The 57,671-nt window shown below is 56.3% G+C and carries 44 protein-coding genes, 7 pseudogenes and 1 other annotated feature (1 of these 52 only partly in view); of the genes and pseudogenes, 28 read left to right on the top strand and 23 right to left on the bottom strand.

Annotation, left to right across the window (positions count from 1 at the left end):
- Positions 1-170: 170 nt before the first annotated feature.
- On the bottom strand, positions 171-581 hold the full coding sequence (locus RTCIAT899_RS21740) for a helix-turn-helix domain-containing protein (protein ID WP_004118308.1): 411 nt from the start codon (positions 579-581) through the stop codon (positions 171-173).
- A gap of 533 nt (positions 582-1,114) precedes the next feature.
- Here RTCIAT899_RS21740 and RTCIAT899_RS21735 point away from each other — a divergent pair.
- Entirely contained in the window at positions 1,115-1,855 is a 741-nt protein-coding gene (locus RTCIAT899_RS21735) for a hypothetical protein (protein WP_004118310.1), read from the top strand.
- Between the two features lie 244 nt (positions 1,856-2,099).
- Here the strand turns inward: RTCIAT899_RS21735 and RTCIAT899_RS32870 are convergent, their stop codons facing one another.
- Positions 2,100-3,044 carry a GIY-YIG nuclease family protein gene (locus RTCIAT899_RS32870; protein WP_240535430.1) on the bottom strand — a complete coding sequence of 315 codons (945 nt, stop codon included), beginning with the start codon at positions 3,042-3,044 and terminating at the stop codon, positions 2,100-2,102.
- Between RTCIAT899_RS32870 and tnpA the strand changes: the two genes are divergently transcribed.
- The 3 genes and pseudogenes from tnpA to RTCIAT899_RS21715 form a co-directional block, all read left to right on the top strand.
- Positions 2,931-3,353, top strand: a complete 423-nt coding sequence (gene tnpA / locus RTCIAT899_RS32865; protein ID WP_240535431.1) for an IS66-like element accessory protein TnpA — start codon at positions 2,931-2,933, stop codon at positions 3,351-3,353. The two genes, RTCIAT899_RS32870 and tnpA, sit on opposite strands and share 114 nt — an antisense overlap.
- A complete protein-coding gene (gene tnpB / locus RTCIAT899_RS21720; protein WP_004118312.1) occupies positions 3,334-3,687 on the top strand; it encodes an IS66 family insertion sequence element accessory protein TnpB in 354 nt (117 codons plus the stop codon). Before tnpA ends, tnpB begins: the two co-directional genes overlap by 20 nt.
- Before the next feature lie 54 nt (positions 3,688-3,741).
- Positions 3,742-4,188 (top strand): annotated as a pseudogene (locus RTCIAT899_RS21715) (IS66 family transposase); the annotation flags it as partial.
- A 337-nt stretch (positions 4,189-4,525) separates the two neighbouring features.
- Here RTCIAT899_RS21715 and RTCIAT899_RS21710 read toward each other — a convergent pair.
- Positions 4,526-5,557, bottom strand: a complete 1,032-nt coding sequence (locus tag RTCIAT899_RS21710) for an IS110 family RNA-guided transposase (RefSeq protein ID WP_015342012.1) — start codon at positions 5,555-5,557, stop codon at positions 4,526-4,528.
- Positions 5,558-5,692: 135 nt separating this feature from the next.
- On the opposite strand from RTCIAT899_RS21710, the pseudogene tnpC reads away from it, so the two are divergent.
- A pseudogene (tnpC, locus tag RTCIAT899_RS21705) lies at positions 5,693-6,808 on the top strand (IS66 family transposase); the annotation flags it as partial.
- On the opposite strand, the gene RTCIAT899_RS21700 reads toward tnpC, so the two are convergent.
- Complete coding sequence (locus RTCIAT899_RS21700) at positions 6,809-7,537, bottom strand: SNIPE associated domain-containing protein (RefSeq protein WP_051043305.1); 729 nt, start codon at positions 7,535-7,537, stop codon at positions 6,809-6,811.
- 693 nt (positions 7,538-8,230) lie between these two features.
- Between RTCIAT899_RS21700 and RTCIAT899_RS21695 the strand changes: the two genes are divergently transcribed.
- The 9 genes and pseudogenes from RTCIAT899_RS21695 to RTCIAT899_RS32440 form a co-directional block, all read left to right on the top strand.
- Entirely contained in the window at positions 8,231-9,184 is a 954-nt protein-coding gene (locus RTCIAT899_RS21695; RefSeq protein WP_004118317.1) for a hypothetical protein, read from the top strand.
- Between the two features lie 55 nt (positions 9,185-9,239).
- Positions 9,240-10,760 (top strand): IS21 family transposase, encoded by a 1,521-nt coding sequence (gene istA, locus RTCIAT899_RS21690; RefSeq protein WP_028754964.1) that lies wholly within the window; start codon positions 9,240-9,242, stop codon positions 10,758-10,760.
- A complete protein-coding gene (istB, locus tag RTCIAT899_RS21685) occupies positions 10,750-11,544 on the top strand; it encodes an IS21-like element helper ATPase IstB (RefSeq protein WP_004118321.1) in 795 nt (264 codons plus the stop codon). The genes istA and istB overlap by 11 nt, the downstream gene beginning before the upstream one ends.
- Before the next feature lie 138 nt (positions 11,545-11,682).
- Positions 11,683-13,881 carry an AAA domain-containing protein gene (locus RTCIAT899_RS21680; RefSeq protein ID WP_244441504.1) on the top strand — a complete coding sequence of 733 codons (2,199 nt, stop codon included), beginning with the start codon at positions 11,683-11,685 and terminating at the stop codon, positions 13,879-13,881.
- Positions 13,853-15,247 (top strand): coiled-coil domain-containing protein, encoded by a 1,395-nt coding sequence (locus RTCIAT899_RS21675; RefSeq protein ID WP_004118324.1) that lies wholly within the window; start codon positions 13,853-13,855, stop codon positions 15,245-15,247. Before RTCIAT899_RS21680 ends, RTCIAT899_RS21675 begins: the two co-directional genes overlap by 29 nt.
- Before the next feature lie 33 nt (positions 15,248-15,280).
- The gene (locus tag RTCIAT899_RS21670; protein ID WP_004118326.1) at positions 15,281-17,299 is read left to right on the top strand and encodes an McrB family protein; all 2,019 of its coding nucleotides are present in this window, start codon (positions 15,281-15,283) and stop codon (positions 17,297-17,299) included.
- Between the two features lie 287 nt (positions 17,300-17,586).
- A complete protein-coding gene (locus tag RTCIAT899_RS21665; RefSeq protein WP_240535433.1) occupies positions 17,587-18,801 on the top strand; it encodes a DUF2357 domain-containing protein in 1,215 nt (404 codons plus the stop codon).
- A 62-nt stretch (positions 18,802-18,863) separates the two neighbouring features.
- Positions 18,864-21,155: a hypothetical protein gene (locus RTCIAT899_RS21660; protein ID WP_244441503.1), complete on the top strand. Its 2,292-nt coding sequence runs from the start codon at positions 18,864-18,866 to the stop codon at positions 21,153-21,155.
- A gap of 441 nt (positions 21,156-21,596) precedes the next feature.
- Positions 21,597-21,947 (top strand): annotated as a pseudogene (locus tag RTCIAT899_RS32440) (transposase); the annotation flags it as partial.
- Positions 21,948-21,967: 20 nt separating this feature from the next.
- Here the strand turns inward: RTCIAT899_RS32440 and RTCIAT899_RS21650 are convergent.
- The 4 genes and pseudogenes from RTCIAT899_RS21650 to RTCIAT899_RS21635 form a co-directional block, all read right to left on the bottom strand.
- A pseudogene (locus RTCIAT899_RS21650) lies at positions 21,968-22,480 on the bottom strand (IS5 family transposase); the annotation flags it as partial.
- Positions 22,481-22,501: 21 nt separating this feature from the next.
- A complete protein-coding gene (gene ltrA, locus RTCIAT899_RS21645) occupies positions 22,502-23,824 on the bottom strand; it encodes a group II intron reverse transcriptase/maturase (protein WP_028755411.1) in 1,323 nt (440 codons plus the stop codon).
- 471 nt (positions 23,825-24,295) lie between these two features.
- Positions 24,296-24,517, bottom strand: a pseudogene (locus RTCIAT899_RS21640) (hypothetical protein); the annotation flags it as partial.
- A gap of 154 nt (positions 24,518-24,671) precedes the next feature.
- On the bottom strand, positions 24,672-25,670 hold the full coding sequence (locus tag RTCIAT899_RS21635) for a hypothetical protein (RefSeq protein WP_004118206.1): 999 nt from the start codon (positions 25,668-25,670) through the stop codon (positions 24,672-24,674).
- Positions 25,671-25,951: 281 nt separating this feature from the next.
- On the opposite strand from RTCIAT899_RS21635, the gene RTCIAT899_RS21630 reads away from it, so the two are divergent.
- Both RTCIAT899_RS21630 and RTCIAT899_RS21625 read left to right on the top strand, forming a co-directional pair.
- On the top strand, positions 25,952-30,022 hold the full coding sequence (locus tag RTCIAT899_RS21630) for a helix-turn-helix domain-containing protein (RefSeq protein ID WP_004118204.1): 4,071 nt from the start codon (positions 25,952-25,954) through the stop codon (positions 30,020-30,022).
- 896 nt (positions 30,023-30,918) lie between these two features.
- Positions 30,919-31,656 carry a hypothetical protein gene (locus tag RTCIAT899_RS21625; RefSeq protein WP_004118203.1) on the top strand — a complete coding sequence of 246 codons (738 nt, stop codon included), beginning with the start codon at positions 30,919-30,921 and terminating at the stop codon, positions 31,654-31,656.
- A 6-nt stretch (positions 31,657-31,662) separates the two neighbouring features.
- Here RTCIAT899_RS21625 and RTCIAT899_RS21620 read toward each other — a convergent pair whose 3' ends face one another.
- The 5 genes and pseudogenes from RTCIAT899_RS21620 to RTCIAT899_RS34235 form a co-directional block, all read right to left on the bottom strand.
- Positions 31,663-33,084, bottom strand: coding sequence for an ISNCY family transposase (locus tag RTCIAT899_RS21620; RefSeq protein WP_004118201.1), 1,422 nt, complete (start codon positions 33,082-33,084; stop codon positions 31,663-31,665).
- A gap of 217 nt (positions 33,085-33,301) precedes the next feature.
- Positions 33,302-34,618: a reverse transcriptase domain-containing protein gene (locus RTCIAT899_RS21615; protein ID WP_004122915.1), complete on the bottom strand. Its 1,317-nt coding sequence runs from the start codon at positions 34,616-34,618 to the stop codon at positions 33,302-33,304.
- Positions 34,619-34,623: 5 nt separating this feature from the next.
- Positions 34,624-35,202: an SLATT domain-containing protein gene (locus RTCIAT899_RS21610; RefSeq protein ID WP_004122917.1), complete on the bottom strand. Its 579-nt coding sequence runs from the start codon at positions 35,200-35,202 to the stop codon at positions 34,624-34,626.
- 292 nt (positions 35,203-35,494) lie between these two features.
- Positions 35,495-35,782, bottom strand: a complete 288-nt coding sequence (locus RTCIAT899_RS21605) for a Shedu anti-phage system protein SduA domain-containing protein (RefSeq protein ID WP_004122918.1) — start codon at positions 35,780-35,782, stop codon at positions 35,495-35,497.
- Positions 35,783-35,901: 119 nt separating this feature from the next.
- Positions 35,902-36,024, bottom strand: a pseudogene (locus RTCIAT899_RS34235) (non-homologous end-joining DNA ligase); the annotation flags it as partial.
- A gap of 37 nt (positions 36,025-36,061) precedes the next feature.
- Here RTCIAT899_RS34235 and RTCIAT899_RS21600 point away from each other — a divergent pair.
- Complete coding sequence (locus RTCIAT899_RS21600; RefSeq protein WP_004122919.1) at positions 36,062-36,283, top strand: hypothetical protein; 222 nt, start codon at positions 36,062-36,064, stop codon at positions 36,281-36,283.
- Between the two features lie 236 nt (positions 36,284-36,519).
- Here the strand turns inward: RTCIAT899_RS21600 and RTCIAT899_RS21595 are convergent, their stop codons facing one another.
- Positions 36,520-36,702: a hypothetical protein gene (locus tag RTCIAT899_RS21595; RefSeq protein ID WP_240535486.1), complete on the bottom strand. Its 183-nt coding sequence runs from the start codon at positions 36,700-36,702 to the stop codon at positions 36,520-36,522.
- A gap of 159 nt (positions 36,703-36,861) precedes the next feature.
- On the opposite strand from RTCIAT899_RS21595, the gene RTCIAT899_RS34650 reads away from it, so the two are divergent.
- The 5 genes from RTCIAT899_RS34650 to RTCIAT899_RS33970 all read left to right on the top strand — a co-directional run bounded on the left by RTCIAT899_RS34650 (position 36,862) and on the right by RTCIAT899_RS33970 (position 40,401).
- The gene (locus RTCIAT899_RS34650; protein WP_004122923.1) at positions 36,862-37,221 is read left to right on the top strand and encodes a hypothetical protein; all 360 of its coding nucleotides are present in this window, start codon (positions 36,862-36,864) and stop codon (positions 37,219-37,221) included.
- Positions 37,125-37,415: a DUF7146 domain-containing protein gene (locus RTCIAT899_RS34645; RefSeq protein WP_425281488.1), complete on the top strand. Its 291-nt coding sequence runs from the start codon at positions 37,125-37,127 to the stop codon at positions 37,413-37,415. The genes RTCIAT899_RS34650 and RTCIAT899_RS34645 overlap by 97 nt, the downstream gene beginning before the upstream one ends.
- Positions 37,416-37,497: 82 nt before the next feature.
- Entirely contained in the window at positions 37,498-37,779 is a 282-nt protein-coding gene (locus tag RTCIAT899_RS34640) for a toprim domain-containing protein (RefSeq protein ID WP_376766907.1), read from the top strand.
- Positions 37,780-38,155: 376 nt separating this feature from the next.
- Positions 38,156-38,635, top strand: coding sequence for a coproporphyrinogen III oxidase (locus RTCIAT899_RS21585; protein WP_240535487.1), 480 nt, complete (start codon positions 38,156-38,158; stop codon positions 38,633-38,635).
- Positions 38,632-40,401, top strand: coding sequence for a GNAT family N-acetyltransferase (locus tag RTCIAT899_RS33970; protein WP_004122926.1), 1,770 nt, complete (start codon positions 38,632-38,634; stop codon positions 40,399-40,401). The genes RTCIAT899_RS21585 and RTCIAT899_RS33970 overlap by 4 nt, the downstream gene beginning before the upstream one ends.
- A gap of 172 nt (positions 40,402-40,573) precedes the next feature.
- Here the strand turns inward: RTCIAT899_RS33970 and RTCIAT899_RS21575 are convergent.
- A pseudogene (locus RTCIAT899_RS21575) lies at positions 40,574-41,225 on the bottom strand (ISNCY family transposase); the annotation flags it as partial.
- A 1,088-nt stretch (positions 41,226-42,313) separates the two neighbouring features.
- Here RTCIAT899_RS21575 and RTCIAT899_RS21570 point away from each other — a divergent pair.
- Genes RTCIAT899_RS21570 through RTCIAT899_RS21560 form a run of 3 tightly spaced genes read left to right on the top strand, consistent with a single transcriptional unit; the run spans position 42,314 to position 45,665 of the window.
- Positions 42,314-42,994: a vWA domain-containing protein gene (locus RTCIAT899_RS21570; RefSeq protein WP_004122927.1), complete on the top strand. Its 681-nt coding sequence runs from the start codon at positions 42,314-42,316 to the stop codon at positions 42,992-42,994.
- A complete protein-coding gene (locus RTCIAT899_RS21565) occupies positions 42,991-43,761 on the top strand; it encodes a PP2C family serine/threonine-protein phosphatase (protein ID WP_037136628.1) in 771 nt (256 codons plus the stop codon). Before RTCIAT899_RS21570 ends, RTCIAT899_RS21565 begins: the two co-directional genes overlap by 4 nt.
- Entirely contained in the window at positions 43,758-45,665 is a 1,908-nt protein-coding gene (locus RTCIAT899_RS21560; protein WP_004122931.1) for a protein kinase domain-containing protein, read from the top strand. The genes RTCIAT899_RS21565 and RTCIAT899_RS21560 overlap by 4 nt, the downstream gene beginning before the upstream one ends.
- Before the next feature lie 756 nt (positions 45,666-46,421).
- Here the strand turns inward: RTCIAT899_RS21560 and RTCIAT899_RS21555 are convergent.
- The 7 genes from RTCIAT899_RS21555 to RTCIAT899_RS21530 all read right to left on the bottom strand — a co-directional run bounded on the left by RTCIAT899_RS21555 (position 46,422) and on the right by RTCIAT899_RS21530 (position 54,108).
- Positions 46,422-47,606 (bottom strand): hypothetical protein, encoded by a 1,185-nt coding sequence (locus tag RTCIAT899_RS21555; RefSeq protein ID WP_004122936.1) that lies wholly within the window; start codon positions 47,604-47,606, stop codon positions 46,422-46,424.
- A 6-nt stretch (positions 47,607-47,612) separates the two neighbouring features.
- The gene (gene hxsA, locus RTCIAT899_RS21550; protein WP_004122938.1) at positions 47,613-48,236 is read right to left on the bottom strand and encodes a His-Xaa-Ser repeat protein HxsA; all 624 of its coding nucleotides are present in this window, start codon (positions 48,234-48,236) and stop codon (positions 47,613-47,615) included.
- A complete protein-coding gene (hxsC, locus tag RTCIAT899_RS21545) occupies positions 48,233-49,315 on the bottom strand; it encodes a His-Xaa-Ser system radical SAM maturase HxsC (protein WP_004122943.1) in 1,083 nt (360 codons plus the stop codon). The genes hxsA and hxsC overlap by 4 nt, the downstream gene beginning before the upstream one ends.
- Positions 49,312-50,718 carry a His-Xaa-Ser system radical SAM maturase HxsB gene (hxsB, locus tag RTCIAT899_RS21540; protein WP_004122947.1) on the bottom strand — a complete coding sequence of 469 codons (1,407 nt, stop codon included), beginning with the start codon at positions 50,716-50,718 and terminating at the stop codon, positions 49,312-49,314. The genes hxsC and hxsB overlap by 4 nt, the downstream gene beginning before the upstream one ends.
- Positions 50,715-51,149, bottom strand: coding sequence for a hypothetical protein (locus RTCIAT899_RS32415; protein ID WP_240535489.1), 435 nt, complete (start codon positions 51,147-51,149; stop codon positions 50,715-50,717). The genes hxsB and RTCIAT899_RS32415 overlap by 4 nt, the downstream gene beginning before the upstream one ends.
- 373 nt (positions 51,150-51,522) lie before the next feature.
- A complete protein-coding gene (locus RTCIAT899_RS32410) occupies positions 51,523-52,419 on the bottom strand; it encodes an MFS transporter (protein WP_004122951.1) in 897 nt (298 codons plus the stop codon).
- Positions 52,420-52,710: 291 nt separating this feature from the next.
- Positions 52,711-54,108, bottom strand: coding sequence for a helix-turn-helix domain-containing protein (locus RTCIAT899_RS21530; RefSeq protein ID WP_004122953.1), 1,398 nt, complete (start codon positions 54,106-54,108; stop codon positions 52,711-52,713).
- 124 nt (positions 54,109-54,232) lie between these two features.
- Here RTCIAT899_RS21530 and RTCIAT899_RS21525 point away from each other — a divergent pair, with 124 nt between their 5' ends.
- Positions 54,233-55,825, top strand: a complete 1,593-nt coding sequence (locus RTCIAT899_RS21525) for an isocitrate lyase (RefSeq protein ID WP_004122955.1) — start codon at positions 54,233-54,235, stop codon at positions 55,823-55,825.
- 63 nt (positions 55,826-55,888) lie between these two features.
- A complete protein-coding gene (locus RTCIAT899_RS21520) occupies positions 55,889-56,068 on the top strand; it encodes a hypothetical protein (RefSeq protein ID WP_015342020.1) in 180 nt (59 codons plus the stop codon).
- A gap of 98 nt (positions 56,069-56,166) precedes the next feature.
- On the opposite strand, the gene RTCIAT899_RS21515 is transcribed toward RTCIAT899_RS21520, so the two are convergent.
- A protein-coding gene (locus RTCIAT899_RS21515) for an IS3-like element ISRtr2 family transposase (RefSeq protein ID WP_076611960.1) occupies positions 56,167-57,395 on the bottom strand; the annotation gives its coding sequence in 2 pieces (ribosomal slippage) (positions 56,167-57,107 and positions 57,107-57,395; 1,230 coding nt in all).
- Positions 56,998-57,114 (bottom strand) — a sequence feature (AL1L pseudoknot). Its footprint overlaps the gene before it by 117 nt.
- A gap of 140 nt (positions 57,396-57,535) precedes the next feature.
- On the opposite strand from RTCIAT899_RS21515, the gene gltA reads away from it, so the two are divergent.
- Positions 57,536-57,671, top strand: the start of a protein-coding gene (gene gltA, locus RTCIAT899_RS21505) for a citrate synthase (protein ID WP_004129043.1). The gene runs 1,154 nt beyond the window's last position; only the first 136 of its 1,290 coding nucleotides appear in the window; it begins with the start codon at positions 57,536-57,538; its stop codon lies beyond the right edge, outside the window.

Genomic DNA, 57,671 nt, shown 5'->3' with positions numbered 1-57,671 from the left:
TGGCCATGGGGGCGACCCATGAGACCGTATACGTTGACGCAGACTGATCAGAACACCGTAAAATCTTCTTGCAGACGGGCGGGCCATACGTTTTTTAAAATCCTCCACCGCCAATTCGTTCTGGGCATAGTGGCGAGGACGGGCAGACAGCTTGGCAAAGCCCATGGCCTTCAACTCACGTCCCACGTGCTTTCGTCCAGCGATATCCGATAGTCCTCGAATATCAAGCGTGCCAGGTCCTTCAACCGCCAGCGCACAACGCCGTGAATCGCCGGGATCGGCCCCTTCTCCACAAGACGACGAAGCTCCTGGCGCTGATCGTCGTTGAGTTTCGGACGCTTGCCCGGAGCCTTCACGTTTAAAAGACCCTCAGGGCCTTGCGTGTTAAAGCGCTCGACCCAGTCCCGCACGATCTGCACAGTCACGCCACCAACTCTCGCGGCCTCGCCGCGCGTCGCTCCATCATAAATCTGCGCGAGAGCCAGAAGCCGCCGCGTCTGAGCGGCATCTTTCGACAGCCGCGCCGCCTTGCGCAAGTCATCGCCAACATAATCCGTCCGAAGCCGAAGTGCTGATCCCATGGCAAACCTCCCGTTTGCACCATGGATTCAGATTCATCGCGTTTTGTGAACCCTCAAGAGTCAGCAGCAATGCCGATTGGTATTAGAGCCAGAACGATAGCCGCGCATGGATAAACGTCTCCCAAGATCAAGCACTTAAGGAGATAATATATTACCGATTACCAGATATACCCATTCTGAGACCTACAATGAGCATTGCGCACAGCTTTTTTCAGTGTTGGCTGCTTTATATTGCGTCGGGTTACTGCATTTCGACGCTTGCCGCCCTCGTGGTTTTTTCATCCTGATGGGCGCCCCCGCTCCAGCTCTTTAGATATCGATCCGAATTTCAGAGAGTGACGGTACCCTCAATGCATGTCGTTACTTCGCCGCCAATCCAGATTTCCGCGCCCAACTGGTCCACATGGCCGGGAATTATCGGGGCACCCAAAATCGCAAAAACGCCCGCCAAGCATGTGATGTAGGCTCGCATAGCGCGAATCGATAAATGGCCGTATTGAACTGGGCAATCTATCTCGAATGACAACAGTTAAATGGGAACGCACGATACCATGCCGCATGAAATTCTCGACTTCGTTGCCCGAATAGCATGGCCGTCTGTCGCGTTGACAGCCATCGTCATTCTCGGACCGTTTGGCGTGTTAAAAACTACCTTGGGCGAAGTGGCGGTCAAGCTTTTTGGAATCACGTCAGCCGTGCATGATTTCAAAATAATCGCAACCGATTTTCACAAGACGCAGGAAGCCCTGAGAAATTCCACGGGTTGGGTGGACGAGTTGCAGATACAACTGCACTCAATTGCCGAGCAATTGGAAAGTCTGAGGCGTACGACACAGGACATCAACATCACGACCCAAGACTTGGCTATTACCGAGGGGAGCCGGTCGTTGGCACAGTCGGTCGAATCCGACGGTTCTGTCGAAAATGTCGAAGCAACCCTCCCCACTCTTTCCGTTGATCAGATGTATGATGATATTCGGGATCGCTGGTACACGTTGACGGAGCAGCTGAAGAGCAGGGTAGGTGCCGAAAACTTTGATGCTCGCTCCATCGGTGCTGTTGCTCGACGACACGTTGATGGTCGCCGTGCGCGTCCTCTCACTTTGATGGAGGCGGACAGGTTCGAACGACTTCATTCGCAGATGAAGCGTTTCAACCGCCTGCAGAGCACTCGGCACGAATGGTTGACACACGAAGTTTACAGCGCGTTCATTAAATCCGTCGAGCAGGCGACAGCCTCGCTCTCGGCAGCGAAGTCAGGACGAAGAGCTTGAAGATCGCTGCGCATGCCACGTGACAATTCTAATGGACCCGGCAGGAAACCTGCAAAAAGACATCCAAGTGGCCTTGCTTCGACAAAACATGACAGCTTGGCAGCGAACGTTTCTCGCCGACATCCAAGCTCTCTTTGAGCAGTCTGCCGGGATGCGCTCAAACTGCTCTGGTCGATCGCGCCATCGCAGCGGGTTGGCAGGTGGACGAGGTGCCAGGAGGACACATTCGCGTGGAGTCGGTGTTCTAAATGCTTGCCGGAAATGCAACCAATTCAATTGGCTCTACAGCTGCCAACATGGCGTTTCGACGAGCGAGGGTTTCGCGGTATTCCTGAGCCTCAACGTCTTTAAAGAATGGTGCACCAGGCGCGAGCCTCGCTACCGCCCGCTCGACCTCGTCAATCGACACTCTGAAGAATTCTTTGCGAAAGTTTTGAGCGTTGATGCGGGTCTTCTGGAATTCGTTGTGAAGCGCTCTCTCAAGGGCGGGAGCGTCGTCGCTGTAGATGATTGCATGAGTATCAAAGACAAACGGGACGCCGGCGTCACCAAGTTCGCGGACGCGATCGGCTGGATCCAGGCGCCTGGTCAGACCAATCTTTACGACCTCTTCGCCGAAAGAACCTATATTCGAGATAATGTAGACATATCCCGACCGCGTCTTCTCGGCCATCGCCTGCGCACGCTCAAACTTCGCGTGGGCATCAGCTAGGTCTTTTTCCAGCATCCGGATCTTTTCGTCGTATGCTCCAATTTGGTCGGCGGCGGCCTCATTCGCATCGGATTTGGCTTTGTCGAGAAGGCGCAGATAGCGATTCTCCTCCTCTTCCGCTCTTTCCATGTCCCGAAGCAGCTTCTGTTCCTCTCGCGCAGCGCGGGCCATCTCGGCGCGTTCCTCCCGCTCGGCCTTCAGCTTTTCACGGTATTCGTGGGTGACCTGCAACTCGACGAGTTTCTGTTTTAGAGTAAGCGCGAATTTCGCCGCACCTTTTTGCATTGAGCGTGTTTTGGCATGAAGTGTCCACTTAACGGAGGTGGACACCACGTGATTGAGAGCGATGAACAGAAACTGGCGGTGAGGCGGATTTTGCGCAACGGCCGCCGTCGATACGATCCGGCGTCGAAAGAGCGGCTGGTTGCTGCCTGCCTGGAGCCCGGCGTGTCGGTATCGCGGCTTGCGCTTGAACATGGGATCAATGCCAACCTTCTTCGGAAATGGATAAAGACGGCCAAGGACGCCGTTGCTTTGCCGCCACCTGCGCTGTCGGCGTTCATTCCGGTTCAAGTCAGCGCTGCGCAGCACAGTTTGCCGATGCAGAGCAGTTCGGTGGGCTGGCCTGCTTTGCCTGGTGAGGAGCGGCTGTCGAGGTCGTCGCCACTCCCAGCCAAGGTGAGCGCGGCTTTGCCGAATGGCGTGAAGCTGACGCTGGAATGCGGTGATGTGGATGCATTGACGGCAATCATCGGAGCTCTCGGCCATGTTCAGACTGGGCGCTGATCTCAACGTCTATCTGCATCGCGAACCGATCGACTTTCGCGCCGGCATCAACAGCCTTGCGGTCCTGGTGCAGGAGGTGATGGAGCTTGACCCGTTCGCGCCTGCGATCTTTGCGTTTTGCAATCGCCGCCGCGACCGGATGAAGTTGTTGTTCTTCGATCGGTCCGGTTTTGTGATGGTCCTGAAGCGCTTGACGGAAGACAGGTTCCGATGGCCACGCCGGGAGACTGCGGTGGTGACGCTTTCGACCGAGCAGCTCCACTGGATTCTCGACGGCATCGACATTGACGCGATGGTTCGCCATCCGGTGCGGCAATATCAAGTCGCTGGCTGAAGGATATCGAATTGAGCGGTTGACGCGGCGGCATGCTTTCGATTCAAGAATCTGATGAATCGAACTGGCGAACCGACTGTTGAGGAGCTGATGGCGCGCATTGCCGCGCTGCAGGCGGAAAACCGTCAACTTGCCGAGCGCGTCGTCAAACTCGAGGAAGAGCTGGCGCTTGCTCGCTCACATCGTTTTGCGCCGAAGAGCGAAAAGCACATTGATCGCCTCTTCAATGAAGCCGAACAGGTCGCCGGTGAGGATGACAGCGAAGAAGGCGATGTCGTCGATCTTCCGGACACCGGCTTGCCGCCGGCAGAAAAGCAGGAAGGCAAGAAGCGCGGCCGCCGACCGTTACCGGAAAACCTGCCGCGCGAACGCGTCGAATATGACCTGCCCGACGATCAGAAGGCTTGCCCCTGCTGCCATCACCAAATGCATCGCATGGGTGAGGCCGTTAGCGAGCAGCTTCATATCGAGGTGAAGGCAAAGGTCCTTCAGAATGTGCGGTTGTCTAATCGCAATCCATTAGTCAAGTTGGTTTGGCCATTCAGTATCGCACCGTATTGCAGCACGCAAAACGGCGTATCAATTCGATAGATCGGGCCTCAGCGTCGTTTTTTTCTTTACAGCCATCCGGTGCCAGGGGCAGGGTTGTCTTCGCGGTCGACATAGGATCGCCGCATAATGGGTCTTCGCAGGGTGGACCTTCCTTTGTTCAAAACGCAAGTCTCAACGAGCTGCAGCCGCAACATACGGAATGATCCAACCCACGTCCGTGGCACGGACGCTGAGTACGCCTCAAATCAGATTTGACGCGTTGAGGTTTAAGGCAGGTACTTTCGCTTTATACGGGAGCGCCAGCCAATGCGTTGAACATTTCTCCTGTTTTGAGCATACTATGCATGATGACGGCAAGCTTTCGGGCGACCGCCACCGCAGCGCGCTTGAAGCCAAGCCGGTCACGCAGCTTGAGCCCCCAATTCTTCAGACTGCATTCGGTCCTAGCACTGGTTCTTGTAAGAAGCACCATCGCCGCTTCGTAAAGCAGCCCACGCAGACGGTTGTCGCCTCGTCGCGAGATATGGCCGTCATAATCGACCTCTCCTGATTGATAACGCCGCGTTGTCAATCCAAGCCAGGCGCCAACGGAGCGCGACTTTTTAAAGTTGTCTGGGTCTTCGATTGCGGCGACATACGAGATGGCGGTGACGGCGCCGACCCCTGGGATCGTCATCAAAAGCTTGGTCTCCTGACTTCCCCGTGCTGCCGCGAGCAACTGGTGATCAAGACCGGCAGCGCGTCTTCGTATGTCGCACCAGGCGTCGAGCAGAGGCAATATGATCTTAGCCAAGGCGTCATTCCCATCCAGGAATTGTCTCACGTTCCCGTCAAATATTCGCCCCCTCCCTTTCGGGACAATGAGACCGAAAGTCTTCATCAGACCGCGAATTTGATTGCTGAGCTGGGTCGAGATGCTGAGCAACTGATTGCGAGCGGTCACCAGCGTGCGTGTCAGCATGCTGTCGAATGCCTTTACCCGAACCGTCTTGTAGAATCCGGCTTCGGCCAAATGAGCTAAGCCATCCGCGTCATTGGCATCCGTCTTGTTGAGCGTCTCATCCAAAATCCTTTGGGCGTGCCGCGCTTCGATGCAGATCGCCGGCACTCCTTCGGCCGTGAGCGCATGATAGAACCACGTAGATAACGGACCCGTCTCGAATACAACGCGCTTGGCGTGAGGGGCGTGCCTGCGGATCATCTCCGACAAAAGTTTTGGGTCGGATGGGCACTTTCCCCGCCAGATCCGCTTCCCCTCCTGTCGGATCGAGATTGCAGTTTCTTTCAATGAAACGTCCAGCCCTATATATTGGTCCACGGTTGCCTCCATTTGATGTTTGGGCCCGGTTCCAATCGTGAGCCCGTATTTCCATCTTATCGGGGGCAACCACCCCCGCCAGTAGACATTTCGTGCCTAGCATCGGGTGACGCGCGCCGCGATTACCCCATGTTCAAATATGCCTGCCGGAATTGCGACCGCACCGGCATCAACACGCCGGTCATCATTGCGCCGATGCCCGCGCAACCCTTGCCGGGCAGCATTGCCACGGCCTCGACGCTAGCCTTCGCGTTGGTGCACAAATATGTCGATGGCACGCCACTCTATCGTCTGGCACAGGCCTTCGAGCGCGCCGGCGTTCCTGTCAGCCGCGGTGCTCTGGGGCACTGGGTGATCGGCTCGAGCGAGAAGCATCTCGTCCGCATCTATGACGCGCTGAAGCTGCGGCTTCGATCACAGTCTCTCATCCATGGCGACGAGACGACTGTTCAGGTCCTGAAGGAAAAGGACAGAGCGGCCACCGACACATCCTTCATGTGGGCTTATCGCAGCGGTGAGGACAGTGCCGAGCCGATCGTGCTTCTCGATTATCAGCCGGGCCGCGGACAGATCTATCCGCAGGCCTTTCTCGGCGATTACCGCGGCATATTGATGAGCGATGGTTATTCCGCCTGGCGCACGCTGGAGGGGGCCACCCACATTGGATGTATGGCCCATTCAAGACGGCGGTTTGTCAATGCTCTCAAGACGAGAAACAAACCCGGCGGCCCACCGGAGCAGGCCCTCAAGTTCTTCGAACAACTCTACCGGATTGAAAAGCAAGCGCGCGACGAAATACCGGATGACGGCGAAACGCGAGATCATTGCATTCGCCGCTTTCGCCAGGAACATAGCGTTCCCATCCTGAATGCCCTGAAAAAATGGCTCGATGAAATCGCCCCGAAGGTCTTGCCGGACAGCAAGCTTGGCGATGCCATCTCCTACACGCTGAACCAATGGGAATATCTGACGCGTTACACAAATGATGGCAGGATGCCGATCGACAACAACCTTCTGGAGCGTGACATCAGGATTTTTGCAACTGGCAGAAAAAGCTGGCTGTTCAGCGACACCGTCGATGGAGCAAAGGCCAGCGCCGTGGTCTACAGCCTCATGCTGACATGCCGGGCTTGCGGCGTCGAGCCACTGGCCTACTTGCGCCACGTCCTCACCGAGTTGCCGCAGCGCGCCGACGACGCCGACATCTCTGACCTGCTGCCATTCAACTTTCCAAAGGCCGCAGCGGCCTGATCAACGCAGAAACCGTTCCCAAGTCGAACACCGCGCCGGAATCGCGGGCGTCAACGTGCAGGGAAATGAGCGTTTACGTTTTAGATACTCATCGGTAATATGGACGTCGTTCGTAGCGTTCAGATTGTCTATTTGCTGGCGAGCGTTGACGATCCGCTTTTCCATCGCGTTCGCATTGTTCCAGCGGACATTTGCGACCGCTGCATCGCACTCGTTGTTGAAAGCTCTGAGCGCGAGCTTCACGTTGCGATTGTTCATCGTCTGGCCCTTGGCCTTACTGCCACTAACCGTCCACTCCGTTTTTGCGATTGCAGCGATCTTGTTCGAAACCATCCGTTTCTGGGTCTCGCGGTTCTCAATGATCGTTTGTTTGTACTGCTCACTGTCGGTGTAATCGAAATGAGGCTCATATACGCCCATCTCGGCGAACGCCAATTTCTCATCGAAAATCGCTACCTCCTTTGCGAGGCGGTCGAAGATCGCTTTCTTTTCGTTATAGGAAGACCTCAAATTTGAAATGTCCACTGAGACTGAATTCGCGATATCGCGTAGTCGCTGGACTTCTGCTTCCTCATTTAGGATAGGGCTATATTTTACTTCCAACGCACGCACGCTGCCCTCGGCACGTTTTTTGCGTATGGACTGTTTCCACGCAATGACGCTCGCAACAATCGCCCAAAGCGGAAACCCAATGATAAATACAAGCCCAATGATTTGACCGCTTGTCATTATGAACTCCCCTGCCACCCCTGGATGAGGACGTTAAGCTGCGATCTCGACTTTGCAAGCGGATGTTACGGATAACATTAGTTGTGCAGCGGTTTAATTTCGCCTGCCGACTGAGCAGGTGCCGCGTCCCGAATGATGCGAGCTGTGCAGAGCTGCGCCAGGAACGGAGATCTGCGAAGATGATCATCTTACCCATGTATCTCGGTGTCTTACGCATCCAGGAGCAGAGTTTATGGCTCAAACAACTCGCGGAAGCCTTGCGGCTTGATGACGAGGTATTGGTTGCAGTTCCTGCCAGCTCACCCATACCGCTTTGTTCTGGGAAGCGGCCAGCATATCCAATTTGGCTTCGATAAGGTAATTCTGGGTCTCGATCCTTTAGGTCAATGGAAAGAACGGCAGGCTTTCATCGCATAGACGCAGCATCCGCTTGAGTGAGGCCTTCAAGTTCACCGCGCAAAGCCGGTGGGGCGAAACAGTATGGTCACCTAACCGGCAAAAGGCGTTTGTATTTTCGTGTCTTGAAGAACACTATTCATGCAAATCTTCCATCTTGAACTCCTCGGGTCGAAAATGGGCGTGTATTTCAAGTTGCAAACCGTTGACACGCAAAGCGCCTCAATCGCTTATTGGAGGAGGGCGATTCAATGGATCAGCTGAGAGGGAGCGCTCGGCTGAGGTTATTTGTAAGTCATGTCTATACTACTGCGAACGATATCGGCGTTTCCGACGGGCCGGACAACGAACGAACTATTTGCGTTGCTTGATGTCGATTTTGATCCGCGCAGGCGTACGGAAATTTACGCCGAGTTATCTGCCCTCAGCGAAGCTGGAAAAGTGGCCAAAGGCCGCGATGGTCGGTGGCGCCCAATTGCCACCGCGAACAAGACAGGCACCCAACCCGTTTCTTCAATTGCCACCAATACCATAGTAACTGACAATCTTACCCTCAGGCCCGTCCACGCGACTTTCCGGACCTCAAGGTCTTCCGTCGGCGAAGGTGAAGTCGCAGATACTTTCGCGGCGTTCGATCCCAATGCGTTGCTTCGATACTATCGATCCGCATTACGATCAGACCCGAGAGGTGCGATCACTCAAGTTGAAGATCGCCATTCTGTTCAATGGCAACTGTTCACTGGCCTTGGGCCTCTGACGCCCGAAGAGGGGCAGGTCCTCACCATCTCGATACCTCTCGACGAGTTGCCAGATGACTTTCGGCAGGCTCTCGTCAAGCGGGAAGCGAACGAACAGTCGCTCGCCGTGGGCTGGCCTCTGGGTGTTGGGAAAAAGCAAGGTGTAGCTGTTGTCTGGCCGGTTGGTCTCATCAGCGCTGACTGGAAGCGCAGTCCGACGCACCTAGAAGTATCGATCGATACGGATGACATCGTCGCAAACCCCGACTGGATCAAGGGCGTGGCGAGAAGCGCCAATTGGAAAGAGGCAGGGCTGCGCGACGTGTTCACGCAGGCCGAGGGATTGGGCTTCCGGCGGGATGAATTTCTCTCCCGATTGAAGGAGGCTGTTTCGGGCACCTTTCGGGGACGTATCTCAGGCCAGCAAATGCGAATTGAGCTGGATCCTAACATCGTCTGTTGGTTTCCACGCAGAACTGAGCCGGTTAGGCGCATAATTTCCATTGAGAATTGAGCCATGTGAACCTTCCCCCAGCGCGGAGAGCGACGGGGGCAACGGAGTGATCCACATGGGACTTTTAAACATTATCCGCCGGATGGCGTTGCGCGAGAAGCTATCGATCCGCGAGATCAGTCGGCGCACCGGGCTGTCGCGGAACACAATCGCGAAGTATCTGAGCGCGGGCACGATCGAGCCGACGTTCACGGTACCGGAGCGGCCGAGCAAGCTTGATGCATTCGCAGAGAAACTCTCGGGCTGGCTGAAGACCGAGGCCGGGAGGTCACGCAAGCAGCGCCGAACGCTGAAGCAACTTCATGCCGATCTGGTGGTTCTGGGCTTTACCGGCTCCTACGGTCGCGTCGCTGCCTTTGCCCGTGAGTGGCGGGCTGAGCAGCAGACGGCCGGCCGAGGCATATTCGTTCCTCTGTCTTTCCGCCCAGGCGAAGCATTCCAATTCGATTGGAGTGAAGACTATGCCGTGATCGGCGGCGAGCGCACGAAGCTTCAGGTCGCGCATATCAAGTTGGCGCACAGCCGGGCCTTTCTGGTCAGAGCCTACCTGCTGCAAACCCATGAGATGCTCTTCGACGCCCACTGGCACGGCTTCCGGGTCTTCGGCGGTGTGCCTGCGCGAGGGATCTACGACAATATGCGCACCGCGGTCGATCGCGTCGGCCGCGGCAAGGAGCGGCAGGTCAACATCCGCTTCCTGGCGATGACGAACCACTACGTCTTTGCGCCCGAGTTCTGTAATCCTGCTGCGGGCTGGGAGAAAGGGCAGGTCGAGAAGAATGTTCAGGATGCCCGACCACGTTTGTGGCAACAGATGCCGGACTTTCCCGATCTGCCGGCGTTGAACGCCTGGCTGGAACAGCATTGCCAGGACCTGTGGCGGGAGACACCGCATGGCACCTTGCCCGGCACGATTGCGGATGTATGGGCTGATGAGCGGGCATCATTGATGACACTGCCTGCCGCGTTTGACGGCTTTGTCGAGCAAAGCAAACGGGTCTCACCCACCTGCCTGATCACCTTCGAACGAAACCGCTATAGCGTGCCCGCATCGTTTGCGAACCGGCCCGTCAGCCTGCGAATCTATCCCGAGCGGCTGGTCGTTGCAGCCGAGGGCAACGTTCTTTGCGAACATGTGCGGGTCATTGAGCGCAGTCACGACAAGCCGCCGCGGACGATTTACGACTGGCGACACTACCTTGCCGTCATCCAACGCAAGCCCGGTGCCTTGCGCAATGGCGCACCCTTCCTGGAACTACCACCGGCCTTTCGACAACTGCAGGACCAGATGCTTCGCCGCCCCGGCGGTGATCGCGAGATGGCCGATATCCTTTCTCTCGTTCTTCATCACGACGAACAGGTCGTCCTCCGCGCTGTGGAACTGGCTCTGGATGCCGGCGTGGCAACCAAAACGCATGTGTTGAACCTGCTGCATCGGCTGATCGACGGCAAGACCAGTGATGGTCCCGATATCGACACACCACAGGCGCTGACCTTGCTGCGCGAACCCAAGGCCAATGTCGAACGCTATGACGGGCTGCGTGTCCGGATCGTAGGAGGTCGCCATGCGTCATGATCCAGCCAGCGCCGCCGTCGTCATCATGCTGCGTAGTCTGAAGATGTATGGCATGGCCCAAGCGGTCACGGATCTGATCGAGCAAGGAGCGCCAGCCTTCGATGCGGCCGTGCCGATCCTGTCCCAGTTGCTGAAAGCGGAAATGGCCGAACGCGAGGTCCGCTCCATCGCCTATCACATGAAGGCTGCCCGCTTCCCGGCCTACAAGGACATCTCCGGATACGACTTCGCCGCCAGCGAAATCAACGAAGCGACGGTGCGCCAACTGCACCGATGCGAGTTCATGGACGGAGCGCAGAATGTCGTGCTCGTCGGCGGGCCTGGCACGGGAAAAACACATATCGCGACCGCTCTCGGTGTCCAGGCGATCGAGCATCATCGCCGAAAGGTCCGCTTCTTCTCGACCATCGAATTGGTCAACGCCCTCGAGCAGGAGAAGGCCAAAGGCAAGGCCGGTCAGATCGCTGAGACGTTGGTTCGTCTCGATCTGCTGATCTTGGATGAACTCGGATACCTTCCGTTCAGCGCTTCGGGCGGCGCATTGCTCTTCCACCTGCTGAGCAAGCTTTACGAGCGCACCAGCGTCATCATCACCACCAACCTAAGCTTCAGCGAATGGGCCACAGTCTTCGGCGACGCCAAGATGACGACCGCTTTGCTCGACCGCCTGACCCACCGTTGCCACATCCTGGAAACCGGAAATGACAGCTTTCGATTCAAGGCCAGTTCGGCCGCCGCGGCGCAAAAGAGAGGAGAAAAAGCCAGCCCATTGACCAAACCCTGATCAGAAAACCATACTCAGAGGTGGCTCACTTCTCGGTGGAAAAACCGGCTCAGTTCCGCGTGGAAACCAACAATCGTCGGCATCCATGATATCGCCGCACTCTTTCTACCGACCGATACTACCTTCACTGCCGGAGCTGTGCGTGACCTCGATACAATTGCAGCGTGGCCGAAGGAAAAATTGGCCACGACTGCGCTGGCGCCGATCCTCGGCTTGGATGCACCCGTTGCAACTAGGCTTGCTCCCGTCATCAACACGGGCGACTTGAATAAGGAGCAGATTGATGCGGTGAGGCGGTCTCTCCTCGCACCGCTTACGGTGGTAACCGGTCCGCCGGGGACCGGCAAAAGCCAGGCCATCGTGTCCATCGCTGCTTCCGTGATTGCCGATGGTGGAAGCGTACTTGTTGCATCGAAGAACCACCAAGCCCTCGATGCTGTCGAGACCAGGCTTGGTGGCATCGCTCCGCAGTCTCCGTTCCTAGTGAGGACGCTTGATCCTACACGCGACATCGATCAATCGTTCGATCAGGTGCTTGGCGAACTTGTCAGCGAGCCCACAAGAGGTGCGGCTGAGCCAGACTTGGTTCTACTGTCGAAACTCTCGACGCTCGCGCAAAATCGAAATCGGCTGCTCGACCAGATCGACGAGCTTTCGCGTATCCACGGGTTGATTGCGGAGCTTTTGGAGAGGCTCGAGGCGCAGGAGGCGAGCAGCGCTGAACGCGGAGTCCAGACATTGGTAGAGCCCGAAAAAAACCTCGTCATTCGGTTGATCAACACAATACTGGGAGCTTTCGGTCTTAAATCGAAGTTGTTGGTAGGCAGCCAACGTTCCGGTGGAGAGACAACGCTCGCCACCCTCAGGCAGCGTCTAAAACAGCTCCGCTCTGAATTAGCTACGATCGAAGTAAAGGGTGATCCAGTCGCGATTACGCAGGAGATAGGAGAGGTCGCTCGGGAGCTTCTTCCCAAAGTTCTGGCGTCAAAGGTCAACCTGACTGAGATCGACCGACGGAGGCTAGGCGAGGAGCTTGCCAACCTAGAGCTTGCTCAAAACACCGGGCCGCTGCCATCTGAATTGGCCGGTGAAGTTGTAAGTCACCGGCCCCTGTGGTTGGTTTCAGTCCTTGGCGCGGCACGGCGAGTGCCGCTGTCAGACAGCTTATTCGATCTCGCGATCTTTGATGAAGCAAGCCAGTGCGATATCGCGTCAGCACTGCCGATCTTCGCTAGGGCAAAACGTGCTGTCGTTGTCGGTGACAATCGCCAGCTTTCCTTCATCAGCCAGTTGGGCATTGCGCATGATCGAAACCTGATGCAGGCCCAGAACCTGCCGGTATCAAAGATGGGTCGGTTCGCGCAGAGCCGGAGATCGCTATTCGACTTGGCGGACCTCACGCCCGGGGCGGCGAAGGTTATGCTTCGCGATCAATATCGATCCGCTGCCGATATCGTTGGCTACATCAACGAACACTTTTATGGTGGTCAATTGCGGGTTGCAGGTGACCAGGACAAGCTCAAATCACCAAGGGGCATGAAGCCAGGTATTGCGTGGACCGATGTACCGGCGCCAACATCACCAATGATCGGCAACATCAATAATTCTGAGATCGCCGCGATAGTGCAGCATGTCCGCATGCTCCTCGTGGATCAAGGATATAGCGGGTCGATCGGGGTCATCGCTCCTTTCCGGCCGCAGGTATACGCGTTGGAGCAAGCGATCCACGCAGAAGTCAATGAAAAGCTTCGTGTCAAGGCTGAACTGCGTGTCGGCACGGTTGACCGTTTCCAAGGTCAAGAAAGAGACCTTATCCTTTTCTCACCCACGCTCGGCCATTCGAGTGCGATCAGCGCGGTCACGTTCGTGCAGAAAGACTGGCGCCGCCTGAACGTTGCCATTAGCCGCGCCCGGGCCGTCGCCCATGTCTTTGGCGATTTGTCGTATGCGCGATCTGGCAAGGTGCGGAGTCTTCAACGGCTAGCCGCTACGGCAACCGAACCAAAGGGCCGCATCGGCGAGGGCACGTTTGACAGCAATTGGGAGCGAATTGTGGACGCGGCGCTTAGGAAGCGCGGCTTGAACCCCGTTGCTCAATTCGAAGTCGCCGGTCGTCGCCTGGATTTTGCACTGTTTGGCAGCGGCGATGTCAAGCTCGACCTGGAAGTCGATGGTCGACATTGGCATGCCGACACCGACGGCAAAAGAAAGCTTGGCGACTATTGGAGAGACCATCAGTTGAAATCGCTTGGCTGGAAAATCCAGCGCTTTTGGGTGGACGAACTAGCTCAGGATTTGGAGGGGTGCATTGAACGCGTCGCAAAACAGCTTTCCTAGATCGCGGCGGTTTACCTATATCGCTTTGACGCTTGGCTTGCTCTCAGCGGCCGCGATCTCTGTCGCGTTGATTCAGGTCGACGCTCTTGAGCGCGACTACGGTGCCGTGCGTTCCGACATTCAGCGCTATAACAATGAGCGGACAGAGGCGCTGGGCCGACGCGATAGTGTCCTTTCGGAAATCTCTCAACGAAGTGTAGAAGCCGATGGTATTCGGAAAACCATCGCTGATCTGACCGCACAGCGAGATCGCCTCGACGCAGAGATAAACCAACAGACGGCATCGCTCGCCGAGGGCGTTGAGAAGCTTCAGGCGGGCCAAGAGCAATCGAAAGCGGCCGCCGATACTATTGCGGAAGCAGCTAAGGCCGAGAAGACGCTTGCGACCTTACGCTCTCAGAACGCTGACCTTGAAAAGCGGATTGCTGTCAATCAGGCAAAGATCGATCAGTCAAATGCCGACGTTGCACAAGCAGAAGATCGAAAAAGTGCTGCCGACGACGCGATTGCAGTCAGCGAAAAGGTCCGGCGCGATAAGGAGGCTGAAATCTCCAAATTAAACGCCCAGCTTCAGGACCTTGACGACAAAACACGTCAGGTCGCCGATCTTACCGCCCGTCAGGCCTCGTTGACGGCGCAAATGACGAAAATCACGAAAGATATCGGCGACAAACAACGTGCCTCGCAGGATTTAGACGCAACGATCGCAAAGCTCCAGGATCAGGCGTCCAAGGCGAAGGTCACTGCAGCTAAAACGGATGCCGACTTGGCCCGCCAGGACAGCAACCGTACGGACTTGGCCAACCAAGTCGGCGCTCTCGAAATGCGGAAGGCTGCATTGAACGGCGATCTCACGAGCGTGACCACAGCAGCGGACCGCGCACGATCAGATGCTGCAGCGGCTGAAGGCAGGCTAAAAATTGCCCAGGACGCGCTTGCAGAGGCGGAAAAATCTCTTCCGGTCGCGAAGGCACAATTAAATGATCTCCAGGCAGATGTCGCAGCTGCCACAACGCAACGTAACACGCTCAAAGAAGAGTTAAGCAGTCTTCAGGCACTGAAGTCTCGAACTTCGGCGGACAAAGCCGATGCTGATCGCGCAGCAGCTGAAAAAGCTGCTCTGGAAAAGGCTGTCGCAGACCTATCAAACCGACAAGCAGAACTGGCCAAAGAGCTGAGCTTGCGTCAGAGCGACCTAAATACTGTGAAAGCGGAGCTGGCCGAGCTTAACGGCAGGAAAGGGGTGCTTGTTCAGGAAATTGCATCTCTTTCAGACGCGAAGACGCCAAAGCAGACGGATGTGGCACCCGCGCCGCCAGCTATTGACGCCCCGACGACTACCCAGCCACAGCCTGAGAGGCCATAATTAGAGAGCGTCGACATGCTAACAGGAAACATCTTGATACTGCTTTTCGCAGCAATGGCTGTCGTAGCTCTGATCGTCGTGCAGATAAGCCTCGCGGTGCTCCATGACAGAGCCGTTACCGCCTCCGGGCCGACGCGCTCCCTGGAGTCTCTGGAGACAGCCATTGCCGACAAGCGGATGGCCCTTAGCGATATCGAAAATGAACTAGGAGAGCGCCGCAAGGCCCTAGCCAATATTGCCGACGTCCAGGCTGACTACGATGCGACCAAGAGACAGCTCGATGACTTGAATGCTGAATGGCTTCAGAAGGATGAGCGCCGCGAGGAAATCCGTGCGCTGCGCGAGGTGATCGAAGCGGAGATCATTGAAAAACACGCAGTTGACGCTGAGCTGGCTTCCGCCCGGGCAGATCTCGACGCTGTCCATGACCGCCTCACTGCCGCCGAGCGGCTGTTCGCTCTCAACGATGAGATGAAGCGTGAACAGGCAGCGCTTGAAAAGAAGATTGCAGAAATGCGGTCCCAAGCGATTGAGTTGAGCGAAGCGCAGGAGCGAGTGCAACGCTTAGAAGCGCTGTCGCAGGAACTTGGTAGAGAAAGCGCACGTGTCGAAGGCCTCCTCCAGGCGGCAAACTCCCAACTCTCTCAGGTTCAAGAAGACCTCGCTGTCGAGCGTCAGGCGACCGCCGCCGTTCATGCTGAATTCACGCAGACGTCGGCGAAACTCGCAGCCGCCGAGGAGCGTGCTCGTTCCATCGAAAGCGACATCTCATCGTTGGAAGATCGCCGTTCGTCGCTAATGGCACAGGTCGCTAAGATGGAGGAAGACGTTGCTGAGGCGAGCGGTAGGGATGCGCCGGGCCGCGAGGAGGCAATCGTTGAACGTCTCAAGGAGTTGACCACGCTTCCGCCGGTGCTGGCACAAATGCGGAGCTGGAAAGATCGCGCCGCTGAAAATGAGGCTGAGGCAGTCCAACGGGTGCTTCAGCGCCTTGAACAAAGCGGCCTCCATTACGACCGTCGCATTGTTTATGCCTTCCATACAGCAATGAAAACAAACGACACGACCCAGATGGCCGTGCTTGCCGGTATCTCCGGGACTGGCAAGAGCCAGCTGCCGCGACAGTACGCGGCAGGCATAGGGATCGGGTTCCTGCAGGTGCCGGTTCAACCTCGCTGGGATAGCCCCCAGGATTTGATGGGTTTCTACAACTATATCGAAAAGCGCTACCGTCCGACCGATATGGCGCGGGCGCTCTATCACCTGGACATTCTGAACAACCAGAAGAGCGAGTTTCAGGATCAGATGATAATGATCCTGCTCGACGAAATGAACCTTGCGCGTGTTGAGTATTATTTTTCGGACTTCCTCAGCCGCTTGGAAAGCCGCCCGCCGATGAACCGTGTGTCGGATAAATCCCTGCGCAAAGACGCTGAGATCGAGCTTGAGATACCGATGCCGCGAGGTATGGACGCTCCCCGCATCTTCCCAGGATACAACCTTCTGTTTGCCGGAACGATGAACGAAGACGAGAGCACGCAGTCGCTCTCTGATAAGGTTGTGGACCGGGCGAATGTCCTTCGCTTCTCGGCACCAAGAACCATCAGGACGACTGCGCAGAAAGCAAATATCGCCGAGCCCGAGGCGCTGTCGGCGGCAAGATGGCGGTCATGGGTGAATCCTGTTTCGACTGTGGAGAGTGAGCAGACCGTTATCGACAGCGTGGATAGAATGGTCAGCCTCATGAAGGGCTTCAAGAGACCTTTCGGTCACCGTCTCGGCCGCGCGATCATGGGGTATGTCGCGAACTACACCTCGTTCGACCAGGCGAAGGACTTGCGTGTCCCGCTCGCAGATCAGGTTGAAATGCGCTTGTTACCAAAGCTTCGCGGTATCGAAGTTGAAGACGGTAACGATCATGCTTTCTCCGAACTCATAAGTTTCGTTGGTGATGCCCTGCGGGACGATCACCTTGCGAAGGCGATCGATGAGTCGATCCGTGCTGCGAAAGAGGGCTCCGGTCAGTTCGTATGGAACGGGGTTTCGCGGTAATGCTCCATCTCGGCAGACCTTGGGATCGCAGAGGAGTTGCCAATGCGAAGTTCAGTCCTGGTGATTGTTTGGTCAGCGAGGTCCGTGGCGAGGCACCCAAGAACGGCGGACACTCGCGTCTTATGTCGGCCCGGCTTCAAGATGGACCGGTGGAACTTATTCTCCATCCATACCCGAAAACGGCGAATGCTCAGCGACCGGAGCGAATTGGGTTTCCGGTTCGCCCTCGTGGTGTAAAGGAGCATGAGACCCCGGAAGACGTGCGGGCGAGAGAGCTTCTTCGGCGGATGAACGAGGTTTTGGCGCGGGTCCAGGAGCTTGGCGAGGCCCTTGAAGACCCTTTGCATGTATGGTCCCGATTGCGCGATGCGTGGGAGCGCGCAGAGAATGAACACGATCCGCGAATGGCGGAGATCGTAAGGCAGGCTCAAGATGTCCTTCCGCGCCTGAAAGCGCTGGAGCCGAGGATCAGGCGCGTGCTTCGTCGGACGAGAGAGCTTACATTCTTGGACCGAGTTCAGGAAATGGATCGGGCGTCGATGCGCTGGCTCGTCCGTCAACCGGGGCGGACGATTGCGGAGCGAGCCGGTACAAGCCAGCGTATTCTCGCAACAGTCAGGCGAGAGAACTTTGATACCCCTGAAAACAGGGTTCTCCACGCGTATACGACACTTGCTTTCCAGGTTGCTCGCGAATGGATGCAGGAGCATCCACGAGCACGGCATAGCCGCCGCTACGCGCAAGTCAATCATTTCGGCCGGTTCTGCAAAACCTTCGCGCAGATGTTGGCAGATCTTGAAGTGAGCGTAGCCGATGCCGGGATTGTTCCGAACTACGTTCTGATGCAGGACCCGAGCTACAACTCCATCTATGAAGCCTGGCGCCGCCTGCTGGAGGAAGACAGGGTCCTCGATGACCTCTGGGCATGGCAAGCGGAGACCTGGACGGATTTTTCTGTGCTTTCTGTCGTGCTCGCTCTCAGCGAACTCGAAGAAGCCGAGCTAATTGCGCAATCGCCCATCGTCTGGCGTTCAGAGGCATCGCTCGGACGATGGTTCGAGCAGGATCGACCGATTGCCGTGTTCTGGTTGAAGAACACAGGTCGTATAGTCGAGGTACAATCCCGCCCTGAAGCACCAGGCCGTATGCTGGCCTTGACGCGGGCCCACGTGTCTCTCCGCATCTCCGACATCGACCGAGGCGGGATGCCGCGCCGCGTAGCAGTTTGGACCCCGCACACGATGGCTCGCATAGATCTCAACGACGCTGTCGTACGGGCAAATGAGCGATTGGTCGAGATTCAGCCATTCGGCCAAACTGAAGTTCTGCGTAACGGGCTGATACTGACCCCATCTCACGGTCAGTTCGAGACTTGCCTATCCCGTAAGGCTAGCACGCGCGTTGATGGAATTGCCTTGGAGGCCTCTGGCGAGGGGCTGCGGCAAGGGTTGGACGCTATCCGTGCGTTCGCACGTAGCGAAATATACGCGACGACGCCATGAGGAAACTGTGCGGGTACGATCTGAATGGATGGCGCGATAGCGCTGCGAGGAACTGGACCATTTTGCCGGACGGCGAGGAGCAGGAGGTTATTAGCTCTCTCATCGAAGGCGGCATTTTCGGTGTCGTGGTTGAAACTGGAGCGAAGGCCGACGGGGGCCTTGTGGGTGGTGCGCAGGCATCAATTTCTCCGCACGGCCTGGGTGCTGGTTGGGGTGTGGTCGGAGCTGCCGAGAAGCGGTTGAGGGTGACTGATCTGCTGAACGACGATCCATCCGTCCCCCACCTGACTGCAGCGCTGAAAGGGATGTCATCCGGTGCCAGCTTTGGCATCGCCAGCCTTGATGATCATGCTGAAACCGGCGAGCTACTGCAGGAACGACTGTTGGCGGCTCTGCGCAAGGCAAAGGTCTCGACGCCGCTTCTGGTTTGGCGATCCGTGTTGGCGACATTGTTCGCTATCGAAAGGGGAACAGTTGAAGAAGGCCAGGCCGTAGGTGTGGTTTCGCACACCGGAGACGGTGTCACGGTTCAAAGGCTGCGCATTCGTCGCGAGCGTAGCCATGGAGAGACTGTCTTAGCGCCGGAGCGTCGCTCGACAGGAAAACTGATCCGTTCGGGTTGGGGATACCGGGGATTGGCGGAGTTGGCAAAGTCTGCAATTTCTAGAGTTTCGTCGGTCGACCGAACCGATCATTTGGAATGGGCACGTTCGAATGGACGCCTTGCGCTCGGATTCCAGGCAGAGCCCGAGGTGTTACGCCAAGGAAACGGAGACTGGCAGGTATTAAGGCCGCCCGACACGATCGATCACGAGCAGATACCTCGATTGCAGGATGTGCGAGATGATGTCGCTGGGTGCGATGTGGTCTTGTTGGAAACTCTGTCCAAAGGTGCGATCAGAAAAGCATTCCATTCAGCAGTGATACAAAGCATCGGTGGAGATGTTGTGTTACTTGCTGACAACTCGATCGCAGATGGTGCGCTTCATGCCGCGCGGCGCCTAAGCAAGCGCGATCCCATCTATTTCGATTTCCTGCCGCAGATTTCAACGATTGTGCAGCGGCGTGACGCGGTCGAAAACTTCGACCTCGTTGATTACGATGAGACGCTTCCGGCAGGTGAGATGTACCGGAGCCCGAAACCGGCAAGATTGGCCATTCAAGCGGGGCAGGATCGTTTTTCTATTTTCCTTAGAAAGGAAACTTCCGAGCTTCCGCGCAAGGCAGAAGTCAACATCGGTGTGAAAGTCGACCAGACAGTTCCCGTCGAACTTTGGGTGGAACAGAGCCCGGCGTCCGGTCGAGCAAAAATCCTCGTTCACTCTCAGAAGTTTGGTCACCAATTCCAGGTCGACTGGGATGCCGCGACCGAACTCGAACAAAATTGGGACGCGTTGATCGAAGGGTTCCAGAGACCAGCACCGACAATACCGGGACGGCTTGTGCTCGCCTGCGGAATCGATAGTTGGAACGATAGCCCTCGCGGAGACGGGCTTTTCACGTTGCTTGAAAAGAACGTTGACCGGACTGCCGTCGATTGGACGGCACTCGCAAATCGGCTCTCGGCTCGACCTGGCGGCAAATACGCGATATCAAGTGACGGTGATGTCCCGAATGGAGTAGATGCTGTCGCGCTATCGCGCTTGGATCGACTTGTAGAACGAGCGTTAGATGAAGTCCGTCGCGGGCTGAGGGGCCAAGCTGTTGGAACCCAATCACTGCGGTTTCTGACATGGCAATTCCGCCGATGCCCGCCAGACGTCTCGGGCTGGTTGCTGGAGGCTTGGGACAAAGAAGCCCGGGGACACCCAATTTTCACTCAAGGTGCCCACTGGAAGCTCGCTTACCAGGGGTTGGGGCGGGTCGCCAGCAACCAGCATTTTGAGCTGCAGGCAATCCACAAGGTCTTGGGCAAGCCCATAGATCAATGGAAGTGGCAGAAAGAAACCGCCGCCATGGCGTTCCTACTTTCGCGCTCTGAAACCGCGCCTCGGCTGCTTACTCGCAAAGATGTCGAGCGGTTGACCAAACGGATTCTCCGGGAGTTCGAAGAAAATCTGGGCTCGACGTACACCAGATTCCAATACGCTCCGATGCTGCTTGTTGGCCTTCTCCGTTGGAGGGTGGTCGAGCCATTCGCGTTGGTTGAGGGGCAGGACCCTAAGGCGGATAAATTGGTTCGAGCAGTCGAGAGGACGATAGGTGATCTCAAGCACCAGGATCGTTTAAGGGCACTGGCAAAGTACGGGCGCATCCTGGAACACGTTCTTGAGGAACTACGGGGCGAGGGGTCCAACCCAGAGCTTCTGCTTGATATTTTTGGTGGGGCGGATGGGAGCGATGCCGACGAATAGTAGATCGCTGGTATGCGGCGTCCACGCCCCGTCGATTTTCAGTTGCGGGGATCTAAGGTTGATCTACGCGCCGTCAAATGAGCTCACCGAAGAGTACCTGACGAGCTCATTGTGAGGCCTTGATGCGGGCGGTATAGGCTGGCTCAGGGCATCGATATCTTTGGCAAGGTGAAGGGAAGCGTGGGGTTGATTGCCGTCATTCTCAAGGCGCCTCACTGATGTCAGCGGCATTAAATTAGGTACTCGAGCGAACAACAAAGGCACCGAGGCGACGACCCAAAAGACCAGCAACTAATACGGCGTCTCACTAAAATCGACTCATGGGCTGCGTATTCCGATGAAGCCGGCCATCGATTCCGATTTGAAGCCGGCCAGTCATTCCGATTTCATTCCGGCGGGCGTTCCGATTTGAAGGCGGCCATTTCTCGGACTGATCCTGGCATTCTGGCCGACGCCGGATACCGCGGCCACAATGCGCCCCAGAGCCACAAGCTGCGGGTCTTCACCAGTGGCCAGAAGCGCCACGTGACGCCGGCCATCAAACGTCTGATGCGAAGGCGGTCAGCCGTCGAGCCCGTCATCGGGCACCTCAAGAACGAGCGCAGAATGGACCGCAACTATCTTGCCGGACAGCAGGGCGATGCCCTCAATGCCGTTCTGGCTGCCGCCGGCTACAATTTCTCGCTTCTGCTCAGGTGGTTCAGGCTACTTTTGTGCCTGCTCGTCAGGCAAACTCTCGACGCCGACAATCATGCGCCGCCACACCGAAAACGGTTCTTCACGGGCGACTAAGAGTCGGATTCGAAAAGCGTTCAACGATATCCATACCTTGCTAGCCGTCTGGTGATGAGACGAATGTGGGCGATCATGATCCACGCTTCGGCTGATGCGATCGAGCGTTCGACGTCTTTGGCCAATCTGCGGCATCTGCCAAGCCAGGCGAAGGTCCGTTCGACCACCCATCGACGCGGCAGAACCTCGAAGCCTTTCGCCTTGTCCGAGCGCTTGATGATCTCGATCGTCCAGCGCCCGATCTTTTTCAGTCGCCGCTTCAACTTATCGCCCGCATAGCCACCATCGGCGAAGACATGCAGCAACCATGGCCACCTGTGGCGGATGGATTTCAGGAGATCGGGAGCACCGTCGCGATCCTGGATGTCGGCGCTGTGCACCATGAGACCGACCATCAGGCCGAGCGTATCGACGATGATATGGCGCTTGCGGCCTTTGGTCTGTAGAGTCGAGGAAAGGCGCGGTGGCTGGCCCTTGCGAGGCTCGCTCCGTTTCCTTTCCCCGCTCATCAAACCGGACGTGCGGATTTCCCGCATCCGGCTTTCCGACTGGCTTCATCGTAAGGCCCACGGCGACTGCTTGCCGCGCTCGCGTCGAAGACACAGCACGCCCAATTCCCCGTAAACATGTTCACGTGGGAATCGACGCGTGCTGCGTCCTTGCACTTTGTGCCGTCTGCACAGGAAGTTCGTGACGCGGTCATAGACGTGTCGATCGACGCCTTCATAGGCCGATGCGAGAGCGCCATAGGAGAAGTATGCGGCCCAACCGCCCAGGAGGCGGTTCAATCGCTTGCGAACTTCAGGCCATGTGCCCTTGTTGCCCGGCGTCAGCAGCGCGCTGACCTTGGTCTTGATCCGCTGCACGCTCTTCCTGGACGGGCTCGCTCCCAGGTACCACCGGCCGCCGTTGGGCAGATGACGTGGTCCAAGCGAGTAGCCAAGGAAGTCGAAGTGTTCGCGCCGGGCATCCTTCACCGAGGTTTTCGCCTCGTTGAGCGACAGCCCGAGTTTCGTCATCACCGTCCTTGTCCACGCCAGCGCCTCGGCCGCATGATCGCGGCTGAGAATGACGAAGTCATCGGCATAAGAGATGACGTGCGCGCGGAACTCTTCACCCAGACCGCTGAGACGCCAGTGCTTCAGGAACCGGTTCATGTAGATGACCGAGAGCAGCGGACTGACGACACCCCCTTGGGGCGTGCCGTGTGTGCTGCTCTTGCCGCCAGTCATGCGCCGTTTCCCGTCGCCATCCCGCTCCTCGACCGGTGCTCGCAGCCACAGCCTGATCAGCCGCAGCACGCTCCGATCGACGATGCGTCGGGCCACCGATTTGAGGAGGTCCGAATGCGGGATCGTGTCAAAATATTTCGACAAATCAGCGTCGACAACGTCGGTGTAGCCCCGGCACATCAGCCGGTGCGTTTCCTTGACTGCATCGACCGCGCTGCGACGCGGCCGATAACCATAAGCACCGTCCTCGAAGTCCGCCTCGAAGATTGGTTCCAGTACGAGCTTGGCAGCGGTCTGGATGACGCGACAGCGGATAGAGGGAATGCCGAGCGCACGCTCGCCTCCCCCAGGCTTCGGTATCATCACCCGCCGCACCGGATCGGGTCGGTACGTCTTCGAAACGAGTTCTTCGCGCAGGCCCGCCAACCACGCATCCACGCCCGACGCCTCGATCTGCGTAAAGGTCACTCCGTCGACGCCAGGCGCTCCCGCATTGGCGCGGGCCAGCGCATAGGCATGGCGCAGAATGTCTTCACGGCAAATCTTGTCGTAGAGCAAATAGAAGCGGAAAGCGGGCTCCGCCTTCGCCTTACAATAGAGCTTTCTCTGTAGGTTCCTGATCTTTTCAGGTGTTTCGAGGCTCATCGCCAATCACCCTTTCCTCACCATCTTCGAAAGCATGCCAGAAGTCAGGGTCCTTTCCTCCGCCGGCATTGCCCGGCATCGACAGTCTTACGACCCTGTCCGACTCCCGTCCGGTCCATCGCCATCAGCGATGTCGAAGCCGCGACCTCCGACCGCACGGGTCTCCCTCGATTACCCGCATCACCCTTCCCGCGTGCCGTGCCCAATACCCCGGCAGACCGAACAGGTGCTTGTGACGATTGCTTCCCTGTTCGCACGGCCTTCCCCGGGTAAGAGACGGGTCGGCATCTGCATCGACTCTTTCGAGGCCTGCTCGGACTTCACTCGCGTTACGGCCCACTGGATTGCTCAACCGCCCAAGGCGGCCTTTGTCACGAGGCTTCGAACCGGCCGGTTACCCGACCGATCCGCTCGTCAGCTACCAGATCAATCGACAACTCTCTGGATGGAACCTTCCTCCATTGGTGACACGCGCCTTCGAGGCGCACTCTTGCCCGCGTCATAAGCCCCGGATGCCGCCGCTTTCGGTGGTTTTGACGCTCTGGCTATCGATCACACCGGCCGTCGGGCTTGCCTCCTTGCCCTCCAACTCGCGCGTTTCCATCACGAGACGATGGTTGATGCGTGGCCAAAGTCCCAACGCTCTCCATATTGCCGACGGGTGATTTTGGTCCAGGCCATCGTGTTCTCCATCGAATCTCGCAAATCCGAAGGAATCATAACCTGTTGAAATCACCCACCTCTTTTTGAGGCAGCCTCTAAAGAGAAGCCCACCACGGCAACTGATCGGTTCATATCCAAGAATATCACCATGAACCGGAAGCGGTGGCTCATTAAGAGGCAACGCCTAATAGTCGCACCAGATTGCAGCAAGCGACGCGAATTCTTCCCAGTTCGGTTTGCCTTTATCCTTCCACCGCATGCAAACTTTAGGAAGGTCGGCTGTCATTTGGGCCCAATCATCTGCGGAGACTTCTTTGATCTTGCCGACGTCCCATCGATCTTGAGACAAACGCGAGAGCTTTTCATAGGCCTCCGGTTTACCCAGCAGAATCTTGCGCGTCCCGCCGGGAATCCAAGCGTCACGCCAAGAGTGTTGGGCGCAAACATTATGCGGACTGACTGTCGGAATGAAAAATTCTAATCCCGTGTAGTGGCAATAGTCCCAAGTCTCGTCTTCGGGAGAGCCAGTATTGCATTTTTCCCACACGTTTTCCGGCAACTTCACACTCGATCGCAACTGCTCAGCCGTAAGCAATAGGCCATCTCGCGCCTCCAATTCTTTCGAAGGCGGCGGATTTGACGTATCGTAGCCGCAGCCTCCTTTGAGAAAGGTTTCGCGCACCATCGAAGCACCTGGAGCCATTGTCCAGGTAAAGTCATTTGCTTGGTGGAACAGCGTATATTCGTGCCATTCGTTTGCCCCGGTTGCTTCAGTGGCCAATTCATTGAAAAAAATTCCTGCGGATACGGCATCGGGCTGCGAGCCTAGGCCGATCATCTTTGTAGGGAAGCGATTGAACCAGTCGAAGGCTACAGGTTGTCGACTCTGGCAAGGCCGATCCCCTGAAAAATGCAAAGTGTCGCCTTTGACTGTATAGAGTTCCCCGTTTCCAATTTGGATGAGTTCGCATCCATGGCTAGGCTTAACCAAGTCCGGTGCATACTCAGGGTTGAGTGTCATGAAAATAATTATTGCGACAATCGCGATGATCGCGAGCGACGGATATTTGTCCAAGATTCTATGAAATAATCGGCGCAAAAGCCTGTAGATCGCAACGAATGGGCGAAGTGCCTGGTTTTTCTTGGCAATGTCGAAGCAATATCGAAGAATGCCCGCCAACATGTTCTGCCCCAGCGGCTACTTAAGTTTCTGCATGCTACAGACAATATTTTTCTTAACAATAGCAGTTCCGATTCGATCTAATTGTACCACGCTTCACAACTATAGATGTGGATTCTGGAAGGGGCAATGAAAACATCCCGATGTTCATCGCTGCTCGCGGAATCCCCAATCCTTTTGACTTGGAGAAGGAGCCGAAGGCGAGGCAGGGTAGCTGGTCCCTGAATGTGTTGTTCGGCTCCAGGGTTATTGCATTTTTAATTTGACGTCATATAAAATCACTAATGTCTACGTTGCTCAATCCTCCTGCCTCCAATGAGGCTATCACTCCCGCACAATGTCGCGCTGCTCGCGCTCTTTTGGCTTGGTCTCAGCAGGAGCTCGCCAGCCGCGCTCGAGTAGCCACCTCCACCGTGGCAGACTTTGAGCGGGGCCATCGCAACCCGATTCAACAGAACGCTGAAGCAATTCGCGGAGTGCTCGAAGCGGAAGGCATTGCTTTCCGAGCGGGAGGAGCTGTTATCGGGCCAACATTGCCCGCCTTCGCCGACCGGAAGGACGCTGGTTTGCCAATAAGATGGGTCGATGCGACTGATCTTTCTCAGTGGGCCGAGCGACGCGACGGTCAGGGATCTCTTCCAACCTTGCTTGCGAAGCTAGCAAGGGCAAATCGCCCCATATTACTGAGGTTTCCCTCGGACGAAGGTGTCCAGCACGCTGGCTGGGACGGAGTTACCGAAGCAAGCGAAGCGTCTGAATATATTCCGCTCGGTGTCACGGGATGGGAAATCGGGACGCAGCGAGATCGCATCGCCTCGAAGGCCGATGATGACTATAAGAAGCGCAGCGAGAATCCGCTTGGTCTTATACCTGCCGAGTTGACGTTCATCTTCGTGACGCCGCGTCATTGGCCCCAAAAGGAAATGTGGGCGCAAAAGAAGCGTGCGGAGAACATCTGGAAGGACGTGCGTGCTTACGATGGAGATAATCTAGTCCATTGGATCGAACTCTATCCCGCTGTCGGGTTATGGCTGGCTATCGCCCTTGGCAAGCGACCAGCCGGGGCACTTGATCTTCGGGAATATTGGCTGGAATGGGCGCTCGCGACCCAATGGCAATTGCCAAGTGAATTGGTGCTCTGTGATCGCGACGAAAGTGCCACCCGGATTCTTCGATGGCTCAGGGGGCCGTCGTCTGTGCTTGCGGTAAAGGGGGAGAGCCCGGCTGAGGTTTCCGGATTTGTTTATGCGGCGATCAACCAGCTTCCCGCTAATCTTGCGGAATATTACCTGTGCCGAAGCTTGGTAGTCGCAAACTCCGAAACTGCAAGGCTGATTGGAGATAGTGCAACGCCGTTGGTCATCGTGGTGTTAGATCCGGAGCCAGGCCCGGCGCAGGCGTTGGCCAAGAAGGGACACCATGTACTTGCCGCATATGGCCAAGACGCCTCGTCCTCCGGCGATGCCATTGTGCTTGAACGCCCCGCACGAGAGAATATTAAGATCGTCCTTGAAGGGGTTGGCGTGCCTTCCGAGATGGCAGGGCGGATGGCGAGAGATTCGTCGCGAAGTCTAGGAATTCTGCGACGTCTCATGCCAAGCTCTCCTGGACGAGTACCCGCGTGGGCGAAAGGACTTCCCTCTCAATCGCTCATTGCGGCTCTCCTCGCAGGTGGCTGGGATGAAAGCAGCGAGGGAGACAAATCTGTCCTATCGCGGTTGGCTGACATGCCCTACGAACCGTTCGCAGCTAGTCTTGCGGGTTTGGCCGGAAATTTCGATAGTCCTCTGCGTAAAGTGGGCTCTGTGTGGAAAATTGCCTCGCCACGCGATGCTTGGGGCCTGCTGGCAGCGGATATATCGCCCTCTCACATGGAACGGTTTGCTGCAGTCGCATTAGACGTTTTGAGCGCGGCCGACCCCCGCTACGAAATGCCCGCGGAGGAACGGTGGTATGCATCGGTCCGGGGGGTGCATCCAGAATTTTCCAAAAATCTGCGTAACGGTGTCGGCGAAGTATTGATTATACTTGCTCTGTTCGGAAAACTGGCCTCATCCGTACCATCTGCGGAGCTGCAGCCAGATCTTATCATTCAACGCTTGCTTAGCGGCGCCGACCGTCAACGTTGGTGGTCACTGTCGAGGGATTTTCAACTATTAGCGGAAGCCTCACCGTCCAGTTTCCTCAGCGCACTCGACGACGCACTTGGTCAGGACGATAGCCCTGTCGCCGTTCTTTTCGGTCACGATACGTCCCCGCTTTTTGGCGCCGAGCACCTATCCACATTATTGTGGGCTCTCGAAACTTTGGCATGGTCTCCCGACTATCTCGGGCGTGCGGCCTCTATTCTCGGGGCGCTCGATGAGCTTGATCCTGGGGGCCGTTATACTAACCGTCCCGGCAGTAGTCTCCGAACTACATTTCTTCTATGGGCGCCGCAAACACACGCGACACTAGAACAGCGACTTCGGGTCTTGGACCGGCTAAGAGCGAGGTTCCCCAAGGCAGCTTGGAAACTCCTGCTGGGCATTCTTCCGACCGAACACGACTCGTTTTCACCAACGCCAGCCCCTCTCTGGCGCGATTTCTCGACGCCAACCTCAGAAATCGTCACTTTCGAGCTGATTGAAAGAGGCGCGCTCGCGATTACCGATCGTCTCCTTGCAGACGCGTCGGCTGATATCTCACGGTGGGTGGCGCTGCTCGATCGCTGGGGCAATCTCGGAGCCAGACGGGAAGAAGCGCTAAACAAACTCAAGGCGCTTGTTCCGTTCATTGCGGACGACGTGGGTCGGAACGCGTTAAGGTCGAAGTTGCGCGCAATTTTGCATAGCCATCGCAGTTTCCGTGATGCCGCGTGGGCGCTTCCTGAAGAAGAATTGGCTCCTTTTGAGGAAATTTACAACGCCATAACCCCTGTCGACCTAATCGCAGAGATTTCTTGGTTGTTTGACACGTCGGTCGCACTTCCGAACCCAATCGGCACCAGGTGGCACGAGGACACACAGCGGCAGCTCCAAGGGGAACGCCGAAGCGTTGTTGAAGCAATTCTCACCAATATGGGACTGGACGGCCTGTTTGCTCTTGCTAACGCTGTACAGGAGAAAGGTTACCTGGGACAAGCCATTGCCGAGGCCGAAGTTGGCAACCCGCGACGGGGACACGAAATTATCGTCCGGGCTCTCACAAGAGAGGGCGTAGTGGGCTTAGGAGTTGCCCGGGGGATGATAATAACGATGTATCCCATGCAAGCTGATCAATGGGTGACAGATTTGGTCGACGAGATGCAGCAGATAGGAGCCAAACAGGAAAGCTTGCTCGCAATTCTGCTCGCCCTCCCGCCCTCGTCGCGCGCTTGGTCGCTCTTGCGGGAATTGGGCGCAAATTTCGAAGAGCAGTACTGGAAACGGGTCCCAATCCTTTGGATTAATGGCGAACGGGAAGATACAGAGTTTGCGGTGAGCAAACTGATGGATGTCGGTCGCGCTCGCCATGTCGTGCATCTAGTTGGCTTGCGGTTGCATACAGGTCTGACATTTGGCTCGGATTTGCTCGTCCGCCTCCTTATTGAAGCGGCCTTACAACCAGCCGAATTCGACGCCGATCACAATGACACGACGATGTTCCAACACTACGTTGCCGAAATTCTGTCTGTTTTAGACAACCGTGACGACGTCCCCGCCACGGAGATGTTAAAGCTGGAATGGATTTATCTTCCAGTGCTTGAATACTCGCAGCGTCCGGCCAAGTTAATCATCCGCGAGCTTGCGTCCAATCCGCAGCTATTCATCGACGTAATCTGCGCAATTTACAAACCCAGCGAGGACAGCCGCGTAGTTGAAGAGACTGTGGCTAACCAAGAACAAGTCACCAATCGTGCCCGCCAAGCAAGCAACCTCTTGCGTCTCTGGAATGTTGTTCCTGGAACCAGACCAGACGGTACAATAGATCTAGCGATCTTAGAAGACTGGGTTCAACGTGCCCGCCAACTGGCGAAATCCGCCGGGCGGGAGGATATTTCGGACCAGAAGATCGGCGAAGTCCTTGCCTGCGCACCTTCGGGGCAAGACGGCATCTGGCCCACAGAAGCTGTCCGCGAATTAATTGAATCCGTTCGCAACAAAAATATCGAAATTGGGCTCATGATTGGTCGTCGCAATCTGCGTGGCGTTACGACGAGGCTACCGCGTGACGGCGGCGCCCAAGAGCACGATCTTGCGAGGACCTTTAGCGAGTGGTCGCGAGCGACGGCGCTGGAATGGCCGCGCACGTCTGCTGTTCTCGAAAAAATCGCTACGAGCTATGACTACGAAGCTCGTTCGCATGACAATGACGCGGAAAAGCTCGATTGGTAAGATTGTACCTGCTTCATGCGAGGAAATTGCCTGGGATGGTGCCATCCCAAGCAATTTCGACCGCGTTACTGGCTGTGAAGCCGTATGCCAGCTTAAGCATTCGGCTCATAGGCACTTGACAATAAGTGAGTTTGTTCTTTATTTGTTCCGTCCATGACAAACATTGGCCGCCTCATACGCTTTCGCGAACCGAGTGGTCATGCTTTCTCGTTTATCGTATCGGAGTGGCAAAAATGGGCGAATTATTGTCCCATCGCGTGGAAGCCTGCACTTTTCTTCCATCAGGTTTGAATACCGTCCAATCGGTGCTGAGGAAACGAGATCGTTCGTTCCAGAGATATTTCGACAGCGGTACAATTATGAAAGGCGGCCCAAGCCTGTTCGCGGTTTTGACCTATTCCGATAGCGGAAACTGCAGGGCTCGAAGCAGGTTAGAGAGCCGCTCCACGAAAAAGGCCCGACTATCCTAAAGTTCAGAACTCCCCTGTTCTGAAGATCGCGTCTCAACTCACAGGTATGACGGCATTTCGACGCTGTCGGATGTGGGGACACCCTGGGGGCGCGACTTTTTCAGCGGACAGGCTATGTTCCTGTTTGGACATGAAATCTCTTGCTGTGGAACATTTATAAGTCCGTTTTACAAGATTATATAATAATTCCATTAGGTTACAGATGTCAAAGCTGGCTAGACGCGCGACATTGTCAGCCAGTTAGAAATGCGACACTGGCTCTGACAATCAGCCCCCGATCCGGCCGGCTGGGCCGGGTTGAAAGGGCGGAGCGGGGGCGGGTGATAACATTCCCCTTCGGCTTTAGCTTTCTCACTGGCAATTGTTCTTTTACCGCTCGATACTCGCTAGCACTTGCATGGCGCAGTTGGGGATCAAAGCCGCACGATGCTTCCGGAAATCAACCTGCAAGGTGACGTCGACATCGCCGCGCTGTCACCACTTCTTCGCGGCATGCTTCTTTCGGTTGCCTATGCTGACGGTGAGGGTGGCATAGGATTGACCGCGACCGGCGCCATGAACCGCAAGTTCGTGCATTGGGCCGCTGTGCACTTCCTCTGGCCCGGATTCACAGCCGAGGACCTCTACAGCATGAACAAGGTGCTCAATGAAAGCGACATGCCGCCGCTTTGGGTCGTGCGCGACATGACCCGCCACCTGAAGCTTCTTCGCCGGAAAAAGGATGTGCTGCTGCCAACCAGACGCGGGCGGGAGTTTCTGGTGAATCCGCAAGCCTTCTTCGATGTGGTCGCCACGGATTATCTCTATTCGTATGTCCACGCCACCGAGCGGGAAGAAAAGGTCCGCGCGCGGTTACGCTGGTGGCGCATGTTCCTCAATCTTCTCAATATCAAGGCCAGGGAAGGTTGCACGCCAATGGACGTTGTGAAGATCCTCTATCCAGACTTGGCGCCTCTGTCACACACCGAAATGACCATAGAAGCCTGGGAGTTGAAATCCGATCTCCAATATGGCGTCTTACGGCGCTTGTGCTGGCTCGGCTTGCTCTATGAAGCAAGAGAGGGCCTCACACTCTTCCAGGACGGATCCTTCCACAAGACACCGCTTTGGTCCGCATGCCTGCAGCTGGAATCGGATACGCAAAGCGACATCGGCGTGCACTGACGATCTTTATTCCGCCGCTGGTTGCCTCAATAACGCTTTCTCTCGCCGTGCAATCACCGCCGGATCGTTCATGTAATCTGTCCTCGGCTTGCGTCCCCGCTTCTGATAGCCGTTGGCTGTGCTACCGTCCCGAATGCCAAACATATGATCCTTCTGCCCGGTGCGTCGGGGACCACTCTTGCTGCGTTGCTGTTCTCGGCCGGCTTGCAACTCGGCGACGATCGACAGCATGTCGTCCAGCCGCTTGTTGTCGACGACCTCCGCACGATGCACCGAGCGCAACGTATCGAAGGTCTTGTAGGGCAGGGAAAAGCTCTCGTGCATGATCTCGAGCCGACCGTCCGGATAGTCGCAGACGATCACTTTCTGGCCAGCCAGTGGCCTGGAAATCTCGGTCGGATCGAGAATGAACAACATCTTGTCGTAGCGTAGCGTCAGAGATTGCGACAGCGTGCGGACTTCCTTCCGGCACATGGCACCATCGAGGTTCTCGTGGTTGGCCAGCGGTCGGTGCATGTCCTTTGGATTGCGTGGTTGCTTGCCAAAGCGAGTGTTGAAATCCGCAATGAACTCAGGCGCATAGGAATTGGCAGCTTCGATCGTATCAATGCCGCGAAGCCGTAATTCCTTCACAAGCCGATCCTGCAATGTCTGGTTGGCACGTTCCACCCGACCCTTGGCCTGAGGGGTGTTGGCGCAGATGATATCGATGTTGAGCTCATAAAGCGCCCGGCCGAACTGCGTCAGACCGCTTGTCCTGTCCTTCTTCGACGGATGCGTCGATCGAAAGACACCATGTTTGTCGCTGTAGAAAGCCAACGGCTTGCCCCACTGCTGCAGATAATCCTTTGTCGCATGCAGATAGTCGAACGTATTCTCCGATCCGGCGAAACGCAGGTGCAATAGCCTGCCGGTGGCGTCATCGATATAGACGAGCAGGGCGCATTTGGGGCCGCGGTTCTCGAACCACCAGTGATGCGATCCGTCGATCTGCACCAGTTCGCCAAAGCAGCCGCGCCGGCCGCGTGGTTGGAAAACCCGTTTCTTGCGTTCACGACGCGAAATCCAGATACCAGCCTCGGTCATCCATTGCCGCAGCGTCTCCTTGGCGACCGAGATCCGGTGCAACTCGAGCAGCTTCTCGCGTGCCAGCGTCGGACCGAAATCCAGATAGCGTTCGCGGATCAGATCCAGCACCGCATTGCGAAACTCTTCGCTATGGCGCCGGTTGCTTGGTCGTGATCGCTTCTTTGAAACAAGGCCGGCCGGACCATCCTGATCATAGGCCTGCAGCAGCCTGTGGACCTGACTTCGACTGAGGTCGAGCAGTTCGGCGGCCTGTACGACGCTCAGGCGTTGGTTACGGATCTTCTGGATGACTTCGAGGCGATGTAATTCTTTCTGCGACATGGTGATCATAAAGGACATGACGACTCCGACCGCTCCTGGTCTCGACCAGGCTGAAGATCGTCATCCTTGCTCCCAACGGTGGCTTTGACCAGTGCGTCGAGAGGCGAGACTGTCGCATCTCTAACTGGCCCAACTGTCGCATTACTAAATAGCCGCTACAACAGAAACTCAGATAAGTTCTATTATGGAACGGCCGAGCCATTTTGGATTTGTTCGTAACGTTTGTCCGTTGGCATTAGCTAACAGGTGTAAGATCCTTCTCGAGTTCGCTCACCTCTCTCCGGACCAGACGCCAGAACATCTTGTTGATCTTTTCCTCCGTCCAGTCTTTGATGCTATCGAGCTCGACCCCTTGGAGATCCGCGATCAACTGCATTTTCTTTTCCAGGGAATAGTCGTCGAACCGTGGGATATATTTCGATTTCGCCATGTTGAATCGAATCTCATGGTAGGCCTTCACGAAGGTCTTTGGCTTCCCCTGCCCGGCCATGCCAAGTTTCCTCCACAGCCGGGCGGCGAAGCGGTCGAGCCGTTTGAGCTGCTTCACGTCCTGGGTCATCGAGAAAAAGAACATCCAGCCGTAGCGTTTGTCGTTAAGAATGCACCCCGTGATCTTGAGATTGAGCTTCGCCAGCAGGCGCTTGTGGTTTGCACGATACTTCGCGCTTGTCATAAGCGACATTATCGTCGTCATCATCCGTCGGTAGGAGCTTTTCCGCACAGACACAAGCTTCGGCGTGATGTGGTACCCGAGATAGTCGACGCCGGTCGAAAGCGGAACGATCTTCGACTTGCTGCCCTCTTCGAGCGGATGACATGTCAGTTGCGCCTTTGACAGCCTGCCTTTCAGCCATCGGAAGTGCCGCTTGGCGTCGGATGCCTTGCAGACCACCAGTATGTCATCGACGTACCGATAATATTGGAAGCGGTCGTGGGCGTTCTCGTCGATCTGCATCATGTATATCGAGGAGAGAATGTTGGACACGCTGAGTCCTTGTGGAACTCCGACACCGTTCGCTTTCTTACCGTCGCCGGTAGGCGTCTTGACTGCGGAGTCCACCAGAGAGGTTAGGAACCTGTATCGGGTTCGCGTTCGGATCCGCTTTAGCAAGAGCTGATGGTCGAGGCTCGGATAGAAGTCCTGGACATCCAGTTGAAGAAAGACGTGATCGTCTGCCAGCGGCCGCACGAACTCCAACAGGTCCTTCACGATGAAGTGGGCGGGAGGGAGCTTCGCGTCATCAAAGACGTGCATCAGCACGTTCGTGAGGGCTCTCAGGGTGACCCGGTCTCTAACGCCCGCTATCGCGATCTCGCGCGGCGCCTTCCCCGCTCCCTTCGATATCAAGCGCTGTTTGAAGGACGTGAACCGATAGGAGTCGGCATACACCCGTTTCCTGATGAGCGCCAACTCGGCATCGATGTTCTTCTGAAAGGCTCCGGGGTCGATACCGTCCTTTCCGATCGTTCCGGATGCGGCAATTCGCTCATCGAAGATCGATTGCAGGTTCCCGATTGCAAACTGCTCGTCGAACTTTTCTTTGGCCTGCATCAACCTCACCCGTGAAGAAATGGCCACATGAGGAACGCCGCCGGAACCAGAAATAATGCGGCGATGATCGACCGGTAAAGGATTCGCCGCCCGAAGAACGAAAAGAACTGGAACCACGTCCATGTTAGGGGCTTGCCGTGATTGGTAAGCTCCTTCCCTTCGAGGAGCATGTGATTGACGAGAAGGTCCGTGTAATCGTGGTTCGAATGATTTGGGAAGTCGAGTAGGATGTCCCGATATCGAAGCTTCTTGTCCTGATCCGGGAGATCTTCGTCGTAGAGCTTCTGCAGCTTGAGATAGCACTCGCGAAACGAAGCGGCCCGAGCCTCCATCCGGAAACCGCCCGCGACTAGAGACGCCACAAGCACGACCACCGACGACGCCAGGTTCAGCTTGCCGAGTTCCGGGTACGGAACGCTGTAGAAGGACTCGAAGATGGAAAGGATGACTGAGAATACAGAGTAATAAGTCACCGCGAGGTATGAAATGTTTTGGTTCCGCAGAGCTTTGCGCTCTGCGATCATTCGAACTCGGGACGTTATCCAGATCGTGTCGTTGATCGTACTCGGACTAGGACGCGTCATATCTTTCTCGCAAGAACTGAAGTGGTGCGGACGCAAAAACTCAAAGCAACTAAACACTCAATCGAATGTAGCCATAGGCCGACGCGCAGAACGCGCCCCTTTGTGACCAGAACCCAGCAAGCTGAGCCAGCGGCTTTACCCGCTCCGCCCGCACCGCAAACCATCTAACTGTAGTTGTAGTTTTTTTCAACTAGCTGACGACTTGTGCTTGCAGCGCCTCGCCGTGTTCGGCAAAGGCGGGAGGCGTCCTTGGTGTTCCAGTTCCTCCGTCACAAGAGAGGCATCATTCGGCTCAGTCTCTCGGAATAAATCTCGCTCGATCAAGCCATTCATCGAAGGTGACAATGTCCAGGTTCCGGGTGTAACGTCGAAACAGTTCGAATGTGTCGCGTCTGACCTCAGCGTCACGGGAGGTTCCATCGCCTTCGATATCGCGGCCCCGCCCAATCACCAGGATCGCCTTGGGATCCCGCGTCCTCGCGGTCATGCGGCGATTGCCGGTCTTGTCGAAGTTTTGGCCGGTCTGGCCTTGAATGAACCATCCTGCCTTCTGTTCGAGAACCTGGGACACGGCATCCATGAATTCGCCGCTGAATCTCCAAGTCCCTGACCTTCCGGCGCGGCGTTGCTGGAATATCGGCGTGTGATTTCAACAAGAACTGAGTACTCGGTGAAATTCATCAGATAGTCGACCGTCGGCCTGTCACGGTTGGGGTCGAGCAGAAGGTTCGGCTGTGCGGGATCGCGACGACGCAGTGGCTTCGACCGGGCCGGACCGTCAGTGTCTTGGAGGAGCGGTTTCGAACGCGGAGGCTTGGACATGGTGCTATTCCAGCCGGAAAAGCGTTAAGAAGCTGATATGAGCCGCTTTGAAGAAACCGAAATAGCCCTGACGGATAAGCTTCGGTCCCTGAAGCTGAAGCCCGACATGATGATCAACCTGTTCGACATCGGGGTTCCACTCACCGCGGCAGGATTTACGCAAGATGAGATCATGGCTGTGCTCGTCGCATTGGAGCAGGACAAGATCATCGAGTTTGCGCCGGGAAACAGGCTTCGGCTCTTGAAGCGACTGCCCTGACGCCCTTAATGCCGGGACTCGGTCATCATGTCTCGGTCGAAATCGTCCATCACGTCCGGGCAAGCAGGGCGACGTAATGGAGCCGCTTCGAGATCTTCTGCAGAACTTCCTTCCGCAGATCGACAGGGAGTTTAGAGAACGGTTTCTGAGCATAAATTTCGACATCTCGGGCCATGACGCAATACCTCCGAAAAGCGATTCGCGGCTCAAGACGAATCACCGTCGAAGGTTCCGACTCATCGGACAAAGAAAAAGGCCGTCCCCAGCAGATGGCCCTGATCTTGGTCTTCTCCGAAGAGATCGGTCGGTAGTGTGCAGCACGCGCAATCAGGCCCCTGACCGTTCGCTTCCCATGCCTCAGTCATGGCTTCTAGCTCGGGATCCACTTCCATGCCGGAGATCGCGAGATTGGCCTTCATCTGCTCGTAGCGCCACTTCTGGGCTTCAGGGCTATGCACACTTCCATGCTCGTCACTGAAAAGTTGCCATCGAATGTGCCCCACGTACTTCAGCGTACGAGGGCAGATTGGGTGGCAGTGCCGCTTTGATGTTCGCGGGCGTCGTGATGCGAGCGTATCATGCAGTGGAGACGAGCCGAGGCGACCTCCGAATTTGGCGATCTGCTCGATGTCATCCGCGAAAGCTGTGGTCTGGTCGACTTCCGCGAAGTCGCGGATGAAGCACGTCGCTTCCTCTCCATGCCGCTGCCACCTCCCCAGCTCCCAGGCGCGCAGCGCCAGCCAGCGGCGAAACGCGGCTCCCCGAAGGCCGCGCGTAGACTGTTCGCCATGTCTCAGCCGATCGCCGGCACGCTGCCGAACGATACCTCGCCGGTCGCGGCATTCTGCTCTCCCCGCATGAGCGCGCGCTGCGCTTCCATCCCGGCTGCTACTACAGGGATCTCGTTACGGGCGAGACGCAGACTCTTCCTGCCCTAATTGCCGCTGTCAGCGGCCTGCAGCGCACCTGGCTTGATCCTTCGGGTCAGGGCAAGGCGCAACTCGCGGATCCACGCCGCTCGCTGGGGGATATTCTTGGCAACGGCATCTTGCTAGGCCACCAGCCCGGTGCGCCCGTCCCGGTCATGGCCGCCGGCGAGGCTTCGAGACGATGGCTTCGCTTAAGGTGGTGATGCCGGCGCTGCCGGTGGCCGCCGCCGCCTCGGCCAATCACCTCGCCGGCCCGGACTTCCGCTTGGCTGCCGTCGCCTCTACATCGCAGCCGATGCCGACTCTGCCGGCCGGCACTGCATCGAACGTCTCAGCCAGCGCGCAGGCGAGTCCGGGATCCTCGCCTTGGTGTTGCGGCCGCAGCTCGGCGACTTCAACGACGATCTGCTTCATCTCGGCCGGGCCCACCTCGCGGCATGGCTCGGCGATCAACTCGTCCCCGACGATGAGGCTCAGCGGCCTTTGACGGTGTCCGACAATTTATGGCTGTTTTGGCGAATTTTGGACATAGGCTTGTTTAGCCGGCCTCCTCGATGTTTTCGCTAAGTAACTGAAAGGAAATCTACAATCTATTTTTTAGCGCCAAAATACAAATTGGTATGAACTTTGCCCCGCCGTTGAGAGCCGACGAAGTTGCTTGCCAGGTAGGAGCGAAGCGATCGCTCGGCAAAATTAAAGGGACTGGAATAAATGGGTTTGTTGAACTCCCACGACTCACGATTGCAAGACCCATCTTGCCCTCCAAGGAATGGATAATCATGCATTTTATGGCGGAGCACATCCTCACCGCGCTTGGCTATCGTCACGGGCCGATTTTCTATGGACGAAGGCGTCGCAATCGCACTCCTTTCGACAGTCTTGCAAGTACGATTCCTGGAACGACAATAATCTTGTGCCGTTTGGGGTTAGCGGATTTGGCTCCATGAGCCAGCGCCAGTTCTATATTGAGGCCGATTTTGATCGGTATCTGACTAGAGTTGAAGCGGGCGATAAACCGATTTGGAAAGGTGTCGCACTGTTAGAGGACGATCTGATGGGCAGGACAGTAATGTTTGCGTTGCGAAGCAGCGGAGTGTTGTTATCCCGCTTCGCACGGGAGTTTGGGGTGCCCTTCGAAAAATACTTTCCCCGCGAGCTTGAAATCTTGAAGGAGACCGACCTTGTATTCATCTCTAACGACGGCGTACTTTCTCTGACTTCCGCCGGCATCATCAATTCAGGCGCTGTGTCTCTGCTGTTTTTCTCGGACCAGGTGCTTGATCGGGTAGCCTACAACGATAGCAGGATAGGGACAAGAAGACCGACCTCTTGGAAGAGCACGATTACTCGCCAGCGGGACGGTACGGCTCAAGTGCGAAAATGCAAGCTGTGTTTCGGCGAAGTCGGGGGACCTCGTCAATGACCTTCACCTCGTCCTTTTCCATCCCAGATCGACCCGCCCATCAGGCGCGGGGGATATTTTCTCACCTGGTCGACAGCATCGACCGCAGCCAGGCAAAACGCCCGCTTGGGATTGTCAGCGATTTCGTCGCCGAGCAACTCCCGCACCAAATTGCGCAGATCAAAGGGAATGAACGGCCAGATGAAGCGGTTAAGGCGCTCGGGCAGAGCATCAACGCAATGATACGGGGAACAGACTGTGAGGCGCAGCTAATAAATCTGCCCCAGTCCGACTTCGGAGTGGCTAAGACAGACATTCAGTATCTCGTCAATTGTGCTTATCAGATGTCCGCGTTTGCCGGCCTCAATCCCGTCGATGCGGAGTTGGCGGTAGGAGAACCGTTGATGCGTATTGCACAATTAAGTCGTCAGCGGCAGCCTAGCATTGATGTCCTCTCCTATGAAGACATGATCCTCACCAACCCAGTGGAGAGGGATCCTCGCGTATATTGCCTCGGTTCAGCTGGGGTCGAGGAGCGCGATTTTTGCCTCGGCCATCAACTTATTGAGGGTGACTTACAGTCGGCAATAGAAGCTCTGCTTGAGTTGCGAGACACGGTCGCGGCAGATGCACGCAAGTGTCTATCGCTGTGCATGAAGTCGCTGGAGTCAGCCATTTATGTTTTGGAACGTTTTTATGAACATATGTCGCACGATCTTTTCGAGCAATTTCGCATGTTCTACGGAAAGAACCCTTACAAGGATAGGCTTGGCCCAAGCGGTCGTTTCTCTGCCCGCATCGTGGCGGTCTCGGTTCTTCTGATCGGCGAAGAGCTGTTGCGCCAGAAGCCGCAATTCTACAAGGATGTATATCGGTTGTCGGAATATTATCCTCAAAAATGCATTGACGACGTATTTCGCTGGTTATCGCCAGACAAGGTGCGCGCGAGAACCCAGCCAAGCTGGCTTGAAGGGAAAGCGCCTTTCCCTAAGCTCGCAACGGTCTCGTCCATCGTGGAGCGCCAGAGCAGCGAAATCCGAGAGCTGCACGCGTCCTGTGTTTGTGCGCTGGATCGGTTTACCCGGATGCATCGTCGTGCGGCCCTGAAATATACGGTAGGGCCGGGTCTCCCAATTGTTGGAGTTGATATGTCGGAAAGGATTGAGGATGTGTTGTCGCAGCGGCTGTTAGGGAGCGCACCAAAGCTAGAGGCGGCATTTTCCTCGATCAAGCATATCTCCGACATCAGGCGAAAATGGTCAATGTCTCAAGACGAAGTGGTCTTTCGCCGATTCGAGGTAGGAGATGCTGACGATGTATGGCGGTTGCATCGAAGCGCATCCGACGGTGTTGGTGTACATGGGCCGGAAGGGGCATGGGAGGATGATTTGCGTAATGTCGGGGACGTATATCTAGCCTCAGGCGGAGATTTTGTAGTTGCTCATATTGGCGGCCAACTCGTCGCTATGGGTGGACTGAAACCTGCCGAAGATGATGTTGCAGAGCTGAAGCGGATGCGGGTCGATCCCGCCTTTCAACGACGAGGGCTTGGAAGGAGAATACTTAGTGAATTGGAGCTGCGCGCCGCTGCCCTAGGTATCAAGTGCATAATGCTCGAAACAACAACCATCCAGGTCGGGGCTCAAATGATGTATGAGACGTCTGGCTATAGTCGCCGCGGTGAGGGGATGCTGCATGGGTATGCCGTGATTTTCTACGAGAAGCGGCTCGCCAGCCAGGATGACTTGTTGATTTCTGCTGAGAAGCGACCCGGGAATTCAGACTGATGGGGTCGTCTAGTCTTACTGCGTCATAAACCGCGGATTTGCCGCGGCTGTCCATGGCCCTTGTACAGCACGGACATCGTTGCAGGCGGTTGGCCAGGGCCGCAGTCAGGCGTCGACGGATGGTCGGGATCGCGGTCGGGACGCGCCGCCCTGGTCGGATCGGAGGATCCGCGGGGGTTTTGGCGCAGATGATGTCGATGTTCAGCTCATAAAGCGCCCGGCCGAAGTGCGTCAGGCCGCTCGTCCGGTCCTTCTTCACGGATGTGTCGATCGAAAGACACCATGCTTGTCGCTATAGAAAGCGAGCGGCTTGCCCCATTGCTGCAGATAGGCCTTCGTCGCAGCAGATAGTCGAACGTGTTCTCCGATCCGGCAAAACGCAAATGCAGAAGCTTTCCGGCGGCATCGTCGATATAGACGAGTAGGGCGCATTTGGGGCCGCGGTTCTCGAACCAACAGTGATGCGACCCGTCGATCTGCACCAGTTCGCCAAAGCAGTCGCGCCGGCCACGCGGCTGGAAAACCCGTTTCTTGCGTTCCCGGCGCGAGATCCAGATGCCGGCCTCAGTCATCCATTGCCGCAGCGTCTCCTTGGCAACAGAGATCCGGTGCAACTCGATCAGCTTCTCACGCGCCAGTGTCGGGCCGAAATCCAGACAGCGCTCGCGGATCAGATCCAGCGCCGCATTGCGAAACTCCTCGCTGTGGCGCCGGTTGCCCGGCTGCGTTCGCTTCTTCGAAACGAGGCCGGCCGGACCTGAATGGTCATAAGCCTGCAGCAGCCTGTGAACCTGACTTCGGCCCAGCCCAAGCAGTTCGGCAGCCTAGACGACGCTCAGGGAAAATACAGGCGCCGTGATAAAGACGCCCTCTTTTTTCTCGCCGCACGGTCCAACGGAATCGATTTCTTCGATGAAGAGCAGACTCGGTGCGTTTGAGCGTGCACGTGCAAAGTCGAGATCGTCTACGCCACTCGGCAACGTCATAAACGAGCGTTAACGCCCAATCGCAGGGCGCGCCGTAGCCTCTTACGCTACTCAGGTCCGTACCACCTCGCCAGACTTCGCTCGGTTAACTTTGGTTGCAATTGCAGCAAACGCAAACGCCCCAATGTCTCATCGAAACCGCAACCCTTTCGAATGGTCTTCCAAAATAGGCCGGGCGCAATGGCCACGGCTTCCGCAACGGCTCCCTTGTTAGCTTGAGGTTCGGAGCCTCCTGGTCCGCGTAAATTCGGAGATCGCCGCCCATTTGTTCGGCACTTCCACGCCGTGATCAAAAAGGAGAGCACGCTTGGAAGTGTCGATGGCGTTCTCCGCCCGATTCACCGCCCTGCGGTCGCCAACGACCAATACGAACCCAGGTGGGAAGAAGATTGCTGTCGGCAGCGTCCACGAGCTAAATTGAACATCATGATTGTATAACGTCGGTCTGAGAAAAACCCTGGGTAGCTTCTCCCAGAGACTCGTATATGCTGCCTGACGAATCTTAGTCCGCAGGCAACGAGATCGCGATGGCAATGCACCAGCTCCCCTCATCACAAAGCGGCTCGAGCACTCGGCCGCGGCTCTGGTGGATGGTATTTCTATTTCCCGGCAAGGCCATCTTATGGTTTCAGTATCACTTTCCTAAATTCGGCAATGTCATTGCTACTGGCCGCCGCTATCGGAGCCGCACTTGCGGAATAATGTACTCGGCCGTGTTTTGGGTGCTAGTCGTCGCCTGGCTGCTTGCACTTTTGCACGGCGCACTTCGGTAACACCTCGATGCTGCCATCTCGAGCCCGAGAGTCGCGGTTCCGGTGCTTTTCCCAAAAGCCACACCCGGCGAAAAAATATCTTTGAGCGCTCTTTTGTAAATGCAGCGCCGGCGAGAGCTGCTATGCATTGTTCGCAAGCTTGAGGAGAACCACATGCCGAATCCGTTTGAGCAAATTCCCTTTGATGGCGCGGAGTTCGTGGACAATCCCGAACCGCGTTGTCCCTGCCTTTTATTGCTAGACGTTTCTGGTTCGATGCGGGGACGCCCGCTTAGGGAACTCAATGAAGGTCTCGTCCAGTTCAAAGACGAACTCTATGCGGACTCTCTCGCATCTAAGCGCGTTGAGATAGGCATAGTCTCCTTCGGCCCTGTGACCATCGTGAACGACTTTACAAGCATGCAAAACTGGATCGTCCCCGAGTTGGCCGCACAGGGAGATACGCCAATGGGCCATGCAATCGAGGAGGGCCTCCGGCTCCTGCGCGACCGGAAGAACTCCTATCGCCAAAACGGAATCTCATACTATCGCCCGTGGGTTTTCCTGATTACGGACGGAGCCCCAACAGACGCCTGGCAGAGTGCGGCGGCGCAGGTCAAGGCTGGAGAAGTTGAAAAGGCCTTCAGCTTTTTTGCTGTCGGCGTCGACGGTGCTAATTTCGAAACGCTTTCCCATATCTGCGTGCGCCAGCCTTTGGCGCTGAAGGAACTCAGGTTTCGAGATCTGTTCCAGTGGCTTTCCAGCTCTCTAAGCTCGGTCTCGCAATCCAATCCCGGTGACGCCGTTCCTCTCTCTAATCCTGCAACGCCAGACGGATGGGCCTCAATCGCATGACCGACGGCTGGCGATGGGCTGCGGCCCGTGCTCGTGGCACCTCCCATGTGAAGACGGGTTTGCCATGTCAGGATTTTGCATTGAGTGAGACTTTAGCCAGCGTCGATGAAACCGTTATGGCAGTGATCGTTTCAGATGGTGCGGGAAGCGCAAAACTGGCGCAGATTGGTTCCAAATCAGTCTGCATTGGTCTGCTTCGGCTCATCCGCGGATATCTCGCAAATCACTCCCTCTCCCAGCTTCGTGAAGAAATGGTCTGGGACTGGATAGACGATATCCGCGAATACATCAGCGCGAAGGCTAGTCGCTCTGGAACACAGCGACGCGATTTCGCGGCCACAAGCGTTGCTGCTCTCATGTCTGAAAACGGTACTGTGATCTTTCACATCGGCGATGGCGCGGCTGTCGTACGCTACGAAGGAGACGAAGCCTGGGATGTGCCGTCGTGGCCGTATCAAGGCGAATATGCATCGACAACCACCTTCATCACCGATGATCCCCAACCGCATCTCACTTTCGTTCGAAATGACCGTCGTGTCGATCGATTTGCAGTCTTCTCCGACGGCATCGAACGTCTAGTCCTCAATAGCGCAAATCGTTCGGCTCATGAGCCATTTTTCAATCGGATGGTGACGCCGCTGGCTCTTTCGGAGGAAGCCGGCAGGAACCTTCCTCTGTCGATGGCGCTGCGAGAATATCTTGAAAGCCCATCCGTTTGCGAAAGAACCGATGACGACAAGACGCTCGTACTCGGTGTGCGCAAATGAGCACTATCGTATTCGGATCGGATGGGAGGAAGCTGACGCTTGGCGGGATGCTAGGAAAAGGCGGCGAAGGCGCGGTCTATCACGTCCACGAGGCGGGCGATTTGGCGGTGAAGATTTATAATCCCGGCAGGGCCTTCGAGAGGAAAGCAAAAATCCTTGCCATGACGTCGGCCGCACTCCACAAGACAACCGACATCGTCGCCTTCCCGATCGACACTGTCAGTGACAAGAGCGGAATGTTCATGGGGTTTTCCATGAAGAAGGTCGCAGGTTTTAAGAATATCCATGAACTCTATGGGCCTGGCAGCAGGCGGACGGAATTTCCTTCTGCCGACGCCCGGTTCCTGGTGCGCAGCGCGTTCAATCTTGCGAACGCGTTTGCTGCAATCCACAGCACGGGCTGCGTGGTCGGCGACGTAAACCACTCCGGCATCCTCGTTTCAAACCAGGCTATGGTAACTCTGATCGACAGCGACTCCTTTCAGTTCAATAAGGGGCCAGAAGTCTATCGCTGCACCGTAGGCGTGCCGGATTACACGCCGCCTGAGCTGAGAGGCGCGGACTTCGAAAAAGTGGTTCGGATGGCGAACCACGACAACTTTGGTCTAGCCGTCCTCATCTTTCAGCTGCTTTTTCTTGGGAGACATCCGTTTGCTGGGAAGCATCTCGGTCTTGGCGACATAGACATCCCGACCGCTGTAGGCGACCACCGTTTCGCCTATAGCGCACGCAGGGCTGAGACGCGCATGGAACCTCCGCCGCTAACACCAGCGCTGGGTGACTTTGGCAAGGAGGTTTCCGACGCATTCGAATCCGCTTTCGGAAAGAGTGGTGATCTTCCGGGCGGTCGACCGAATGCGACCTCGTGGGTCCAAATCCTCGGCAAGCTCGAGAAGGGTTTGCTGGAGTGCTCTGCTGACAAATCGCATGCGTATTTTCGGAGCTCGTCGTGTCCCTGGTGCCGCCTCGAGAAATCGATGGGCAGGAGCCTCTTCGCCGCGAAGATTTCAAGCACTGTTTCCACACTGAACATCGGTGACCTCATTGCTCTGATCAACCGTCCCGCTCCACCAAACCAACCCCCAGCACCTGAAAGCATCATTGCGGTTCCGTCTCTCACCCGCAGCCCTGTGGCGGTATCCTTCTCACGTGGAAAGCAGCTGGCGTTTTTCGCCTCGGTTGCGGGACTGCTGATAGGTATTTTCCTTGCAAACCAGTTGAATGGCTTCTGGGGTGCAGCTCTGGTTATCGCATCAATCACAATGATGATCCGATCCCGCCGTCCTGCGGAAGAATTTAGGGTCGAACTGCAGGCGGCTACCGCAGCATGGGAGGAGAAGAAGAAAATTTGGGAAGAGCACGCCGGGCCTGCCGTGTTCCTGAAACGAAAAAGCCACTATCTGTCCCTGGCCTCGGCTCATGGCAAACTTCCGGAACAGGAACGCGAACGTCTCGCCGAGCTCGAGCGAAAGAAAAGAGACCTTCAATTCAGGAGCCACATGCAGGGGCACTTGATCTCCCGCGCAAAAATCGCTGGCATTGGACAGAGCAGGACGGTAACGCTCTCGTCGTTTGGTTTTGACAGCGCGTGGGATGTGAAGACTCGCTCGGTTTTAGCCGTTCCCGGCATTGGTCCCAAAAAAGCCGACGCCCTTGCGAGTTGGTCGTCGTCTGTTGAAAAGAAATTTGTATTCAATAGTCACATTGCCACCGATCCGCAGGCTATCAATGAGGTCAAAACGGACATAGCGCGTCAGAGGGCTGACCTGGAAGGAGAGCTGAGGCGTGCTCCGGATGAGCTCAAGGAACTTCTGGATACTGCCTCCGAACTGCGAAGGAACCCGCCCCCGCAATTGGTTGAAGCGTATGTGCGGCTTAAGCAAGTCCAAATGGATATAGGGTAACGGTGACGCGCGTGGCCGGAGCATACCGAGACTTCTGGGTAATGCTGGCGATGATCGGGGGCGCTGTCTTCGCAGCGAATACGACGTCAAAGCCGGGAACGGCGTCTCACGCCCCTGTTTCGTCACTTATTCCCTCGCGCAATCAGATCGTGACAGCGCCGGTTACTACCCCAACACGCGCTCAGGAAAAAGCGCTTCCTGCGTCTCAAACTTCGGTGGTAACCGCGACTCCTGCAAGTGCAGAGCCGTCGCCCACATCTTCCAGTACAGCGAATGCGACATCCGTTTCGGAAGCGGCTCCGTCTTTCTCCGCACCTACGCCTCAAAGCACCGAGGCGAGCCCTGGGCTTCCGATCACGCAGCCAACGAGCGGCGCCCCTGAACCTGATCCGTACGTCTTCGATGGATTGATCGCGTCCATCGAGAAATCGGAGGCGACCACCATCGCGCCTGCGGTCGATCCTTTCGATAAGGCCACCCCGCCCCCTGCCGCGAGGTTCGCTTACATTCGGCTACCTCTTGAACTCAGAGACGGCCCTGGTCCTAAGTACATCGTTGTCGGCAGTCTTGGGCAGAACGCCCTTGTATCTCTTATGGAGCAAGAAGCGGGTTGGACCCACGTTAGCGCCGGCGACGCCATTGGCTGGGTGCCTCCTGGGATGATTTCCTCCAGTCCCGTGCTTTCTGTTGCTCGCAAACCGACTCCTGCAGCACGGTCAGTCGAAACTCCACGCCGCGAGGGCGGCCGCTAGTTGATCACGGGCTGGCGCACTGCCTCCAGCCCAATCCCCGCTGATCACACCATCCAGAGCTATTCAAATCGGCCTCCAGGATCGAGCGCGATTTGCATACTTCCGCGTCGACAGCGTTCCCAATCGAGCAGGCGGTAGCGTCGAGAATCCAACGGCGGATGATACGATCGGGGCCGGCGACTGCTTTGTCGGTCTCAATGACCCTGCCCGTCTCACTGACTATCCTTCGACTAACCGGGTCCCAAGTCAGCGCCAGGTTGACTGCGCCTGAAGCACCCTTTTTTCTGGTTGCACTGAAGGCGTACCAGTCGACAACGCCGAAGACTGAACACTTGTCTGCACAAAGCGCATGAACTGAACCCGGCCGCGCTGTGTAGATTCTTGTCGGCCATCGGTCCACGAAAGCGCTCTTCTCCTTAAGCACATCTTCTCGCGAAAGGTCTTTTCCGTAATACTGGATGCGGTCGGCATAGACGTTGCGAAGAAAGGCTACCGCCTCGCTGCTCGAGCCCGACCATACCCGCTGGAACTCATTGAACACTTCCACTGCCCCTGCTTGATCGGTGGGCTGAATATCCTGCACTTCATCTGCCGAAGCGCTTTCTTCATTGAGCTGGGCCGTTACCAGCTGATAGCCCGCCATATCGACAAGATTCAATTCTTTCGATTGCCCCAGCGGCATTGACAACGCTGCGTCCAGAAGCGAAGCGCTGACACCCATCGTGCCGAGGTAGTCTTTGAGGGCTGCTGACACTGAGGGATTGAGACGACCGTCAGATTCCGCAGATGTCGCAAACGTCTCTACAGATATGCCTATGCTCTCATCTTCGGCATAACGACTAAGGCCACCCATAAAAGCCAAAAGGCAGGTTTCGAGACAAGGGGAGCCTTTTGTCTGGAGCGTCGGAAGGCCGGTCTTGCGGATTGCCTTCCCGAAAGCCATCGCGATTGATCGATCGCCACCCGCCGAATTAAACGCGATGTATTTGGCCGGGCTTGCAGCAAGTTCTAAGGCGATGTGTTGAGGATCATCGCCAGTCTCGAAGCTGCCCTCAACAAGAAGGATCGTGGTCCCATTCGTCGTGGAGAGATGACGGTAAGAGACCGCAGCAGTCGCGGCGCCCATCGAAACCGAAACAGACAAAACAATTGTGATAATCGTATAAAGGAAACGCCGTTTCATTCGCATGGCGGTTTAGTTCGTCGCGATCCCCAGGGCCGACAGGACCTGCGGAGTTATGGTGCCGGTGACTTTGAGACCGTACGCGTCCTGCATTTTACTGAGCCCGCCCTTCGTGGCGGCATCGACTTGACCTGTTATCGGGCCGCCGAAATAACCAAATGCGATCAGAGCGGTCTGGACCTGTATGACGATACGGCGAAATTTGTCCGAGTTGCCTGGCAACGTCTTCAGTGGCACTGGCTGCGCGCTCGTCGAAGAGGATTGCGTCGAATAGGTGCCAGTTGACGTCGTCGCCGGTAAGTTTGGAGTGGTTGGGAGACTTCTGATGACCGGCCCCGGGTTGGGCTGATAGCGCGGTGTCGGATCGGGGGATGGATAAGCAGTGTCATAATCGCCCCGTGGGACGTAGCCACCTCCAGCTGAGGATGCGTGGCTTGCGTGACTGGCATGGCTTGCGTGGCTCGAATGCGAGCTATGGCCGGCAAGGGTGTAGACCTGCTTGACCCGCAACCGTTCGAACAAGGTGGCGGCCGGCTTCTTTTCGGTAAGGCCGATGATCGGCGCAGCATCACCTTTCGATGGCATGAAACCGGCCGCGATCAACGACGGCACCAGGTAGATCTTGCGCTTCTTCATTGTGGTGAGAGTCCCCCAAACCCCTGATCAGCTTTATACCATTCAAAAAATCCACCACAAGTAGAGCGCAGCGAACATCCGCTGCACTGTTCCAAAAATTTGTTCTTCCAATCTGAAATCGTGCCTGGTGCCAGATGTCGGTACCCTGGAGGGACACTGCAAAGAGGGAAATTATAGAGCAGCGTTTGAATACCGCGCCCAATCGCGAGGTTGATGGCTGTGCGGAGTCGGCCGAAATCCAGCGACGTATCCTTGAACGAATGGGCCCAGTTCATTCTGCCGTAGCCAATATTTTCCAGTTGCATGATCGCCCATACGTCAATGAACGGAAGCCGGGTCGAGACATAGTTCGCAAGCTGTGGCAACACATCCCAGTTCTGCTGGAGGACAACCGTACGAAGCTCGACCGCTGCCCCCGCCCTCATCAGCGCCGTCAAGTTCAACGACAGCGTTTCAAAGGCTCCGGATTTTCCAACAATGCTGTCGTGAAGTCCCGCATAAGGCGCATAGAGCGGAATGCCCCATAGCACGCGATCACGTCCGATCTCATCCATCACGGTGCTGTCGCCCGGTTCGAAAAACTGGCCGTTGGTCAGAACATGAAATGAGATATCCGGCCGGGCTTTCACGGCTGCTAGAAGAAACTGAAACAGCCTTCCTTTGTGCAGCAGCGGTTCGCCGCCAGATATGGTGATCCGAGCGTTTTCCGGCGCTAAGGTGGCGGCGACTGTGAACTGGTCGAAGAGGTCGGCGTGATATTTCTTTGGAGGCTGCGAGCACATGACGCAGAGCTGGTCGCATTGCTCGGTGACCAAGAAGGTGTTGTGTCTCGACCGGGATCGCACCAATCGATGCGCTGACTTTCGCCCAGGAACTAGAAGCAGGACGTCACCGTCAAGATCGGTTTCGGGACCGCAGTGGACGCGAAGCGAGTAACCCGCGAGATCGAAGGTTTGACTTTCCTGATCTCTGTCGATCAGGAGTGCATCATATTCACTGTCCACCGCGTGCGAGCGCAAGCGAACGATACTTGGATTGTCGATCGGGACGTCATCGATCTTGAGCCGCAAATCGATCATGTGTGTACCGGCGCCAGTGACGGATCGAATTCCGGAATTCCGGCCCAGAACGCAAGGCTCTTTTGGACTTTCTCGTCAGCCGAATAGAGCAGCTCGAAGATCTTGTCGAAGATTGCGGTATGACGGCGACAGAAGGCTGTGTCGGCCTTCGGTAGATCGATGCGCCCATAACGGGATAGATCGTCAACAACGTCCGCACCACACGCGGCTTGGTATGGACAATGGATGCAGTCGGGATGGAATGAATTGGAAGACTCTTGGTTCAGCACGTCTAGCTTGGACTGGTCGATGCCGTCACAAAGATTGCCAATGCTAAGATCGACCTGTCCAACCCGCGTGACCATCCTGGCTTCATCCGTCGGATAGAAGGTGCCATCGTAGTCAATAACGATGTAGTCTCGGCCGAGAATATTCGGATTACGAAGGTCGACGTGCTGATTGTGGCCGCCACGCAGAACCCGCCGCAGGCAGTGTGTGAAATAGAACTCCTCAACCGGCTGCCCGGCGGTCCAATTGTCCTCGATCAGAGCGTCGATAAAATCGGCATGGTAGGCATTCCATTTGTCTTCGAGACCGGTGGTCTGAAACCGTTTTCTGGCAAAACCCTGATGATTAACTGGTCGAAGGAAAATTGACCGAAATCCGAACCGGCCAAATGTATCAATGATCTCGGAAACGCTCGGCAACTGGTTGATGTCTAGCGTCGGGAGAGCCGAGACCTTTCCCTGCCCCAAGCGCTCGATGGCATAGCTGAGGTTCGATACGAATTGCTGCGTGTCTTTGGCGTTTACGGTTCGTTGCCGCTCATGCGTCGAAAATTCGCCATCAAGTGACGTACTCACGAAGACGTCCGAAGCATCCAGGAAATCCCAAGCTTCTTCCGATACTGATTGCAGATTGGTGCATACCGTAAAGAAAACTTCTTGGAACTTGCGGCGAGCGAAATCACGAACCTTCTCCAATAGGTCTAATCGGAGCAGTGGCTCGCCACCCTGGAATTCGATTTTGACGCTCGCGGACGTCATGGCATCGAGAAATCGGAGAACGCGCTCAAGCGTCTCATCCGTCCAATCAAAGCCCGGAGTGCTCTCGTTCACCCGAGACACCTGGCAATAGGCACATGCCAAATTGCAACGGAGGGTCGGAACGAGAATGACGTAATTCAGCTCTTGAGGACGGTGCAACCGTTGGGCCCACCGGTAGGCAAATCCCATATAGGCTGGATCGTCGATCTCATTGAACGCATGACCATTTGCTTCAAGAAAGCCCCTATCCAGTGCCGTCAGCTTTCCGGTCGCATAGCGATTGAGAAAGTGAGCGTCGGCTTTGAAGTAACCGCCCGCATCATCCGCAAAAAGATAGCCGGCGCCGAACGGTTTGAACTTAAGGGGAAATACGGTCATCGCCCGAGGACACCGTCGACCAGGGCACGCCTGAGCGGAAGCGTCTCGGCATAAATTTTCTCGCGATACAGACAGTGGTGGAACTCTCGAACGAGCAGATCACTCGGCGCTGCGCCGTTATCCAACAGGCTGATGGTTTGCGATATTTCGATTTCTGTATCTGGATGCGACGCACTAAACCGAACGATAGCCACTGCGAGATATGGACGGAATGTCGGATCGAGCTCGATCGCACTGCGGCGAGTTTTCTCTGGGGACGAGGTGTGAGAGTTTTGCGGTTTCACGTCAGTGCAGCCTCCCCATTCCGTACGATTGAGATTGTAGCCATGCTGGCATCCAAACACCAGACGGTTGCACTGAATTTTCTCTTTCGAGCCCCGCGCACGACGTCCCAAACCAAGTATCCATTCGACTGGGTTTTCAATTACCACATTTATTCCAGTGAGTGCTTTCGTGATTTGCCCTCTTGCCGTAGCAGGAAGCGCTCGTGATTCCTTGTCTGGCACCGAATCGCAGAGGAGCCAGGGAGGCGTGGTTTGATAGCGACCTTGCCGGTCACGGCGGGCAACACTTTGCCGATGTGAATCCTTTTCGTTCCAATATTCGAAATGCCGTTGACGTCTCACAAAGGAAGGGCCGCCTCGAAGGGGCTATTGGCGGCCCAAAGGTGACTGCTCGTGCAGCCACTTTGGCGAATGAAAGGAAAATTCGCCTAAGCCATAGTAGAATTTCAATTTTGATATTGCAACGGTCACTTTGAAATAGCTGTAGCACGAAGCTCTACCACTGATTGATTTACCATACCTATTTGCCGATGCGAACCGATGTCTTGCAAACAGCTGAAGTCGAGCTGGGGGATGATGGGAGACGCCGGCGCTTTTTGCAAACCACGCTGAGCTGCGGCGACAGCCTTCGGGCCAGCGGCCAAGGCCTCCCACAGCCGAATTGGAACCGCGCATAACCTCGGCGACGCGATGCACGGCAATTTCTTGATCTTGGGTCATCATGTTTATGGTTCCTGCCTTGGGCGTTTTCAAAGCTTCCAGTTCCTTTAGGTATCGATCCACTTGATTTCGGCCGGGCACTCAGCCAGCCCGTGGAGCAGCCAAATGCGACCGAAAGCGAGTGGCTCTGTGCAACCGTTCCCTTGATTTCTGAGGACATAGCGGTGAAGCGCAAGCCATCACAGATAGCTGTAAACATCGCCTCACGCGGCAAGGATGAGGAAAGCGTTTTCCATTTATTTTGCCACAAGGTGATCAGCGGAACTGCAAAACCAAATGTTGCAATCGCAAAGGCAGAGAGGGGCCTCGCTGAGGCAACGACGATCCCTCCCAGTGCGGGACCGACACTGCGAACAGTATTGAACCCGACAGAAATAAGCGTGACTGCACCCGGCAGGTGGGGCCGTTCGACGATATCCCCGACCGATGCCTGCCAGGCGGGATCGTGGAGAGCAATGCCGCAGCCAGCCTGAAAACTGAAACCGAGAATGATCCACGGATCAGTTTCGTCGAAAGCAACGGAAAGCGTGAGCATGGCGGACGCGGTCATCATAAGGCTTCGGCCAATGATCATCACCTTACGTCGGCTAAAGTTGTCAGCGATCGCCCCGACGAAAATGGCCAGAATGAATGCAGGTGACGTTGAAGACGCCTGGACCAATGCGACCATCACATCCGAGGTCGAAAGGGTCGCCATCAGCCAACTGATCGCAACCGCTTACATTAGCCGGCCGAGACTGGAGAACTGATTGGCGGGCCAGATGGCGCGAAACGTAGGATTTGTTCAGCGGCGCCGACAACGTTGATGAAGCAGGAAACCTGCATTAATAGACAGGTTGACGCCCTTTGGCGGGAAGCTTTTTGACTAAGAGAGCGTCACTTTAGGAGTGACATGCCACGATCCCGGATTGAACGGCGGAGCCGATCCGAATTCGTTCCACCTTGGCGCCGATACAACACGAGGGCGCACCTCCTGCGGCCCTCATCCTCAGTCGGAAAACCCAAATGGCGCGTCCGTGCGCCGGTAGTGATCAGGCAAGATCTGTCGGCCGATTGGCGGTTCCGACCGGGATGTGCAGCTATCGCGTTGGCAAAGACGACAGGTAATGCCGATGGGCGTTGGCACAACGGACGTGTTGTCCTTATGATAGACCAGACGTTCGACGTGGCTGGCTTCGCAAACCAGCGCCACGGCCCGATCGACGCGCGGAAGTCCAAAGGCACCTCCCCCGGAACTTACGGTTCGAGCGATCGAAAAAAATAGTTGGCCATCCGGCAACTCTAGCCACTGCGTTACCACCGTCCTCGGCGTTGTAAAAACCTGGTGCAACGTCCAAAGGGGGCAACCACCGCCATGTCGTGCGAAGGGAAAATTTGCGCTGTCGAGGCGCTTGGACACGTTGCCTGCAGAATCCACACGGATAAAGAAGAAGGGGATCCGCTCTTGTCCGGGCTTCTGCAGTGTGGTCAGCCGATGTGCCGTCTGTTCGAAACTGGTGCCAAATTGACGCGAGAGCGCTTCGACATCATAGCGGCGCGCTTCAACCGCTTTGGCAAATTGCGTGTAGGGCATGACAACGGCTGCTGCAAAGTAGCCTGCGAGCGCCCGGTACGCTAATCGTCGCCCACTCTCTGTCGCAAGATTGCCTTCTTGAACGAACTTTTGAATATCGCCCTCGGATTCAAGATAGGCGAGTTGCTGTGCAAGTTGAAAGTTTTGGCTTGCCAGATCCAAGCAGTCGTCAAGTAGAACCTCATGCCTGTGTCGGTCCAGTCGGCGGACCGATCCTGACATGATCTCCGTTGGTAATCGTCTCACTCGAAGATTGTGACGTTGCATAAGATAGAATGGAAGCCCGCCAGCCTCCTTCACCGCCGCCGCCAACTTTTCTGCCGCAACATCAAGGCCAGGAAAGCAATTACGTCGAGCTGCGAGGAACCGTCGCACGCCCGCAACAGGATCTGCTCCTTCATCGATCCCTCCGTCGAGGGCGGCCTGTCGTTGATCGGCAAGAACAATCTGTTCCTCCTTGTACGAGGTGTAGAGCCGCAGCATCGCTTCTGCAAACCCCGGAAAGCTGCTGAGCACGTCTGCGACTTCGAGCGGTGATATCTCTATGCCACTGAATATTGGATCCTTCATGGTCGATTGTAGTCGCGCAAGGATTTCGGGCGTGCCGTCGTCGGCAAAGAGCGACATGTCGAGCTTGTAGATCTTCGCAAGTCGCAGAAGAATCTCGGCCGTAACTGGTCGCTGATTCCCCTCCATGAGCGCGACATAAGAAGGGGAGACATCGAGGTCAGATGCCATGTCGGCTTGAGTGAGGCCAAGATTTTTCCGCAAGCGTCGAAGTCGCGGACCGAGATAAACGCAGAGTTTTTCCATACACCGATTACAGCATTACAAAATATCCTTGTAAAGTTTGACAACATCACAAAGGCACCGGCTGAAAAGAAAACGGCGACCCGCTATTGCAGTGCACACAACTGGCCGACCCTTGGAGGAGTAAATGTCGTATTCAGATAGTGTTGAAGGAGCCAAAACCTTGATTGTCGAAAACCACGCATGGTCCGGCCTCACTGCCGAAGCTGTCGCTCGCATGCGCCTTCAGAACAGATTCAGAACCGGTCTAGACATTGCGCGCTATACCGCTGCGATCATGCGTCGGGACATGGGCGCCTATGATCAAGACCCGAGCAAATATACGCAGTCGCTCGGATGCTGGCATGGGTTTATTGCCCAACAGAAAGTCATCTCGCTGAAAAAGCACTTCGGCACGACGGAACGCCGTTACATCTATCTCTCAGGTTGGATGGTTACGGCACTGCGGTCGCAGTTCGGTCCGCTCCCCGACCAGTCCATGCATGAAAAAACGAGCGTGCCGGCCCTTGTCGAGGAGATCTACACCTTCTTGCGCCAGGCAGATTCACGCGAACTCGGCATGTTGTTCAGGGAAATCGACAAAGCCCGGGTGGAGGGTGACCGAGCGCGGGAACAGCAGCTGGTTCAGGCGGTCGACAATCATCAGACCCACGTCATTCCCATCATTGCTGATATTGATGCAGGTTTCGGAAATGCCGAAGCAACCTACCTGCTGGCGAAAAAGTTGATTGAAGCCGGCGCCTGCGCGCTGCAGATCGAGAACCAGGTCTCCGATGAAAAGCAGTGCGGCCATCAGGACGGAAAGGTGACCATTCCGCACGAGGAATTCGTCGCCAAGATCCGCGCATGCCGCTACGCGTTTCTCGAGCTCGGCATCGACGACGGCATCATCGTGGCTCGCACCGATTCACTCGGCGCAGGCCTTACCAAGCAGATCGCCTTCAGCGTCAGCGAAGGCGACATCGCCGACCTGTACAACGGCTTCCTGGATTGCGACGATGTCACCGGCCAGCCACCCTCCAACGGCGACGTGTTGATCACGCGCGGCTCGAAGCTCTTGCGGCCGAAGCGGCTGCGTTCCAACCTTTATCAGTTTCGTGAAGGCACAGGCGCCGACCGCTGCGTGATTGACTGCATCAATGCGCTTAACAATGGCGCCGACTTGCTGTGGATCGAGACCGAAAAGCCTCATGTCGAACAGATCGCGAGCATGATGGACCGCATCCGGCAGGTGATCCCCAATGCCAAGCTGGTCTATAACAACTCGCCCTCTTTTAACTGGACGCTGAATTTCCGGCAGCAGGTTTTTGATGGTTGGCAGAGCGAAGGAAGGGACGTCTCTGGGTTCGACAGGGCCAAGCTGATGAGCGAACAATATGACGACAGCGATTTGGCGCGGGAAGCCGACGAAAAAATCAGGACCTTCCAGCATGACGCCTCCAAACGCGCCGGCATTTTCCATCACCTGATTACGCTGCCGACCTATCACACCACGGCGCTCTCGACGGACAATCTCGCCAAAGAATATTTCGGCGCGCAGGGCATGCTCGGTTACGTCGCCAACGTCCAGCGAAGGGAAATCCGCCAGGGCATTGCCTGCGCGAAGCACCAGAACATGGCTGGTTCTGACATTGGCGACGATCACAAAGAGTATTTTGCCGGCGAGGCGGCGCTTAAGGCCGGCGGAGCCAATAACACGATGAACCAGTTTGCGGCCTGATGCAGACCTACCTTGCAAGGGACCTGCAGCAGGCCTGCGTCCTTTACCTTACCGGAGGAAGTAATGTCGAACGACGAAGAGAAAAAGAAACCGATCTTGCTGGAGCGACCGCGGGCTGTCTTTTCGCAAGAGGACTTTGAGCTCATCCGGGTAGCTGTCGCCCACTATCTGCACGTGGTGAAAAACGAGCCAGTGGCAGTAAAATACTCAAACCTGCATCACCGGCTCGGCCGGATATCTTAAGATCGCAGCTCTTGTAATCGCGCGTCGCAATTGCGCTCGAAGAGTTTCGTTCCGAACCCTGAACCGCGCCGGGTTTGCCGGAGGCCGTTTGGTTTAAGTTATGCGGCCATGGCTGGCTCGTCCAGCATGGCATAGTAACGTTCTTCGGCTTCGGCAGGCGGAATGTTTCCTATGGGCTCCAGAAGACGCCGGTTGTTGAACCAATCCACCCATTCGAGTGTGGCGAACTCCACGGCTTCGAAATTGCGCCATGGTCCCCGCCGATGGATGACCTCGGCCTTGTAGAGGCCGTTGATCGTTTCGGCGAGAGCGTTGTCGTAACTGTCGCCGACGCTTCCAACGGAAGGCTCGATGCCTGCCTCCGCCAGCCGTTCGGAATACTTAATCGATACGTATTGAACACCCCTGTCGGAGTGGTGGATGAGCCCACCGCGATGGACTGGCCGCCGGTCATGGAGTGCCTGGTCCAGGGCATCGAGGACGAAACCCGCATGAGCGGTTCGGCTCGCCCGCCAGCCGACGATGCGGCGGGCGAACGCGTCGATCACGAAAGCGACGTAAACGAAGCCTTGCCAAGTGGCTACATACGTGAAATCGGAAAGCCACAACATGTTCGGCGCGGGAGCGCAGAACTGGCGGTTCACGCGGTCGAGCGGACATAGAGCGGCCTTGTCAGACACGGTCGTTTTGACGGGCTTTCCACGGATAATGCCCTGAAGACCCATCATTCTCATAAGCCGAGAAACAGTGCATCGAGCTATGTCGAAGCCTTCCCGCTGCAACTGCCGCCATACTTTCCGCACGCCGTAGACTTGGAAATTCTCATTGAACACTCGGCGTATCTCGACCTTCATGGCCGCGTCGCGACGAGCGCGGGCCGACAGGCGGTCCACGTCCGTGCGCTTGGCGATGGCGTCATAGTAAGTGGACGGGGCAATCGGCAGCAGCCTGCAGATCGGCTCGACCCCGAACTTTGAGCGGTGTTCGTCGATGAAGGAAATCATCGCTTCAGTGGGCGGTCGAGCTCCGCCTGGGCAAAATAAGCCGACGCCTTACGCAAAATCTCATTGGCCTGTCGAAGCTCGCGGTTCTCCCGCTCAAGGGCCTTCATCTTCTCGGCGACATCGCTTGGAAGGCCTGCTCGTTTGCCGCTGTCAACATCGGCTTTCTTCACCCACTCATGCAGCGTATGTGCCGAGCAGCCAATCTTGGCGGCTATGGATGAAACTGCCGCCCACCGGGATGGATGCTCGGCCTCATGGTCCAAAACCATGCGGATGGCTCGGTCACGAACTTCAGGTGAAAATTTGTTGGTCGTCTTGCTCATATCGGCTCCACTTTCTCACGAGTTGGAGCCTCCGGCAAACCCGGCGCGGTTCACCCCCTCTGCGGGAAGACAATTAGAACACAGATCAGTTCATTCGGCAGCTGTTAGTTCCCAGCTAGCGAGCCCTGAGGAAAAATATCATGGATAACAACAATGCTTGTGTCTTAGTCGACGGCCATAGTGCCGAATTGAAACTTCGATCAAGCACGATCGGTCCGAACGTCCTCGGCATTGGATCCCTCTACGAGCAGACGAAGATGTTCACCTATGATCCTG

It is taken from the genome of Rhizobium tropici CIAT 899, from assembly GCF_000330885.1.
In the GTDB taxonomy this organism is placed as follows: domain Bacteria; phylum Pseudomonadota; class Alphaproteobacteria; order Rhizobiales; family Rhizobiaceae; genus Rhizobium; species Rhizobium tropici.
This window is presented reverse-complemented; position numbering and strand designations above follow the sequence as displayed.

Excerpts from the sequence above, each read along its gene's own strand:
- RTCIAT899_RS21740 (WP_004118308.1), bottom strand. The coding sequence starts at position 581 with ATGGGATCAGCACTTCGGCTTCGGACGGATTATGTTGGCGATGACTTG.
- RTCIAT899_RS21735 (WP_004118310.1), top strand. The coding sequence starts at position 1,115 with ATGGGAACGCACGATACCATGCCGCATGAAATTCTCGACTTCGTTGCC.
- RTCIAT899_RS32870 (WP_240535430.1), bottom strand. The coding sequence starts at position 3,044 with ATGTTCAAGCGCAAGCCGCGATACCGACACGCCGGGCTCCAGGCAGGC.
- tnpB (WP_004118312.1), top strand. The coding sequence starts at position 3,334 with ATGTTCAGACTGGGCGCTGATCTCAACGTCTATCTGCATCGCGAACCG.
- RTCIAT899_RS21700 (WP_051043305.1), bottom strand. The coding sequence starts at position 7,537 with ATGACAAGCGGTCAAATCATTGGGCTTGTATTTATCATTGGGTTTCCG.
- RTCIAT899_RS21695 (WP_004118317.1), top strand. The coding sequence starts at position 8,231 with ATGTCTATACTACTGCGAACGATATCGGCGTTTCCGACGGGCCGGACA.
- istA (WP_028754964.1), top strand. The coding sequence starts at position 9,240 with ATGGGACTTTTAAACATTATCCGCCGGATGGCGTTGCGCGAGAAGCTA.
- istB (WP_004118321.1), top strand. The coding sequence starts at position 10,750 with ATGCGTCATGATCCAGCCAGCGCCGCCGTCGTCATCATGCTGCGTAGT.
- RTCIAT899_RS21665 (WP_240535433.1), top strand. The coding sequence starts at position 17,587 with ATGAACGAGGTTTTGGCGCGGGTCCAGGAGCTTGGCGAGGCCCTTGAA.
- ltrA (WP_028755411.1), bottom strand. The coding sequence starts at position 23,824 with ATGAGCCTCGAAACACCTGAAAAGATCAGGAACCTACAGAGAAAGCTC.
- RTCIAT899_RS21635 (WP_004118206.1), bottom strand. The coding sequence starts at position 25,670 with ATGTTGGCGGGCATTCTTCGATATTGCTTCGACATTGCCAAGAAAAAC.
- RTCIAT899_RS21630 (WP_004118204.1), top strand. The coding sequence starts at position 25,952 with ATGTCTACGTTGCTCAATCCTCCTGCCTCCAATGAGGCTATCACTCCC.
- RTCIAT899_RS21625 (WP_004118203.1), top strand. The coding sequence starts at position 30,919 with ATGCTTCCGGAAATCAACCTGCAAGGTGACGTCGACATCGCCGCGCTG.
- RTCIAT899_RS21620 (WP_004118201.1), bottom strand. The coding sequence starts at position 33,084 with ATGTCCTTTATGATCACCATGTCGCAGAAAGAATTACATCGCCTCGAA.
- RTCIAT899_RS21615 (WP_004122915.1), bottom strand. The coding sequence starts at position 34,618 with ATGCAGGCCAAAGAAAAGTTCGACGAGCAGTTTGCAATCGGGAACCTG.
- RTCIAT899_RS21610 (WP_004122917.1), bottom strand. The coding sequence starts at position 35,202 with ATGACGCGTCCTAGTCCGAGTACGATCAACGACACGATCTGGATAACG.
- RTCIAT899_RS21605 (WP_004122918.1), bottom strand. The coding sequence starts at position 35,782 with ATGGATGCCGTGTCCCAGGTTCTCGAACAGAAGGCAGGATGGTTCATT.
- RTCIAT899_RS21600 (WP_004122919.1), top strand. The coding sequence starts at position 36,062 with ATGAGCCGCTTTGAAGAAACCGAAATAGCCCTGACGGATAAGCTTCGG.
- RTCIAT899_RS21595 (WP_240535486.1), bottom strand. The coding sequence starts at position 36,702 with ATGAAGGCCAATCTCGCGATCTCCGGCATGGAAGTGGATCCCGAGCTA.
- RTCIAT899_RS34650 (WP_004122923.1), top strand. The coding sequence starts at position 36,862 with ATGCAGTGGAGACGAGCCGAGGCGACCTCCGAATTTGGCGATCTGCTC.
- RTCIAT899_RS21585 (WP_240535487.1), top strand. The coding sequence starts at position 38,156 with ATGAGCCAGCGCCAGTTCTATATTGAGGCCGATTTTGATCGGTATCTG.
- RTCIAT899_RS33970 (WP_004122926.1), top strand. The coding sequence starts at position 38,632 with ATGACCTTCACCTCGTCCTTTTCCATCCCAGATCGACCCGCCCATCAG.
- RTCIAT899_RS21570 (WP_004122927.1), top strand. The coding sequence starts at position 42,314 with ATGCCGAATCCGTTTGAGCAAATTCCCTTTGATGGCGCGGAGTTCGTG.
- RTCIAT899_RS21565 (WP_037136628.1), top strand. The coding sequence starts at position 42,991 with ATGACCGACGGCTGGCGATGGGCTGCGGCCCGTGCTCGTGGCACCTCC.
- RTCIAT899_RS21560 (WP_004122931.1), top strand. The coding sequence starts at position 43,758 with ATGAGCACTATCGTATTCGGATCGGATGGGAGGAAGCTGACGCTTGGC.
- RTCIAT899_RS21555 (WP_004122936.1), bottom strand. The coding sequence starts at position 47,606 with ATGCGAATGAAACGGCGTTTCCTTTATACGATTATCACAATTGTTTTG.
- hxsA (WP_004122938.1), bottom strand. The coding sequence starts at position 48,236 with ATGAAGAAGCGCAAGATCTACCTGGTGCCGTCGTTGATCGCGGCCGGT.
- hxsC (WP_004122943.1), bottom strand. The coding sequence starts at position 49,315 with ATGATCGATTTGCGGCTCAAGATCGATGACGTCCCGATCGACAATCCA.
- hxsB (WP_004122947.1), bottom strand. The coding sequence starts at position 50,718 with ATGACCGTATTTCCCCTTAAGTTCAAACCGTTCGGCGCCGGCTATCTT.
- RTCIAT899_RS32410 (WP_004122951.1), bottom strand. The coding sequence starts at position 52,419 with ATGGCGACCCTTTCGACCTCGGATGTGATGGTCGCATTGGTCCAGGCG.
- RTCIAT899_RS21530 (WP_004122953.1), bottom strand. The coding sequence starts at position 54,108 with ATGGAAAAACTCTGCGTTTATCTCGGTCCGCGACTTCGACGCTTGCGG.
- RTCIAT899_RS21525 (WP_004122955.1), top strand. The coding sequence starts at position 54,233 with ATGTCGTATTCAGATAGTGTTGAAGGAGCCAAAACCTTGATTGTCGAA.
- RTCIAT899_RS21520 (WP_015342020.1), top strand. The coding sequence starts at position 55,889 with ATGTCGAACGACGAAGAGAAAAAGAAACCGATCTTGCTGGAGCGACCG.